The organism is Vibrio sp. B1Z05, from assembly GCF_052955985.1.
Map to the genome: position 1 here is coordinate 2,422,199 of NZ_CP130463.1, position 57,671 is coordinate 2,479,869.

A 57,671-nucleotide genomic window follows, 5' to 3' on the forward strand; every position below is an offset into this window, starting at 1 on the left:
CAAGAATTTTTAATAATCAGTCTAAGTAACAGTAATATAAACAACATTCTTAGTGAAATAGGACTATCTGATTATATTTTTTTTCCAAAGAAACTAAGCTTTTATTACAACTATACAATAAACAATGTATATGCTGGTATATCAGAAACAGATAGTGGAGCAGGAATTATGATAGATCTACAATATTATGATCTATCTTCACTATATGCTAGTAGTCTTAATGAGTTTGAAGAAAACAAACTATTATCTTCACTTAAATATTTATTTAATACTAATGACAAGAAAAACAATGGATATATAGCAACTATTCGAACAAGGCGTTATTTATAATGGTTATTTTGAATTAATCATACAATGCTACCTGATAATAATATGAAGTAAAAAAATGGAGACTGTTCTTAATTCTATATAATTGCCTAAACTAAGCCTTAAAGGCTAAGGATAAGCAGTATAAATAAGAAAGAGCTTAAAACTTTAGCTAAGGAAGCCATTAAAGGAATTAAAATACCTGAAGACTTAACTGAGTTCAGCCAAATGCTGAATGAGGGTGCTCTCAATGCCGACATAGATGAGTATGGCGCAGAGATATCACCTAGCCTCGTATTGCGAGTGACAAATGCGGTGATAAAAGAGATAGTCGAGCGGTAAACTAGGCCACTTGATGCCATTTACCCCATTGTTTATCTCGATGTATTGTGACCAATATCTACCAAGAAAAACGTATTATCAATAAGTAGATCCTCCTCACTAGACATTAACACCGATGGTCAGAAAGAACTCATGGGGATGTGGATAGCAGAAACCGAGACGCTGGGTTATATGAATCCCTAAATTTGAAAAGTACGAATTATCTTTAGTATCGTATTCATTTAACTCTAGCTCACTATTGCAAGGCTAAACACTGTCTTCGAAGGTTTATTTCTTTAAACGTAGGCTGTCTTTATGAACTCTAGTTGGAACGGCATGAGGAAAATTTACCAATGCCGTTTTTCCTTCGTTCTCAAGTATCACTCCAATTCCAAGGTCTTGATGTCCAATATAAAATACTGAATCCCCAACATTGAATTGCAGGTGCTCCTTGTTTACCTGAGTTGTCGGTGTGGGATTAGCTGCTTCATAAGCAACTTTAACTTCATGGGCAACTTTAGCTTCATCAACAATAGATGTCGCTCGCAACTGAATGTATATGCTCTCGCACTTGTCCATATTTCCTTCAGACAAAGCTTTTGCTTTAGTCCATAAGCCTTTTCTGATCTCACCTATCTCAAGTTCATCTGCGACAAGGTCGTATACCCACTCTTCTATAATACGTTTTTTTGAGCTTCTATTTTTAGTAAAAAATCGCATTGCTTTGATGTTCCAATCCCAAGATAACTTATTAATTTATCGATACTACTTACTTAAATCCACTAGCGCCAACACGTCTCTGGACAAAGCTTTGTCAGTTGTATTACTAAATTAGGATATAACGGGTTAGCTGAGATATGAGAAAGTAACGCCGTATTAAGTAGCCAAAAACCAATGCGATACACTTTGCAGAGCGAAATCGGCATGCGTTTTTGGTCTGTCTTAAACACTTTGTTATATTTTATTTCCCGCAACCCTATGATTATAAACCCTATTTTATAAAATGAATATCTACATAGTCAATGACTTCATGCTTTCTATGATTCTGTAACCGCCAATATTGACGTTTCCCATGAGCTTTAAAAACAAATGTGCCTGTACGATAAAGAACTTCACCACCATTAATATGGTGAATTCGCGTGACTAAATCCCCTGTTATTCGTAATTCACGCTGGCTAATCACGACTACATTGCCACTGAACTTCATAAAGTTTAATTCATTATCAACTCGTTCTTCTTGATAGCCTTTTGCTACAATTCCGTCACCTAAACGGCTAAATTCTATTTTCCCACGATTACCCACTCTGGAATTATCTAACCACTGAAGAGTAAAGTCATGAGTGCCAATTATGGCTTTGTTTACAAAGTGTTCTGAGACATTACCAGCTTTCAATGAAAAACTAAGAAGTAATAATACAATTCCCAACCCATTTATGACGTGTTTCAAGTCTGCTTCCTTTTATTTAAGATGACTGATATATGACTAATTTTCGCTAAAATATAACGCCTAAATCAGGTGCGCCGTAGGCTTCACCTGGATTTACTTGTTAAATTTGTACTTGCTGGCAACGTATTTGGTCGAGTTCTCAATATTTGGAAATACAGTTCTTTCATTAATATTCAGTAAATCCAATTCATCTAGAATAGCCGACTTATTTTTTATTGTTATCCGCTCAACTTGAATTTCAGGAGTTCCTTGTCCGTCTAGCACTGCATCAAGACCAAATAGTAAAAATGCTCCGATTATGAAATGATACAAAATAACTCTATACTTGCTCGAAAAATGTTGGGGGCTTGCGTATTTCAGGCAAAGATCATAAACGATGCCACCAAAATTTTTGACTTTTGATTTCCTTTAGCTATTTTGTTGCAGATTTTCGTCTAAAATTTCCCAAAAGGCATTCCTTGTCACAATTCACTTGGGTCGGGTGCAACTTGAACAGTTAGAACAAGTTGCACTAATGCTACTTGTAATTATTCTCAGTTGATATCTCTCAGAAATACAATTTTACCATCACGGAAATCACGCACCTGTTGAGCAAGCCCTTCGATTTCTTCACGCGCTTTAATAAGCTTTATAGCTTTATCATGCTCCATTTTTGGCAAAGCTCTCTGCAGGAACTGTTCAGTAATCAAAACCATCGAAAATAAGTAAGTGAAACGCTCATCAACATTAAACGCCAAATGTCTAAGTGAGTTAGTTTTGTTGTTTTGAATATCAGTGATGTGGCCAGTTAAGAATGCTTGATCTAACATCCCTTGCACGAGTGTATGATTGCCAGTTTCATTTGGATCAGGTAGTAAGCAAAACGAATCATCAAAATAAGCATCCAGCACTAAATCAACCAACTCATGCGCTTTTTTGCCAAACTCAAAAGTTGATACTTTCTCTTTAAATATATTGCTAAAGAAACCCATCTGATTACCCCCTAATCGCACTTATATTCCAGTAAGATAGTTAAATCATTGCCAAGTCCAAACCATCTAACTTGTGGTATTTCGGCTTTATGTGGTGAGTCATTGCGCTAATAGCCGTGTTGTACATATCTCGAGTAAATATTTCAGGTACTCTAGAATTGCTTTAGCGAAATTACCAATCTCAATATGGACGCATTATACTGTATAAGCATCCATTAACCGTGATGAGTATCAATTATGCGTAAGGTTGCTTGGTAAGTTTACGATTTTGTTAATTGGGTAAATGATAATTGTAAAGGCCATCACCATACGCCTTAATATCTACGTTAAGTTCATCCATAAACAATGGAAAGATTTGGAAACTTTGGGGCAATTCTGAGTTCCCCCCCTCCCTCAACCGCTTTTAAAAACTCAAAAACCAAACAAAAGTATCTATCTTAGCTTTCTATCACTTACCTATTAGGCGTGGAGCTTCCATTTTGTTGCTCTTAAATCCATAAAGTAACTTTCCGTTCTACTCACAAAAAAAGCATCCTATTCCCTTCTATCGGAATACAATGTTCGCTATACGTCCGTATTCTGATTGCTTAAAATCACCACGTAGAAGATCAGCGACTGACCATACAAACGAAGCTATTGATGAGTGGTTATTATGAGTTTTACCTTGAGACATACAAAACAGACTCTTTCAGAGAGAAAAATTGCATGAATTATCCAGAAATAAGCACAACTATTCTGTAAACGATATCAAAAAGAGTTGGATAGAGCATCCGTGGGTGGTTCGTCTGCGTGGCACAGGAGGCTTTTGCAGGCTCAAGGGATGCACTAGGCAAACTACCAGAGTTAGCCCCTGTCTATGGGACGTCACAATAAACAAATCACGATGGTATCAGCAAAACCATCGTGATCTATCTTTGATACAGCCTAGAATGGAAGGCGAGGGGTACACAGCGATTGTATTTTGTCTTCTATCTTACATAGCAATTCTGTTTCGGTTGGCTTGTGGTTTGTCATTCTGGCTTGCTCTAGAATAGAAACCATAAACCAAGATAGAGCATAGGGATCAACATGATCACTACGACTCATTACCATATCACTTAAATCTTCATGCATAGCATGAATCCATTCAAGTGATGCGATTTCAAAGTTGGCGTGGTCCATTATATCTAAGCAAGTGCTCGTACAATGGATACTCTCTTTACTAAACTCCATAAGCTTCCCTCTTACCCGTAAGTATCAGGTTTTGATAGTGTTAACCTTATCGAGGACAACACCTTTTACAAAACCTTATCTAGATGTATTATTAAGGCTACAATTTATCTCTCAAAAAACAATAATAACCTCCTATAGATTAAATATAGTAATAGAAAATTGCTTTTGCAAGTTTTTTTGCTCTTCTGTAGATAATAAAGATATAAAGGAAGTAATTTTGCTTAAATGTAACCTATCTAGAATCATGGGTGAGAAGCGATTGAAGATATCTGACGTTGCACGAGACACAGGGATAAACAGAGGTACTATCACCCGCATGTATAACGAAACGGCCACTCGGGTTGACCTTGATGTTATTGAAGCCTTGTGTCGATATTTAGAGATCGGTATATCAGAACTCTACCAACTTCAAGACTAGGGGTAGATCTAATAATTAAAGGGGAAGTAAGAGCAAAGTTCACACATACGATAGGACTGTTCTTGTTGCTCGACTTTCGAATTGATTGTTGCCTATGCGTATGTGTGACTTAATCAAGGCTCATTAGCGATACGTTAAATGAATTCGCGAAAGTGAATGTATTCAACACAAAACATATACACAATGAGAAATAGCCTTAAGGCTATGCACACTTATTCCAGTGCCTCTTCACTGTCGCAATGCCTAAGGCCAGTTCAGCAGCAGTCTTTCCCTGTGATAACCCATTCATTTTGCACTCCTGGACCCGTTTAGTTGTTTCAATAGCTATTGGCCTACCTAACTTCTTGCCTTCAGCTTTAGCTCTGGCTAAGCCTTCCTGAGTTCGCTCACGAATTCGGTTGCGTTCAAATTCAGCAAAAGCAGAAAACATTTGCAGCATGAGCTTACCTTCCGATGAAGATAAATCAGCAACAGGCAGATCAAGACAAACAACTTTAATATAGGAATCGCTTAGCATCTGAATAGTTTGTTGGACATCAATATTGTCACGCCCCAAGCGATCAAGTTTCAGCACGACTAATGTATCCCCTGCTTCTAGCTTGTGATTGAGCAAATTGGAAAACTGTTCTCTATCACAAGCTTTAGTACTACCTGATATAGTCTCAGAGATAATACGCGATGATAAAATATCGTATCCAGCATTCTGGATAGCTAATACTTGGTTTTCTGTTGTTTGCTCAGTAGTAGAAACTCGGCAGTACGCAAATACTCTTCCCATAAATCACCTATTGGTATCAAAAAACTTAGTATCATTATAGTTTAGGTATCATAAATTGCAAATCTAGTTTGTTGATACCAATTATGTTGATTTTTAACTGGTATCATTTAACGTGTGTTTATTGATACCAGACTGCTAATCAACTCTCTGGGTTGTGTCGTAATAAGATTTTGCCGTTTGCGTCATATCATTGATTAAAGTGTTTAGCAGCTCCCCATCTATATGGTAAAAGTAAATTTCTAGTTTAGAACTACCCTTCTTCTTCAGTAAGATATATTTATTATCTTTACGGTATAAGTAAGTTTCTGAGGAGGCGGATTTATACTCAAACATCATCTTGACTATAAACTTTATAGTATTAACATGCTGAGTCTCTAAATTGCAATTTTCTAACTCTTCTAGACCTGCAATTATATTATTATATTTTTTTGAGTTTTTTATTTCTAATTTCTGTAATGCATGAATATGATCCACATCATCATGAGTAAGCATATCAGGAATTATTTTATTAAAAATAACTTCATTTATTTTTGTAAACCTCATTAACTTTGAAATATAGCTAGGATGAACCCCCCAGTCTTTTGCTATTTTCTTTTGTGCTCTCCCACTTTTAACAGAATGCTCAACAAACATTGCTTTCTGATATTCACTCACACCATCTGTTTCTTTCATTAAATGCATCAAGGTAAATGCCTGATAACAGTTGTCACCCGAGTTCAATATCGAAACAATAGTGAACTTATCATCTGATTTGTTAGATTTAAACTTTTGGAAGTCACAGAAAGACGAAACTAATATTATCTTCTTTTTTTCTTCTGAGAAGTAGCCAAAAGCAGGCACTACTTGTTTATTACCTTGGACTTCTTTATTTTCAACAAAACAAGGTCGTAAGGAGGGAGAATATTCTACATATTCATTAAGTTCATCGTAGGTTAATTCTTGCTTACTATATTTAATAGTTTTGCTAGTTGAAATGAATGTTTCTTTAGTCGAAATTAGCTTATCTATGAAGTTATTTTTACTCATATTTCTGTACTCGATTTTCTTTAGAATATCGAATGAGTAAATTCATGTCAACATAGTTGCATATATTTCACACAACATCATAGCACTCAGAATCATGAACTACTAACATACAGTGCAACCAATTTTTCATAAAATGCTTTCTAAAGCAGTCGACTTGCAACGAAAAGCACCTGAATTGCATTCCGTTGCACTTTATATTTAGCGGTAATCAAGCATTTTGTTAGTCAGCACAGCCCGAAATAGAATGCTTCCTTATAGTAAGGTTATAAATTTATAATAGTTATAATAGTTATAATAGTTATAAATACCATGAATTAACCAAGCGATCCAGAATCTTTACAATAAAGAAACAAACCCACTAGCGCTTGCTTACATTTTACTGAGGGGATAAAAATTCCTTTGTCACCTTATACTCCATCACTTTATTCTGGCACTTATGTAACTTTCTACCATTTTCTGTAGTCCAAACATCGTGAGAGTAGATGTAAGGTAAGTTATCGCAACTTAGAAATATGATGGGGTTACCCCCTTAGGTAAGATGTCCATTAAGAGCTTCACTAGCTCTAGTCAGTTGGCCTTAATAAGCATGAATTAGATCACTTTGCTTCTACGTTATTGCATTAAATGGTTGTTTTCTCTTAAACGAGAACTATATTCCAACTGATATATATCAAGGGGGGGGGCAGCGTAAGTATCATTGATACTAAAAAGGTTAAAGGCAGAGTAAATCAGGTAAAGTAATCAAGTATACGGTAGGTTAATGCCCCTAATTTATCCGCTACCTGGGCACCATTTATCTATCATAATAATCGTGCTGATCGTGCAATAAGACCGCTAGGCTAATGATCTCAACCTATATGATTATGTGGTGAAAGCAATTTAGGAACTGGCAAAGCGTTAACCTAATACAGACTCACTTCTGCCTTGGTACTTCAAAAATTTATTATTATGCCCCGTGAGATCATGTCTATAAATCGTACAGTTTAACACAGTACATCTGAAGTCTTTACGCCTCTTCTACCTGATCTCTAGTGAAAATAGATTTACCATAGTATTTGTAAGCGGCTTTCTCCCCCCTTCTAACCTGATAACCTAGTTCCCTCCACTTATCATAGGTATGGCCTTCATTACTGTTCGTATCATTATCGATATATTCTTGGTCAGTCGATGAACTATATCTTTTTTTCGCCCTATAAGCATCAAGCCTTTTCTGTTCTTGATGTCGAAAATCGCCATGTACCATATCTGCGCCACTATTTCCAACCCCAAAAATCTCTTCCCATTCACTTCCCATACATTACCCTTAACTATATTATTAATTGAAAAAATTACTCAAAAGTAGATATTTTATCGTGTTATTATATTGATATTTTTTACCTTCTCCTTTTATTTATTGTTAACCATAGTCAATCTTGATAATAAAGTGTCAATTTTTGTACCCAAGGTGAAACTTAATAATGCAAATAGTAATAAAGCTATAATTGTGTTTATTTCAGATGTATTTGAAGTAAAGTAAAATAAAATAACGAAACTAAGCTCAAATGGCAGTAATGGTCTAAATAAACCTTTACATATACCTATATTGCTTTTACAAAAAGGACATGTAATCGAGGTTTTGTACATTAACTTCAACTTATCTTCTTTGCTAATATCAAGCCTGCACTTAGGGCATTGATATTTTTCTTTAAAATAATCTGTAAACATAATTTGTTCGCTGTTTTTACTTTTATCACCAGATCCATAGCTAACCGCCTTCGAATAAGTATCAAGCCCCACAAATGTTGAGCAAAAAGCAAACTGGCCGACTTTTTCGTCATGTTGATTTGCTCTGTCCTGTGAGTATCACAGACTCTCTCTTGTTCTTGACTCATAGTAATCAATGGCTTTAGCTATTCAGTAACCTTGAACTTGAGAGTACAACTTATCCCCCCCAAAAAAATCGTGTCCGAGCAATAATCCGCAATGAACATGGGGTATACAATAAACTAACAATTATTGTCATAATCTAACATCAAGAACAGCAGATCAAGGACTAACAATTAAAGGGGGGCAGAATTTTGAAGTTATACAGTTCAAAGTAATTAATTGGTCAGCTAATCAAGCTTTAGTGCACACTTTCGCTATTTTTTGTGTTATTGAGAAAGCTGTTTCAAGTACTGCAAACCTTAATCAACAACCACGTTATAATATTCAAAAGCTTGATTCGCTAAATGATGTTGTTTCATCCAGTTCCAAATTTGTTCTATATCATTAACAACGCCGTTATGACCTACTACTTTAAAGTACTAATGAAACCTTTGAACAAAAGTCTGAGCAAAGCTTTTTAGTGTTTGCGTGATCTTAGGGAATAGCTCTCGCTTGGCTTGCGATTTAACATTTACTTACTAATAAATTAAAATATTTACAACAAAAAATTTATGTAATTAAATGAGTTTCGATATTATTTGTATCCTTCTATATTTGATCTTGAAAATACATTCAATGAAGGGGTTTGATTATATTTCGCAAAATAACAATTGAGGCTATGCATGAAGGACTTTCTGACGGAATTTCAATATAACTTTGGAAAAGGTAATGATGATTATATCGATTACCACGATAATGGACAGGTGCACATCCATATAAAAGATAATGAAAAGCAAGTGTTTGATCATTCAGGTTCTTTAATTTATAAAATAGTACCATTTTATAAATATGAAGGTCTCAAGATATATGATAGATATGCATATGAAGTTTACAAATACAATGCATCAGGCGTAATAATTTCTTATCAAGAATTCTCTGGTTTTCTCAGTAAATTAAGTTTAGACATCACTTATAGAGATGACGGCAGTTTAGAAAAAAAGATAATTTACGATGGGCAGTTATACGATAATCAAGATATTTATCGAAAAGAGCGTACAGAGGTTGAATATTATCCAAATGGTAATGTCAAGACTGAGACTCGTTATAGGATATGTGACCCCAATGAAGAAAACTCTTTTGGCATTTATTCAATTAGAAGAATAGAAAGGGATTTTTTTGAAAATGGCTCTATTAATATAATAAGAAAATTTGATAGTAGCGACCGTCTCAGTGAATTTATATTTGATGATTTTTCAAGTCTTCAAGATTTATATGGTTGGGCGTTTGAGTATGATATTGAACTACCTGAAGATGAATCAAAATTAAAAAACATATTGAATCTTGATTTATCTGAAACTAGTGAACTAATTAACTATTTACCAAAATCAATTAGTAAGCTTAAAAACCTTACGCTTTTAGATCTAAGTGGCAATAACTTAACAACGTTACCTAAAACTATTGGTAAGCTAGCCAATCTTGAAACATTGAATATAGGATATAACAATCTTACTCATTTGCCTGAATCAATTGGCAGCTTGGTTAAGCTTAAAGACCTAGATTTAAGTAATAATGAAATCAATCAGTTACCAGAATCCATGAATCAGCTAGTTAAGCTTGAGGCATTAAATATAGGATATAACAATTTTACTCATTTACCTGAATCAATTGGCAGCTTGGTTAAGCTTAAAGACCTAGATTTAAGTAACAATAAAATCAATCAGTTACCAGAATCTATGAATCAGCTAGTTAAGCTTGAGACATTGAATATAGGATATAACAATCTTACTCATTTACCTGAATCAATTGGCAGCTTGGCTAATCTTGAAACATTGGATGTAACAGATAATCAACTTACTCATTTGCCTGAATCAATTAGCATCTTGGCTAATCTTGAAACATTGGATGTAACAGATAATCAACTTACTCATTTGCCCAAAGCCATTGATAAGCTAATTTATCTTGAAACATTATCTGTAAGCGGTAATAATTTTTCTAATTAGGTAAATACTGGATGTAAATTTAATTCGGGTATACTGTAGTGGTTTATTGAAATTAGCCTCCTAATTGGAGGCTTTTTAAGATCTAGGGATAACTTCAGAAATTCTCGCCTTATTTAACAGTTTGTACATTATGTGCATAAGCCAAACATCGCTTTTAAAGATGCTAGATTTACGTGGTGCTCTCGTGAGCATCAATGTGATGGTATGTCAGACTAAAATAGCCAAAACCATCATTAATCAAGGCGGAGACTATTTATTTGCGGTTAAGTACGACTTCTCCTACCCAGAAGAGAGATTAACGGATCTGGATAGGAGAAGTGAAAAAGTCATTAATGATAAAGCCAAATATACAGATTGAAACAAGCAGAGCACTTTAAGCGCCATGTGTCTTGGGTCGAAGCCCAAGATTGCGTATGGTGCTCGAATGATTTAGCTCTAGAGGCATTAGTCTAACTCACAGTCATATGCTCCATAACAATGGTCTGATAACGTTTAGAGAGTCTTGATTCTAGGAGACACGGAATTTGATGTTGCTCGAAAAAAGTCATAATCAGTACAACTGAAAAAATAGTTAACTCTCTTGATCATTGATCCTTAGCTCAGTTCCTTGAATCAAATCAACTGCTCGAAATGCGACCAATCTGTGTAGGTGCCTATAGCTAGATGTTGTATCTAAATATGGGAAAGAATCTCTGATTCGATATTTAGACCATAAAATACTCGACGGTCATGAATGATGTTCAGAGACGTGTCAGCATAAGCATCACTAGTACGTTTATGTCTATTACCTTCTAAACCCAAACAAAGAGTTCCTCTAGTAAGCACTCAATCTAAATTAATCTCATTGTCTTTAAACACAAAAAGCCCCTTACTTTCGTAAGGGGCTTTTTTGAATATGGTACCAGCGGGCGGACTTGAACCGCCACGCCCGAAGGCGGGGGATTTTGAATCCCCTTTGTCTACCAATTCCAACACGCTGGCATTTTTTAAACTATAAAACACTATAAAACTATTTTCAACATAATGTTGGATATAATTTTATAATATTATCAGTGGGTTAGTTACACTTATCCTATACACACCTTGGATTTTGAATCCGTCGTGTATACCAATTTCACCACACCGGCACTGCATACCTTGAAGGTATGTGTCGCATTATACGTAACCGAACCCGTCACGCAAGGATAAAAATAGTAATTATGATTCGTTCGCGTATTTTTTAAACATGAAGTGCACTTTTTTACACTGTACTGCTTTGCACGGAGCGGGCAAATGGCTATTCTGAATTTCAAAATACAATTATTAGAATATCAGGAAAATGAACTCACAAAATACCTTACCTAAAGCGGGTTTGATGCGACGTTTAAGTGCTTGGCTTTATGATGCATTTATCATTATCGCGATTGAAATGATGGCCGCAGGGCTTGTTGTCGCCATCTTTGAAGCTCTAGTGGCGGCGGGTGTGATGGACTATGGTCAATATATTGATGCTAGTGATTACCTCACTCGTCATCCGCTGTGGAGTGTGTTGTTTACCTTGTACTTAGCGACGGTTTGGATTGGATTTTTTGTATTTTTCTGGACAAGAGCTGGGCAGACTATTGGGATGCGAGCTTGGAAACTGCGAGTACAAAATAACGATGGTTCGCTCATCAGTGTCACTCAGGCTTGTATTCGCGTTGCAACTTCGGCGTTTGGTCTAAGTAACCTATCGGTTCCACTGGATAACCAAAAGCGTGGTTTCCATGATGTGTGGGCAAAAACTGAAGTCGTGGTACTGCCAAAAATATAACAACGGCTTAAAGTTACCCTCATTAAAAAAGGAAGGCGCAATGCCTTCCTTTTCTGTTTTAACAACTGTGTTAGCTTACAACTTACGCCGCAACAAGATAATCGCCACTAACATAAAGGCGATACTTGGCGCAATGGCCCCCCACATAGGTGGCACTTGATACACTACGCTCAGCGGGCCAAAAAACTCCGATGAGATATAAAACGTGAAGCCGGCAATGACCCCAGACAGTATCCTTGCCCCCATAGTAACGCTACGCAATGGGCCAAAGACAAATGACAGTGCCAACATCATCATTACAGCGATGGACAATGGCTGAGTGATCTTACGCCAGAAGGCTAAATCATAGCGTGAGGCATCTTGTTCTGAATCTTTCAGATAAGTGACGTAACTGTATAAGCCAGTTAAAGAGAGCTCCTCTGGCTTAACGGTGACTATCTCAAGCCGCTCCGGCACTAAGGTGGTTTGCCAATTTAAACTGGCTTCTTTCTCTTTACTCACCTGAGTTTCGTTGGTGTAAAGCGTGGTGGTCACTTGGTTAAGTTTCCACGTTTTATCGCCAATATAGTTAGCATCTTTGGCAAACATACTTCTGATCAGCTCTTTATTCTGGTCATACTCCCAGATATTAACCGCCTGAAGCTTGCCGTCATTCACTCGGCCAATATAAATAAAGTCATCACCATCTTTTGCCCAAACGCCTGAGCGAGTGGATACCATATGCCCCCCAGAAATAGAGGCGGTACGAAGGTCACGTGCCATTTTTTGCGCTTGTGGTGCACCCCATTCGCCCAATAGCATAACCATCAACATCAATGGTACAGCGGTTTTAAGCACTGACATGCCAATATCAACTTTGGAATAGCCCGCCGCCTGCATAACCGTCAGCTCAGAACTGGTTGCTAATGTACCCAAAGCAATCAATGCTCCTAGTAATGCCGCCATAGGGAAGAACATTTCGATATCACGAGGCACACTCAGCAGAACAAAATACAATGCGTGCAACAGATCATACGTGCCGCGCCCTACTTTTCGTAGCTGCTCAACATATTTGATAATGCCAGATAGGCCAACTAGGGTAACTAAACATATGCTTGAGGTCGCAATGATAGTTCTGCCTATGTATAAATCTAGAATCTTAAACACTTAAGAAGCCCTCTTCTGGCGAATCTTATCTTTCCAACGTCGCACTGGCAGACTGTCTATTGAGTTTAAGACAATGCCGACCACGAGCAAACTGATGTTCATTGGCCACATCCCCACAACATCGGAAATTTTACCCTCTTCTATCGCGGATTTTGCGGCACTGATTGCCATAAAGTATGCCAAATAAAACAAGATAGCAGGTCCCATTTTAGCAAAACGCCCTTGTCTTGGGTTTACCGCAGACAAGGGGATAACCACCAAGGTTAATAATGGAATACAGATAATTAAACTGATGCGCCAATGCAACTCTGCTTTCGCTTTTGGATCTGGGTTATTAAACAGCTGAATGGTTGGAATTGCCTCAAAGTCTCGACCTTTAGGTTTCACTTCTCGCTGACCGATGAGTGCATCATACTCATCAAAATTGGTCTTCATATAATCCAGCTGAGTCGGAATCCCTTCATAGCGGGTACCGTTATACAGAGTTAAAATCTGACGACCATCAGATAACTCTTTTGCTTCTCCAGAATCTGCAAACGCCACACTTGGACGAATTGAACCTTCACCCACAGTTTGCGCGACAAATACATTGGTTAATTTTTTGTCTTTTAAATCGTCAATAAAGACCACCGCACTGCCGTCTGGCGTGCTTTGGAATTGACCTTTTTGCAATAACTCTACGCTAGTCTCTGCGGCCAACTTATCCATTATCTGCGCTTCTTTATCTTGAGACCAAGGCGCAAAGTACAATGAGTTGAATGCAGCAATACCAGAAGTGATAAGTGCAAGGTACAACGCAGCCTGAATCAGAAATTTATTTCCGATCCCAGTTGCATTCATTACTGTAATCTCACTTTCAGCATATAAACGTCCGAAAGTAAGTAAAATACCTATATATAGACTCAGTGGTAGCATCAACAAGCCCATGGCGGGCATGTTTAGACCAACTACAGTCATAATAAGTCTGGCGGGAATGTCGCCATTTGAGGCATCGGCCAACACACTGATAAACCTTTGGCTTAGAAAGATTAAAAACAGTACGAAAAAGATGGCCAGCTGACTCTTGATTGTCTCGCGGATCAAATATCTAACAATAATCACGCTAAAGTCCCTATAAGCTTGGATGCAAAACTTGTATTTTTACAGGAATCGCTATAATTTCTGAATGAACCTTTTATTTTTCAAATTTACTGACTAATCGATAATCAATTAACTTGCTTATACTCATTGAGTAAACATAGCTCTTGACCAAGATTCAACAAGTTAAGCAGGCATTATCTAACATTTATTGTGGTTTGTCTTCACGATGTAGGAGTAGGCATGGAGTTCAGCGTAAAAAGTGGTAGCCCAGAGAAGCAACGCAGTGCTTGTATTGTTGTTGGGGTGTTCGAGCCACGTCGTCTTTCACCAGTTGCAGAGCAACTAGATAAAATCAGTGACGGATACCTAAGCTCCCTACTGCGCAGAGGCGATTTAGAGGGTAAACCAGGGCAGATGTTGTTGTTACATCAAGTACCTGGTGTGCTTTCTGAGCGCGTTTTGCTAGTAGGTTGTGGCAAAGAGCGAGAGCTTGGTGAACGTCAATACAAAGAAATCATCCAAAAGACCATTAGCACGTTAAACGAAACGGGCTCAATGGAAGCGGTCTGTTTCCTAACAGAACTGCATGTAAAAGGTCGCGATACTTATTGGAAAGTGCGTCAAGCTGTAGAAGCAACGAACGACGGTCTGTACACTTTCGACCAATTTAAGAGCAATAAGCCAGAAACACGTCGCCCATTACGCAAATTAGTGTTCAACGTACCAACGCGTCGTGAACTGAACATTGGTGAACAAGCGATCAATCATGGTTTAGCCGTTGCATCAGGTGTTTCAGCGTCAAAAGACCTAGGCAACATGCCACCGAATGTGGCAAATCCAGCATACCTTGCTTCTCAAGCGCGCCGTTTGGCTGATGACTATGAGAAAGTCACCACTAAAATCATCGGTGAGCAAGAGATGGAAAAACTGGGTATGACTTCATACCTTGCTGTAGGCCGTGGTTCACACAACGAATCCATGATGTCTGTGATTGAATATAAAGGCAATCCAGACGCAAGCGCGAAACCTATTGTGCTTGTTGGTAAAGGCTTAACCTTTGATTCAGGCGGTATTTCACTAAAACCAGGCGATGGCATGGATGAAATGAAATACGACATGTGTGGCGCGGCCAGTGTGTTCGGCACTATGAAAGCCTTGGCACAATTGAATCTGCCAATCAATGTGGTGGGTATTCTGGCTGGCTGTGAAAACATGCCAGGCAGCAATGCTTATCGCCCAGGTGACATTCTAACGACGATGTCAGGACAAACAGTAGAAGTATTAAATACCGATGCTGAAGGTCGCCTAGTTTTGTGTGATGCACTGACTTACGTTGAGCGTTTTGAACCAGATTGTGTAGTCGATGTGGCAACGCTAACTGGCGCGTGTGTGATTGCACTTGGTCACCATATTAGTGGCGTTCTATCAAATCACAACCCACTTTCTCATGAGCTAGTAAACGCTTCTGAGCAATCGGGAGATCGCGCTTGGCGTCTACCAATGGCCGATGAGTACCAAGAACAAATCGCCAGCCCATTTGCTGATATGGCGAATATTGGTGGTCGCCCTGCAGGTACTATCACCGCAGGTTGTTTCCTGTCTCGCTTTACCAAAAAGTATAACTGGGCTCACTTAGATATCGCCGGTACAGCATGGAAATCAGGTCAAGCTAAAGGCTCAACAGGCCGCCCTGTTTCACTATTGGTTCAGTTCTTACTAAACCGTAGCGGACAAGAAGCGGTAGAGTCTTAATCGCCTACGGCAATTAACCTAACCTATATTACGCCTCCTTCGGGAGGCGCTTTTATTGAGAAAGAACATGTCTATCGCCACTTTTTATCTCATCGAACCTAACAGCGCTGTAGATTCTAAGCTAGGTTTTCAACAGTACGTTTGCTACCTAATTAGACATTTTACTCGGCAAGGTGCGCGCATTTATCTCAATACCCAAGATAAGCAGCAAGCACAGCAGTGGGATGATGTCTTGTTTCAACTCGATAATGCTGATTTTATCGCACATAATCTTAGTGGCGAAGGGCCAGTTAATGGCACTCAAGTTGAAATAGGAACTGGTACAACTGAACTACATAGAACACGCAATATCGTCATTAATCTAGCGGAAGATGATACAAACTTTGCGGGAATAGTCTCTCAAGTGGTAGACTTCGTCCCTTGTGATGAAAAAGCGAAGCATGTTGCCCGAGAAAGATATAAAATCTATCGTCACGCAGGGTATCAAATGCAAACCGTATCCATCGCTGAACTGAACAAACAGAGCTGAACAAATAACCCAAACTTCATAGCTAAAGCATTTATTAATTTATCGTTAATAAACCCTTAATTTATGCAGTTTGCCATCAACCAATTATCCATGTAAGAGTATTATGGAAAAGACATATAACCCACAATCTATCGAACAAGATCTGTATCAGACTTGGGAAGAAAAAGGCTACTTTAAGCCACACGGTGACACCACGAAAGAATCATATTCCATCATGATCCCGCCGCCGAATGTCACAGGTAGCTTACACATGGGACATGCATTCCAAGATACCATCATGGATACGCTGATCCGTGCTGAACGTATGAAGGGCAAAAACACCCTTTGGCAAGTGGGTACCGACCACGCCGGTATCGCAACCCAAATGGTTGTTGAGCGCAAGATTGCCGCAGAAGAAAACAAAACTAAGCACGATTACGGCCGTGAAGCTTTCATTGATAAAATCTGGGAGTGGAAAGGCGAATCAGGCGGTACTATCACTAAACAGCTTCGTCGTCTTGGCGCATCTGTGGATTGGGATCGTGAGCGCTTTACTATGGATGACGGCCTATCAGCTGCCACTCAAGAAGTGTTTGTACGTTTGTACGAAGAAGACCTTATTTACCGTGGCAAACGCCTAGTAAACTGGGATCCAAAACTGCACACTGCGATTTCTGATCTTGAAGTAGAAAACAAAGATAAAAAAGGCCACATGTGGCACTTCCGCTACCCTCTTGCAGACGGCGTAAAAACCGCTGACGGCAAAGATTACATCGTAGTGGCAACCACTCGTCCAGAAACCATGCTTGGTGATACTGGCGTAGCGGTAAACCCAGAAGATCCTCGTTACAAAGATCTTATCGGTAAAAACATCCTATTGCCTCTAGTTAACCGCTTGATCCCTATCGTAGGTGATGAACACGCGGATATGGAAAAAGGCACAGGTTGTGTGAAAATCACGCCAGCGCATGACTTTAACGATTACGAAGTTGGTAAACGTCATAGCCTACCAATGATCAACATCCTAACCTTCAACGCTGACATTCGTAATGCAGCAGAAGTGTTCACGACTAACGGTGAAGAAAGCGATGTATACGCCACTGACCTACCTGAGAAATATCACGGTATGGAACGCTTTGCGGCGCGTAAAGAAATCGTTGCTGATTTTGATGCGCTAGGTCTGCTTGATGAAATCAAAGATCACGACCTAACCGTACCTTACGGTGACCGTGGCGGCGTAGTAATCGAACCTATGCTGACTGACCAATGGTATGTGCGCACAGCACCTCTAGCAGAGCCTGCTGTAAAAGCGGTTGAAGACGGCGAAATTCAATTTGTACCTAAGCAGTACGAAAACATGTACTTTGCTTGGATGCGCGACGTTCAAGATTGGTGTATCTCTCGTCAACTTTGGTGGGGCCATCGCATCCCAGCATGGTATGACAACGACGGCAAAGTGTATGTTGGCCGCAGTGAAGAAGAAGTACGTGAGAAACATAACCTTGCTCCAGTAGTTGTTCTTAACCAAGACAACGACGTATTGGATACTTGGTTCTCTTCTGCTTTATGGACGTTTGGTACACAAGGCTGGCCAGAAGACACAGAAGCACTGAAAACATTCCACCCATCAGAAGTTCTAGTATCTGGTTTTGATATTATCTTCTTCTGGGTTGCTCGTATGATCATGATGACCATGCACTTCGTGAAAGACGAAGACGGCAAACCACAAGTACCATTTAAAACGGTTTACATGACGGGTCTAATCCGTGATGAAAACGGCGATAAAATGTCTAAGTCGAAAGGTAACGTACTTGATCCTATCGATATGATCGATGGTATTGATCTTGAGTCACTAGTGACTAAACGTACTGGCAACATGATGCAGCCGCAACTGGCGAAGAAAATCGAGAAGAACACTCGTAAAACCTTCGAAGATGGTATCGAACCATACGGTACGGACGCATTGCGCTTTACTCTAGCGGCAATGGCATCGACTGGTCGTGACATCAACTGGGACATGAAACGCCTAGAAGGTTACCGCAACTTCTGTAACAAGCTATGGAACGCCAGCCGTTACGTACTAATGAACACAGAAGATCAAGATTGCGGTTTTGCCGCTGATGCCGAGCTAGAATACTCACTCGCTGACAAATGGATTGAATCTCAGTTTGAATTAGCCGCTAAAGAGTTTAACGCTCACCTAGACATTTACCGTCTAGATATGGCCGCTAATACTCTGTATGAGTTCATCTGGAACCAATTCTGTGACTGGTACTTAGAACTGACTAAACCGGTTCTTTGGAAAGGCAGTGAAGCGCAACAGCGCGCGACTCGTCGCACTCTGATTACAGTATTAGAGAAGACGCTACGTCTTGCTCACCCTGTGCTTCCATACATCACAGAAACCATCTGGCAGAGCGTGAAACCTCTAGTAGAAGGCGTTGATGGCGAAACCATCATGACTCAGCCTCTACCTCAATACGATGCAGCAAACTTTAACCAACAAGCTCTCGATGATATCGAGTGGGTTAAAGTGTTCATCACTAGCATTCGTAACCTACGTGCAGAATATGACATCGCCCCTAGCAAGCCATTAGATGTCATGATCAAATCGGCAGACGATAAAGATGCCGCTCGCCTAGAAGCGAACAAAGCCGTACTAATGTCTCTAGCAAAACTTGAGAACATTACCTTGCTAGAAGACGGCGCTGAGACTCCAGCTTGTGCAACCTCACTTGTTGGCAAGTCTGAGCTAATGATCCCAATGGCAGGTCTGATTGACAAAGACGCTGAGCTAAACCGTTTAGCTGGCGAAATCAAGAAAACTGAAGGCGAGATCAAGCGTATCGAAGGCAAGCTAAACAACCAAGGTTTTGTAGCGAAAGCACCAGAAGCCGTGGTTGCCAAAGAGCGTGAAAAGCTAGATGGCTACAAAGAAACATTAGCTAAACTTGCAGAGCAAAAAGCAACAATTGCCGCTCTATAATTAACAGTAAGTGCTTAGAAGGGTTGACGAAAGTCAGCCCTTTTTTTGTATTTGTTAACCTGATCACACCTTATACCAATCTGGAAAATTAACTGGTCAGGTCAATCCAGTCCCTTGTGCACATTTGAGCGACTCTACTAGTGCTTTTCAGAAACTGATTCCATGCTGAACATACCTTTCCCACTATATCGTTGTAGTCAGTGAAGCTTTGGTTAGAAAGATAATGTTGTCGGAGCCAACTCCAAACTTGTTCTATAGGGTTTAGCTCTGGTGAATAGGGCGGGAGTTTGATAATACTGACATTACTAAATCTCTCTGCAATATCATTGGTGTGCCATCCAGCACCATCCATAATAACCACTGCGTGACGACCTTTCTCGGTTGCTTCAGATATCTGCTTAAGGTGTTCGATCATGATGTCCTTGTTTACCCAAGGAACAACCATGGCTTCTCCAATACCTTTCGAAGGACAGACTGAGCCAAACAAATACGCATACTCAAACTGTTGTTGTTTTACCGCTCTCGGTCTTGAACCACGCTCAGCCCAAAGTCGAGTTGTGCTATTTTGCTGACCAAATCTGGCCTCGTCTTGAAACCATACATCAACGCTTTCAAGGCCTATATGGCCTGGGATCTTGAGGATCGTTTCAATTTTGAATTTTTTTAAAATCGTCTTGGATTTGTTGGGATTGATGAGGATGCTTAGATCGTGACGTTATCCAAGAGAAGCCCATATGGTTGAGCAAATAATAAATGGAATCAGGGTGATAGTGTTTATCAAACTCTTGCACTATATAAGCATGAATATCAGCACCGGTTAACCTTCCTCCAGATGAATCCGCAGCTCGACTCTTAATAAACTGGCTCAACTGTTCACGCTGCTCAACGTTAAGAAATGCAGGGCGACCTGTCCTTGGTTTTTCTTGTAGCCCTTCAAGGCCTTCCTCTAGGAATGTTTGAACCCACTTATTTACACTAGTCCTACTAACTTTAAGGAACTTAGCTATTTGGGTACGAGAATGACCATCCTTAAAATGAGCCAGTGCGAGTAATCGCATTTTCATTTGTATAGATTTTTGTTTGCTAGCAAGCTTTTTAAAATCAATGTCATTTAGGCTGTCCATTGCATCCATTCTATTGTAAAAGTGGCAAGCCTAATTAGATCATATTTTTACTTAGAATGGTATTACAAATGCCAACATAAACCATTGAAAATAAAACAAAAATAAGTAAAGACATCACTCTAGGCACCACTATAGATAATACCTATCAAAGCAATAGTGAAAAAGATATTGACCAAATGAGAATAATTATCAATACTGTTTACATCAAAACAAATTACTTACAACAAACTTTGGTATCGGTCATGAAAAAAACAATGAGCTTTGCAACCCTACACTTCTTTATCGCGTTCAGTGTGGCATACATTATTACAGGTGATGTGATTATCGGTAGCTTGATAGCGATGATTGAACCTAGCGTAAACACTGTGGCATTTTACTTCCACGAAAAAGTATGGCATTCGGTCCCATACCTAAAAGCAAAACAAGCATTTTCTCGCATCAAAACCGCCAGTTTTGCAGTTGTACACTTTAGCGTTGCGTTTACGGTTGTGTACCTAATTTCTGGTGATGCACTTGCCGGTGGTTTGCTAGCACTGATTGAACCATCAATTAATACCTGTGCTTACTACTTCCATGAGCGTGTATGGACAAAGTACTTTGCCAAGCAACCTAGCGCTACTCTAAGCCATGCTTAACTAAATCATGCTTAAGCACTAAATTCAGCCAGACACAAAAAAATAAAGCTCGCAATTGCGAGCTTTATTTTATGAAGCAGTATTCAAACAAAGAACAGGACGATTATTCTTCCTCGTCGTCTTCGTCATCAAACGGCAGAGCATCTTCACCTTCGTAGTAAGTGCCCCAGCCATCGTAAATAATGTCGTATTTTTCAGCAAGATTGATCAACTTTTCAGCCTGCATATCAATCAGCTCAGGATCTAAAGTACAAGTCATAGTTGCATCGCAGCACAACAATTTGTTGCCTTCTTCATCTTCTGACTCTTCAGCCTCTAAAACCTCAAAACCCATTTTGAAAGCTTCCACAACCGCTTTTTCTAAAGTTTCAAAATTCTCAGCAAAAAGGTGATGTTCAATTTCATACAAAGCATCAGGTTCACTACCGTCTTCAAGCAGAGCGGCGATAATGTCACGCGTCTCTTCTTTCTGAAATTCGATAAGTTCTTCGACTGATAGATACTCTTCCACTTGTGACATGGGTGCGCTCCCGAACAGGTAAAAAATAAAGGATTTATATACGGACGAAATATGGCACGGTTCGACGCGAAATACCATATCTAGGCTCAATCTAAAGATAGATTTCTTAAATCAGAGCCTTAGATAAAGCCTGCTACTTGCCCGTTATCCTTATGCTACCTATAAATGGCAAAATAGCCTGCCAATAGATGCATAAGCAATGCCTAAGACGTCATCTCGACAAGACGAAGCCGATTCCCTGCTTGAGCTAATCACCCAAAAATGCGCCATGACAATATTTCAGCTAGGGATAATTGATATATTAAGCAGACATTACCGATAAAACCTCGTGTATCAGTCACCGAATCAAAAGAGACTTAACTCAATAAAAGTGAATTGATATTTGATTTTATAGCATTTCTATGCAATAAAATCAGAATAGAATCAAATGAGAGAATCCTTATGGCTTATAATCTAAGAAATAGAAATTTCCTAAAACTTTTGGACTTTAGTCAAAAGGAAATTCAGTTCTTGCTCGACTTTGCCGCCGAACTAAAAAAAGCAAAGTATGCTGGCACAGAGCAAAAGCGTTTACTGGGAAAAAACATTGCGCTGATCTTTGAAAAATCATCAACAAGAACACGTTGCGCATTTGAAGTGGCGGCTTTTGACCAAGGCGCACAAGTATCATACTTAGGTCCATCAGGCTCTCAGATTGGTAATAAAGAGTCCATGAAAGACACAGCCAGAGTACTCGGACGTATGTACGATGGCATCGAGTATCGCGGCTTTGGTCAGTCGATTGTCGAAGAGCTAGGCGAGCATGCTGGCGTACCAGTTTGGAATGGTCTAACTGATGAATTCCACCCTACTCAAATACTGGCTGACTTTCTGACCATGCAAGAGCATGCGCGAGGCAAGCAACTGCATCAAATCAGCTTTGCCTACCTTGGCGATGCTCGTAACAACATGGGTAACTCTCTGCTGGTTGGCGCCGCTAAAATGGGCATGGATATTCGATTGGTCGCCCCTAAAGCATACTGGCCAGAAGAAGAGTTGGTCGCGCAATGTCAGCAGATTGCACAAGCAACGGGGGCTAGCATCACTCTTACCGAAGATGTTGCGGCTGGTGTTAAAGGTTGTGACTTCTTATACACCGATGTTTGGGTTTCTATGGGAGAGCCAGCAGAAGCATGGGAAGAGCGCATTGCCATCATGAAGCCTTACCAAGTGAACATGGCAACCATCAAAGCCACCGACAATCCACATGTGAAATTCATGCACTGCCTACCGGCTTTTCATGATGACCAAACCACAGTCGGTAAAGAGATTGCCGAAAAATACGGTATGCAAGGTTTAGAAGTGACTGACGAAGTTTTTGAGTCAGACTACTCGATTGTTTTTGATGAAGCAGAAAACCGCATGCACACTATTAAGGCTGTAATGGTCGCAACTTTAGGTCACTAATTCTACTCCTGAGACTTGCGATAACATCAGCAGTGAGTATAATCCCACACGATAAATAGGAGGATTGTATGCTGCACCGTGGCAATCGAAACATGACGACAAAACACAGCCAACGCCGTGTTCAACTCCTATTCATTTAGAATTCTATAGCCTCCCTTTTTTAGGGGGGCTTTTTTGTATGTACGACCAGGGGAAGAAACCATGCAAAACACGCTTTTCAAAAAGCACATCATCTCCATTCCTGAGCTAAACCGTGAAGAGCTTGAACTGATTGTTCAGACGGCAGGAAGATTAAAATCAGACCCTATGCCGACACTGCTACAGAATAAGGTGATTGCGAGTTGCTTTTTTGAGCCATCAACCCGAACACGTCTCTCTTTTGAAACCGCAATTCAACGTATTGGCGGTAGTGTGATTGGTTTTGATAATGCAGGTAATACGTCCCTAGCGAAAAAAGGGGAAACATTGGCTGACTCAGTACAGGTTATCTCAACCTATATTGATGCCTTTGTTATGCGCCACCCACAAGAAGGTGCTGCGCGACTTGCGTCAGAGTTTTCCAATGGTGTGCCAGTGATTAATGCGGGTGACGGTTCAAACCAACACCCAACACAAACCTTGCTTGATCTGTTCTCTATTTACGAAACTCAAGGTCGTTTAGACAACATCAACATCGCATTTGTGGGTGATCTTAAATACGGTCGTACCGTGCACTCACTAACGCAAGCATTGGCTAAATTTAACAATGTGCGCTTCTATTTCATCGCCCCTGAAGCTCTAGCTATGCCAGATTATATCTGCGAAGAGTTAGATGACGCAGGTATCCAATACAGCTTACATACAGATATGGAAAGCGTGATTCCTGAGCTGGATATTTTGTACATGACTCGCGTACAAAAAGAGCGTTTCGATGATTCAGAATATGCACATATTAAATCGGCGTACATCCTAACCGCTTCACTGCTTACCAATGCTCGTGAAAATCTAAAAGTGCTGCACCCATTGCCGCGTGTTGATGAAATCACGGTAGATGTCGATAAAACGCCACATGCCTACTATTTCTCTCAAGCAGAAAATGGCGTCTACGCTCGTGAAGCCTTATTGGCTCTTGTCCTAAACCAAACCCTGTAATAGAGGAGATTTAACCATGACTAAACCCACTCAATTACAAGTTGAAGCGATCAAAGACGGCACTGTAATCGACCATATTCCTGCACACGTTGGCACTAAAGTGTTAAAACTGTTCGCCATGCACAAGTCGAATGAACGTGTCACTATCGGTCTTAACCTGCCTTCATCAGCGTTGGGCGCAAAAGACATTCTAAAAATTGAAAATGTGTTCATTAACGAAGAGCAAGCCAGCAAGTTAGCCCTGTATGCACCTTGCGCGACCGTGAACCGAATTGAAGATTACCGCGTAGTGAAGAAGCTAGAGCTTGAACTACCGAAAGCAGTTAAAGGTGTATTTGCGTGTCCAAACAGCAACTGCATTACTCACGGTGAACCGGTAGAAAGTCACTTTAGTGTCATCGAAAAGAAAGACCGTATTCGCTTAAAATGTAAATACTGTGAAAAAGTGTATTCACGTGAAGTGGTCACTGAGTTATAAATAGACTTTATACAACTAAATTAAGATGGAATTGGAATAACAATGACTAAAGTTCTTCATACTGAAAATGCTCCTGCGGCAATCGGCCCATACGTACAAGGTGTTGATCTAGGCGGCATGGTAATGACTTCTGGACAGATCCCTGTCAACCCAGAAACAGGCGAAGTGCCATCTGACATTGCTGAGCAAGCGAAGCAATCTCTAGCCAACGTAAAAGCGGTTGTAGAATCTTCAGGCTTGAGCGTTACTGATATCGTTAAAATGACGGTATTCGTAAAAGATCTTAACGATTTTGCGACAGTTAACGAAGCGTACGGTAAATTCTTTGATGAGCACAACGTAGCAAACTACCCTGCTCGTTCATGTGTTGAAGTAGCACGTCTTCCAAAAGATGTCGGCATTGAAATCGAAGCTATCGCAGTTCGTAAATAGTCTCTAAGCTAATCGTTTAGAACAAGCTGCTTAAAGAAAAGCTGTTTAAATAAAGAAGGGAGCCAACTAGGCTCCCTTTTGTTATCCATTCTCACCGGTATAAAACAAGGCAAGTTAGTCAGGCAAAAGAATTACTCTTTACCGCCTTTAATCGCTTCAATAATTTCTGTTGTTGAGCAACCATTTTCAAAGTTAAGCACTTCGACTCGGCCACCAGCGGCGATCACTTCTTCTCCACCTGCTATTTCTTCAGGCTTGTAATCACCACCTTTAACCAGCAAATCAGGCAATACTTCAGAGATTAATCTTTGTGGAGTATCTTCCGAGAATGGAACCACCCAATCTACCGCGCCTAAGCCCGCTAAAACCGCCATACGGCGATCCGTTGGGTTAACTGGTCTTGCAGGACCTTTTAAACGTTTAACCGAGTCATCGGTATTTACCGCGACAATTAAACGGTCGCCAAGACCTGCCGCATGGTTAAGGTATGACACATGCCCTGCATGTAAAATATCAAAACAGCCGTTGGTCATCACTACGCGCTCACCTTTCGCTTGTAGCTTTTTCACAGCCGCAATCAGTGCTTGCTCTCCAATCACACCAAAATCAGTGTCTTGTGAACCGTGCATTGCTTCGGCAAGCTCAATGGTCGATAGCGTTGAAGTGCCTAGTTTACCGACAACAACGCCAGCGGCTGCATTGGCAAGAGCACACGCTTCATCTAACGGTTTACCCGCTGCAACGGACGCTGCCAATACCGAAATTACCGTATCACCGGCACCGGTCACGTCATACACTTCTTGCGCTTGAGTTGGCAAATGGAATGGGTCTAATCCACGACGCAGTAGCGTCATGCCATTTTCACTACGTGTGACCAGCAGAGCTTCAAGATCGAACTTTTCAATCAGTTCCAAGCCTTTTTCAGCCAGTTGTTGGTCATCTTTAATCGGACCAACCACACACTCAAACTCAGACATATTTGGCGTTAATAGTGTTGCGCCGCGGTAGCGTTCAAAATCAGCGCCTTTAGGGTCAACAAACACCGGCACACCGGCTTTTCTGGCTTTTTCGATCATGGCTTTAGAGTGCTCTAACGCCCCTTTGGCATAATCAGACAAAATTATGGCTTTGCTGTTTTGCAAAGAGTTATCGAGACGTGAAAGCACTTTTTCAGAATCGATATTCTCAAATTTATCTTCAAAATCTAGACGGATAAGTTGCTGACCTCGGCTCATCACACGTAATTTGGTGATGGTTGGATAGTCAGGCAGAGAAATAAAATCACACTGTACGTTCAATGCACTTAACTTTTCAGTCAGCATACGTGCAGGCTCATCTTCCCCAGTTAAACCGATTAAATGCGAAGCGCCCCCTAGAGCGGCAATATTCATTGCAACGTTGGCTGCGCCCCCTGGACGCTCTTCGTTATTTTCAACCTTAACGACCGGCACTGGTGCTTCAGGGGAGATTCGACCTGTAGGACCGTACCAATAACGGTCTAGCATCACATCACCGACAATAAGGACATCTGCCTCGCTATAATCAGGCAAGATTGGTTTCATAACGACTCCACATAATAATTTTTGCTTTTAATTTTCACTGTCAATTCTAGCATAGCTAAAGATATATCAAAGTAATGCTAAGCGTTTGAGCAATTTAACATTGTTCGTTGCTCACTTGCCCATCTTTCATCCACTCACACCACATCTCACTGACAAATTTACGTTGTTCCATAAACTTATCTTGCGCCACATTCGCGTCTAAATTGAGTAAGTTTCGTCTATGGATTTCATTTCGCATCGTGGTGTACGCCTCGGCTAATGCTTTAGCTTGCTCGGCTGAAAGTAAATCCACTTCCACAAGGCTGTCGAGAATACGGACATTATCAGACCATTTTGTCAGGCTAGTGTATTGATGCGCATAGTTAAGCACCCAATATTGGGTCAAAAACTCAATGTCAGTGATGCCGCCAGGATCTTGCTTGAGCATAAATCGATCTTTCTTTTTACCGCCTAAGTGATCGCGCATTTTCTCACGCATTTTTACCACTTCACTGCACAACGGTTGTGGTTCGCGAGCGAGACACAACACTTTGTTTCTCACCTTGGCAAAAGCATCCACCAGCAGAGCATCTCCGTATATAGGACGAGCACGTACTAGCGCTTGATGCTCCCAAGTCCACGCTTCTGTCAGTTGGTATTCTTCATAAGAATCAATCGGGCTCACCATTAACCCTGAGGCGCCAGAAGGTCTTAGGCGCGTATCAATTTCGTAAAGGATGCCTGATGCGGTGCGAGTAGAGAATAAATGGGTAATTCTCTGCGCCAAACGCAGATAAAACTGTCGGCCATCAATGGATTTCTCACCATCGGTATACGCCGATATAGGACAATCGTGCACAAACACTATGTCTAGATCTGAGTTGTAGCCTAACTCCCAACCACCAACTTTGCCGTAACCCAATACTGCAAAGCCACGACCTTCTCTGCCTTCTAAATGGTTTGGTTCGCCATATTTTGCCGCCATTTGGCGCCATGCTTGGTTGATGACTTGCTCGACAATAGCTTCGGCTAAATAAGTTAAGTGGTCACTTACTTTCATTACAGGCAATACACCTGCAATATCAGCAGCAGCAATACGTAAGATGCAGGTTTGCTTAAACTGACGTAGAGCTTCCATTTGTTGCTCCATATCCTCTTCAGGGATACGAGCCAAATAATCTCGCAATTCAGATTTGTAACTGCTTAGCTCAACCGGTTTATATAACTGCTGTGGATCAAGAAGCTCATCGAGCAAGATAGGATAACGCCCTAATAGCTCTGTGATCATAGGGCTAGCTGTACACAATCTCACCAGTTGCTCTAATGCGGCTGGGTGCTCATCGAGCAATTCGAGATAGGTGGTTCGAGTGACAATTTTCGCCAGTACCGTCAGCACTCGCTCTAAGCCAAACTCACCTTCTGGATGTGATAATACGGTATGCAGTAACTTAGGCATTAAGTGCGTAATTACCTCTCGCCCTCTTGGCCCTAACGTTTTCTTGCCTAGCTCAGACTTAAAGTGACATAAACTGCTAGAAAGTTCAGAAAGCTCTTTCTCTTTTACGTCAACAGACAACTCCTGCAAAATCGTCTGCACTTGCTCTGGCTCTTTGGCCAAACTCCACAATTCCATATAGGCAGCGTCTATGCTTTGACCCTGCTCTTCTTCATCACCAATTAATTCTTCAAAGACATGGTGCACATTCGCCATATGCTGACTTAATTCAGTTTGTAGATCTGAAAACTGATTAAAGCCCATCACCACAGCCAGTTTGTGCTGATTATCCGCATCTTCTGGCAAGGTTTGAGTTTGTTTATCTTCCATTGCTTGCAATAGATTCTCAAGGCGACGTAAGAAACAATAAGCGCTCATCATGCCATCAACATCACTAGGCTCTAATAGCTGTTGCTGTTTGATAGCTTGCAAGGTTTCAAGTAAACCTCGACCACGCAGGCTTGGCTCACGCCCGCCACGAATCAATTGAAAAACTTGTGCGATAAACTCAATCTCACGGATACCGCCAGGGCCTAACTTAATATTATTGGTCAGCCCTCGACGACGCACTTCACTGCGAATCATGGCTTTCATACGGCGCAATGATTGAATGGCACTAAAGTCGATATAACGACGGAACACAAATGGACGCAACATCTGGCGAAGTTCTTGGTATTGAGGGTACATTTCTCGCCCCATCACCCGAGCTTTGACCATCGCATAACGTTCCCAATCACGCCCTTGCTCTTGGTAATAATCTTCCAATGCGGCAAAGCTCATCACCAGTGGGCCACTTTCGCCAAACGGACGTAAACGCATGTCGACTCGATAGCAAAAACCATCTAGCGTATTTTGATCTAATGATTTAATTAAACGCTGACCCAAGCGGGTAAAAAATTGCGCGTTGGCAATCGGACGTCTTGCACCCTCAGTTTCGCCGTTTTCTGGATAGGTAAATATAAGGTCGATATCTGAGGAGAAGTTTAATTCGCCCCCACCCAGTTTACCCATACCAATCACGAGCATGGGCTGATCGGCGCCATCGGAACCTTTCGGTGTGCCCCACAATTTAGTGCAGTCGGCATAATGCCATGCATAGCTTTCAAAGATCATAGCTTCAGCAAGCATAGAAACGTGCGCAAGGCTTTGCTCTACTGACCAACTCGCCACAATGTCTCGCCATGCAATAGTGATGATTTCATGGTTACGAAAGTCTCTTAGTACTTTCATGACCTTATTTTCATCTTGGCAAGTCGCTAATAACGCATGCAAGTCTGTTCGATAGTTGCAGCAACGCTGCTCGCTTTGCAACATATCTGGAAGCTTCAATAACAAGGCTTCATCACAAAGCAGTCGATTAAAAATAAACGAGCTGAAATTGACCACTCGATTTAACTCATCGAGATATTGCTGTGACCATTGCTCTGTAATAAAAGGAAACTTACTAATAAGTTGCTCAGTTCTAACGACTGTGGCTTGTTCTGAATTAAGATGCATAAAAGTCCATTCTTGCGTTCAGGATATGAGGGGCATGTATAGAGCATAAAAAAGCGCTAACCCAAGGGCAAGCGCTCAATCTCTGAAATAAGACGTGCAATGATAGATACTCTATCTATTAGCCTTTCCAATAGGGTCTTGCTTCCATACACATAGCTCTGGTTTGTTCCATGGCATATAAAATAGAAGCTTGCTGGCGCTCTAACCAACGTTGCAGTTGATCTTGCTCTTCTCCTTGCAATTGATCAACCAATTGCGACACAGGATCAAGCATCAGCAGATCGTCGATCCCTTGCGCTAAATCCGCCCACGGCAAACGAAACGCTTGGCGAGACTCTTGATCAAACAACGCAGCAAAACAGATCCCAGAAAATAGACACCGTTTTAGGTGATAATGCTCTTCTACATAGTCTTTCGATGTCAGGGTTTGCTCAATAGGGAATGCACTGACCATTTCCGCCCAAGTGCGATCCAGTTGATCTTGGGCAAACGACACCAAGTTTCCAGACATTTTCTTACGCGCTTTGGCATCTAAGAAAGGCTGCCATCCTTTCGTCAGTACCCAACGACTAAGATCGAGAATAACACCGGTATATCGAGCAGACTCTAGTAGTTGTAACACTTCTTCTTCTGTCGATAATTCAGCACGTACTCTTTTTAGCTGTTTCACTAACGTCTTTTGCGTATCAAGCTTGCGCAGTGCATGCCCTTTATCTTCGGTAAGATCGTCAAGATAGTCGGCGGCTTGCACCCAAATCAGCTCTTGCTCTAGCCATTTTAATTCTTGTCGTAGAATAGCACTGGCGCGGCGCGGGACAATTCCGCCAAATACCGCTAAGGTTTGTCTCACAAAGCTCAACGAATAGCAGATCTCATTTAAGCAGTCCATTGAAGGCGCTTCAACATAGGCTTGCTCATGATAAAGCCAATGAGACAATGCATGCTCCAATGACTTAATAAAGCACTCTTCTACGCTATCTTGCAAAGCAACATCCACCAAACCCAGAGGTTTAGCTTTACTACCGGTAAAGCCTTGCGCAAGTCGGTAGCCTCTAGCAGCTTTACTTAAATTGCCAAGACGCATGCCTCCGTCTTCGCATAATTGCCTTGCTAAGGTAAATAAAGCATCTGTTTGACCAGACTTTAGTTCCAACTCAACTTCGCAAATAGTAGAACGCTTCTCACCAGCAAGCACTTCACCCTGATCAAACGCCACTTCTACTTGGCTACCGTCAGGCATACCCACCAGCCAAAGCTCGCGAGTAAAGTTAGTAGCAAATAAAGGTTGCAGTTGTGATGCTAACTCTTCGACTGTGCGCCCTTCTGGCCAAATGCTCTCAGGGTGCAAGCTAAGGTCAGGATCATTACTGGTATGCTCTGCATTATATTCTGGGCGTTGGTGTAAACCGGCCACAACTCGGCCTGAGGTTTTTACCGTTTGCACATAGACATCATCAAAGCGACGAATGCGCATGCCTATATCGTGCTCTCGTAGCCAGTTGTCTGGGGTATCAAAATAAATGTTTCCCAGCTCACGACTGTTGTGTTGAAGAATTTTGTTGTGTGGGATTTTCTCTTTCAAAACTTCAGAGAATTGTGGTGAAACAAAAAATTTCAGCTCTATTTCAGTTTCCATAAATCACTCATAATCGACCGTCTTTAGCAGATTAAATCGAATTTTGTTTATCAGCAAGTGACATTCAGCTGATCTAAATCACAAAAAAAATGCCTTTTGTGCAATTTTAAATCACATAAACCCTTTTAATACTAAAAAAACCTATTATAGTTACACCCCAGCATGACAATCACATGACAATACAAATATGCCAGTAAATACCATCATTGGTTTATTCGCAAAATCGCCAATAAAACCGTTGCAGCAGCACGGAGCAAAAGTCCAAGAGTGTGCATCACTTTTGCCTGACTTTTTTGCTGCGTCAAATGCTAACAACTGGGAAAAGGCGGCAGAATACCGTCAACAAATTTCTACGCTAGAAAAAGAAGCTGACACTCTCAAACGTCAGATTCGTTTGCATCTACCAACAGGCCTATTTATGGCTTTTGATAGAGGTGATCTGCTGGAATTATTAACTCAACAAGATAAAGTAGCAAATATTGCTAAAGATATCTGTGGCCGTGTTCTAGGCCGAAATCTACTTATACCTGAAGCTTTGCACGAAGACTTCTTAGCATATGTAAAACGTTGCTTAGATGCGGTCGGACAAATGTACCGGGTAATTAATGGGCTAGATGAATTGCTAGAAACGGGCTTCAAAGGACGTGAAGCAGAATTGGTTGAATCTATGATCGATGAACTCGATAGAATAGAAGATGATACTGACCAAATGCAAATTGAATTACGTCGAAGCCTCAGAGAAATTGAAGATCAATATAATCCAATTGATGTGATGTTCTTGTATAAAATCCTCGAGTGGGTTGGAGGCATTGCGGACCAAGCACAGCGCGTTTGTGCTCGTCTAGAGCTGATGATAGCGCGTAGCTAATCACTCTCCACCTCATTTCAACTTATTAATATCAAAGGATATTTAATGGATATTCTAGCTAACTACGGCACTATACTTCTTATCTGTGCGGCCGTATTCGGTTTTATGATGGCTATCGGTATCGGTGCCAACGATGTTGCTAATGCTATGGGTACCTCTGTAGGTTCTAAAGCATTAACCGTAAAACAAGCGATTGTTATCGCGATGATTTTTGAATTTGCAGGGGCTTACCTTGCAGGTGGTGAAGTTACTGACACTATTCGTAAAGGTGTTATTGATACAACTCTATTCGCTAATACACCCGATCTACTGGTATTCGGTATGATGTCAGCCCTACTGGCTGCCGGTACTTGGTTACTGGTTGCCTCTTATATGGGTTGGCCGGTATCGACTACTCACTCAATCATTGGTGCCATCATAGGTTTTGCCACTGTTTCTGTGGGTTCTGATGCTGTGGATTGGACCTCAGTACAAAATATTGTAGGCAGCTGGGTTATTACGCCGTTTATATCGGGGTTATTTGCTTATATTATTTTTGTCAGTGCGCAGAAGTTTATATTTAATACAGATAATCCCTTAGAAAACGCCAAACGTTATGTTCCGGGCTATATGTTCTTAACTACTATTGTGATTTCACTAGTAACGATTAAGAAAGGCCTTAAACACGTGGGTTTATACCTATCCACCACTGAAGCATGGATTTGGTCTATCTTATTGTCACTATTAGTGATGGTAATTGGTTATCTCTATATCCAAAAACGTTTCAAACTTGATAGCAAAAACCACGAGCACAGCTTTACAGGTGTTGAGCAAGTCTTTAGTACGCTAATGGTAATTACCGCATGTGCGATGGCATTTGCTCACGGTTCTAACGATGTTGCAAACGCCATTGGTCCACTATCGGCTATCGTTGCCACTATTAGTAATATGGGTCACATCGCTGAGAAAACTCAAATCGCTTGGTGGATTCTTCCTCTTGGTGGTGTCGGTATCGTGGTTGGTCTAGCGACTATGGGCCACAAAGTTATGTCGACTGTTGGTACTGGCATTACAGAATTAACCCCAAGCCGTGGCTTTGCAGCGCAGCTTGCAACCGCAAGTACCGTTGTTCTGGCTTCTGGTACAGGTTTACCTATTTCAACCACCCAAACACTTGTGGGTGCTGTTTTAGGGGTAGGTTTTGCTCGTGGTATTGCCGCACTAAATCTAGGTGTTGTTCGTAACATTGTTGTCTCTTGGGTGGTGACTCTTCCTGCGGGTGCACTGCTTGCGATTATCTTCTATGAGATCATGTTGGTGATTTTCACCTAAGTAAAATGTCAAATGTCTGTCATATTTTGACAATATGACGTTATAGAGGGGGGCTTTGGCCCCTCTTTTAGTTGCAGGCAACCTATAATCTACTTACTATTTAGGCAATGATGGAATGCGTTCCTCACCTGAATCTGATTTTTTGAAGGACATACAGTGAAAAAACTTTTTTTGATCGCTTTTGCTGCAGTGCTATCTGCACCAGCCGCATGGGCTCAAACGATCTACATCTCCGATAACCTATTTACTTATATGCACTCAGGTCCTAGTGCTCAGTACCGAATTATCGGTAGTGTTGATGCAGGAACAAAGGTCACTTTAGTCCAATCTAACAAAAAGAGTGGCTATACAGAGGTTGTTGACCAACGTGGCCGTAAAGGTTGGGTTGAATCTAAATACGTAACTAAAACTGAAGGTATGGTTACTCGCATGCCTCGCCTTGAAAAAGAACTGGTTCAAGTTAAAGCAAAACTTGCTAGCTTTAACGAGAAAGCCGACAAAGAACAAGAAGGCTTGGTTCGTTCTCTAGAGTCTCGCAATACACAAATTGCTGAAATGGAAGCTAACTATAAGAAAGTCAGTGATCAACTGCTTTCTGCCCAAACTGAAGTGCGTGAGCTAAGAGCTCGCATTGATACGCAAAAAGAAGACCTTCTATTGCGCTACTTCATGTACGGTGGTGGTGTTGCAGGTCTCGGCTTGATCTTTGGTCTACTGCTTCCGCATGTTATTCCTCGTCGTAAGAAGTCTCCAAACGGCTGGGCGTAATACTCGCGAAATAACGAAATCAAAAAAAGCTGCCAATGGCAGCTTTTTTTATGTGCGAATGATTAAGAGCAACCCTAGTACTAACCGTGCCAATCATATAAGGCTGGAATTTGGATTTTCTCTCCGCCAAATTCAACCACAATAAAGCGCGGCGAAATCACAACCAGTTTCGTCTGATCATTAATCATATCGCCCTCTTGTAACTCTTTACCATTGATCTTCACCAAGCGATGCTTTGGGTTACTGGCGTACATGTGGGTTTGTAAATTAAGCGCAGGTAATCGACCTTTATATCGGTCTACATTTTTATCTAGCTCATTAACCTTAATATGGTCCAAGCTATTTCGCTCACCTTGTTCATCTAATGATGATGGTGTATCCAAGGCATGAGTCACTCGCCCTGCCAGTTCAGGAGAGAGTTGAGATAAATCGAGCTTAGAAAGATTCCACTCATCGTCAGTTGCATCCTGACCCGTATTCTTTTGCGCCGTTGGCTGAACCTTCGGCACGGTATTAACCGGTGTTGAGGATGCAGTTTGAGATGCTGTTGTAGAGCTACTCGCTATCCTTGTTGTAGTAACAGCCTGAGTCTCATCAATGACTGGCGGAGGCAAAATCTTTGGCAAAGGCAGTAACGGTTTCGCCGGCGTTGCAGGCAAGTACACAATATCTAAGCTTGGAGCCATAGTTGGCATCTTAGCGATAGGCGCTTCTTCGGCAACCAACACACTATTAAGCGCAGGGCTTAGCATCGCCTCGATACTACGCGTGGTTGCTGAGCCAGCCAGTAAGCTGTGCGCTGCTACACCCACACCTAAACCCACGGCAATCGCGACCATCAGCTTCACTTTGCCATTACCCGCTTGTGGTCTAGAGGATGGGTTAGCCTGTCCACTCGTTGGTATTGACGCCTGTTCAAATTGCTTTTGAGATTGCTCAAGTGCTTTTAATACCTCTGACATTACTGATTCTCCTCGCTATCAGCTTGCACACTTGATGTACTTGGCGCACTTAGCTGTGCTGTCGCACTCAGTAACTTAGGTGCGTTATCACTGGTGAGTCTATCGAGTTGGCGCAATGTTTGGTTTCCAGCAATGCCATCGGCATCTAATCCCTGCCAAGCCTGAAAGGTGGATACTCTCTTCTTCAATTCATCATTAAAAATGGATGTCTCCAAAGGCGTTGCATTCAACGCTTTCGCCAGCAACTTATCCAGTATTTGTACCTGTTGGCCGCTACTATTTGCTTTCACTGTTTCCAGTATCTCGCTATACCAAAGATATCTAAACTGCCCTTTCCAATGTTGGTCTAGCCAAGTCACTGGTAACTGTACTCGCTCGCCTGCCAATAACAGAGTCACTCTATCGTTAGCTACACCTTGCAAAATAGCAAAATAAGGGTGCTGATCATCATACAGCGTAATCACCACAGGGCGATTCGACGCTACAATACTCGACAGCGATGCTTTGCTTTGGAAGCAATGGAAAGGTGGCGTAGTGCCATACTCACAGTCAGAATCCACAATTGAGGCATCAAAGCCCCACAGATGATACAACGCCTGCATAGCGCCCATTGGGGAGCGGCTTTGCTCTATCAATTGCGCAAAATGCTGCTGCTCTTGATTGGCTATGCTCTGCTTTTCCGCCATTTGCTGCTGTAATTGCTGAGTATGAGCTTGTTGCTCATTGAACTGGGTTTGCAGTTGTTGCCACTGATGCCAAGAAGTCAGACCGAGGTAAGTCGCCCCAGCGATAGCCAGTGATAGCAATGCCGGTGATAGCCAATGATGAGAACGGCTTGAGTGAGTACTAACTTGTGCTTTATTTCCTGTCGGGGCTTGATAGGCCAATACATCATGACAGGCTTTTTTAGCTATATTTCGGTCAACGCTGTTTTGCTGACTCAACATGGCGTAATACAAGGCTTTGTCGCAAATAAGGTTGATTAAGCGCGGAATACCTTGTGACTGTGAAGCAATAAATTGCACCGCTCTGTCAGAAAAAATATCTTCACAACCACCCGCTACTCGCAAACGGAATCCAATATAATCGGCGATATCTTTTTCCACTAAGGGCAGTAGATGATAACGACCAGTGATGCGCTGTGCTAATTGGCGCAGTTCGATTGTTTGTAGCTTGTGTTGTAGCTCAGGTTGACCCACCAGCAACACTTTAAGTAACTTGCGACTGTCAGTTTCTAAATTGGTCAGTAGGCGCAACTGCTCTAGCACTTGCGCAGAAAGATGCTGAGCTTCATCAATTAAGAGTAAAGTTTGAATACCTTTTTTATGATTGTCTAAAAGGTAATGATAAATGGCTTGCGAGAGCTGTTTTAAGCTGGAGGGTTGCGTATAGGAAAGTGAAAACTCGTCACAAATCGCTTCCAGTAATTCAACTTCAGAAAAAGTAGGATTCAGTATAAGCCCTGCGACCCAGTTCCCTTCTAAGTTAGCCAACATCGCTTTAGAAACCGTCGTCTTACCTGTGCCAACCTCACCGGTCAGCATGGCAAAACCACCCCCACTATTGAGGCCAATTTGTAAATGTGACAGAGCCTCACGATGGCGCGCACTTAAGAATAAATACTTAGAACTGGGAACAATTGAAAATGGTTCTTCTACAAAACCAAAAAAATCCTTATACATTTAGAACTTCTATACATACTTCTTTTCTCATTTGAGTCAAGCTACCATTGAATGAAAGAAAGTAAAGCAATCCTTTCATCGACTGATCGTAGTGTTAGGTAGTGCAAAGAATAGCGACATATAATTGCCATCACTTTCATCCACAATACAAAAAGGGAGACTTCATTGTGCAAACCTATCTAGTGGGTGGTGCAGTTAGAGATAAACTGCTCAATATAGAAAACTACGACCGAGACTGGGTTGTGGTGGGCGCAACGCCACAAACATTGTTGGATCTTGGCTATCAAGCCGTCGGCAAAGATTTCCCTGTTTTTCTGCATCCTAAAACACATGAAGAATACGCTCTGGCTCGCACCGAACGTAAATCAGGAAGCGGTTACACTGGGTTTGATTGTTACTTTGCGCAAGACGTCACTTTAGAAGAAGATCTAATACGCCGCGATCTCACTATCAATGCCATTGCACAAGATGAATCGGGCACCTTGTATGATCCTTATGGCGGTCAGCAAGATATCCAAAACAAGTGCCTGCGACATGTTTCGCACGCTTTTGTTGAAGACCCTTTGCGTGTATTACGTGTGGCGCGTTTCGCCGCTAAATTGCACCACCTAGGCTTTAGCGTGGCGCAAGAAACCCTCAGCCTAATGCGAGAGATTGTCGATTCAGGTGAGCTACAAACCCTCACAGCAGAGCGTGTTTGGCAAGAGTGGCACAAATCGTTATTAACCCAAGATCCGCAAGTGTTTATCGAAGTGCTACAAGAGTGTGGCGCACTCGCTGTCGTCATGCCTGAAATTAGCCGTTTGTTTGGCGTGCCACAAACTGAAAAATGGCATCCTGAGATAGACACTGGAATCCACACTTTAATGGTCGCCAAGCGTTCTGCGCAGTTAAGCAAAGTGCCCGAAATACGCTTTGCCGCGCAAATGCACGATCTCGGCAAAGGTGTCACCCCACAACCAGAGTGGCCAAGCCATAAAATGCATTGTCATACTGGCCTTAAAATTATCGAAACCCTCAGCAAGCGCCTGCGCGTACCCAACCAATACAAAGAGTTGGCACTGCATGTATGCAAGCAGCACTCCAACATTCATCGAGCGCAAGAGCTAAAAGCCTCGACCGTTTTGCGCGTGCTAGACAGCTTTGATGTATGGCGTAAGCCTAACGTACTAGAGCAAGTATTAATTACCTGCCAAGCCGACACTCAAGGGCGATTAGGGCATGAATCTACCCCCTACCCGCAACGAGATTACTTTGTCGCAACCTATCAAGCGGCATTAGCGGTGAATGTTCAACAAGTGATTAAAGATGGTTTTGCGGGCAAGGATATCAGAGAAGAGCTCAACAAACGCCGCACTGAGGCGATTGAACAAGTAAAACAAAGCTGGCATTGGCTGTAAAAAATCGGCATAAAAAAGGCCTCTAAGATTTACTCTTAGAGGCCTTTCATTTTGTGGTTATCGATTACTGAGTCAGCAAGAAAGCAAACAAGCCTGCACCCAATAGCAAGCGGTAGATGACAAATGGCGTCATTCCCATGCTAGAGATCAGCTTCAAGAAGTAATGGATACAAATATAGGCACTCACAAACGAGACTAAAATCCCCGTAGATAGCAAACCTAGATGCATAGGCTCTGGGCTAAGAGCCAACTTAGTGCCTAAGTAACCACCGGCTAAGGTGATGATTGGGATAGACATTAAAAACGAAAAACGCGCCGCCGCCTCACGAGTAAAGCCGAGATAAAGCGCCGCGGTAATAGTGGCCCCAGAGCGTGATGTGCCCGGAATCATCGCCATTGCTTGAGCAATACCAATAATTAACGTCTTCTTCCAAGTGGCTTGATACTCATCTTTAGTTAACGTTGATGTTTTATCTGCATGCCACAGCAATAAACCAAAAATGATCGTCGTGCAAGCAATCACCCAAGCACTACGTAGATACAGCTCTATCAAATCGTTTAAGAACAGCCCGGCTAAACCGGCTGGAATGGTCGCTAAAATAATCATCCACGCCAGTTTGGACTCTTTGTTGTGTTGCTGTTTAAACACGGAGCCAAAAAATGCACGTAAAAGAGTAACCACTTCATGTCTAAAATAAATCACAACTGCGAGCAAGGTGCCCACGTGTACCGCTACATCAAACGCCAAGCCTTGATCTTCCCAACCTAACACAGCCGAAGGTAAAATCAGGTGAGCAGAACTCGATATAGGTAAAAATTCAGTTAGGCCCTGAATTAAGGCCAATGCAAAAGCTTCTAAATAGCTCATTAATTATCATCACTTAAATGTAAAGAAGTGGCGGTAAGATTCGACATACCACCGATAGACAAAAATTCTTGCTGCCAAATTTGACCAATACAACGGCCGTCCCCGGGAACAATCAGTTCGGGACACAGCTCATACAAAGGTTGCAGCACAAAATTGAACTTAACAATATCCTTTCTTGGTATTTGTGGCGCTTGCGCACTTTGCACATCACCAAACAAAAGAATATCGATATCTAATGTACGATCTTGTTTCTTTTGGGCATTGAGTGGGCGACCATAAGCCAGCTCCAGCGCTCGCAAACGATGACAAAATTCAGGCAAAGCTAAATCCGTATCTAGGCCAACCACAAAATTATAAAACTCAGCGCCATCAAATCCCGTTGCCGGGCAACTGTAAATCGTTGAGACTTGCAGGTTACAGCCTAAACGTTGCAACTCGATGATCGCGGCGCGAGCGTGCTTATCTCGTTCAATGTTGGTCCCAATACCTAAATAGGTTTGGGTCACAACGAGCCTCGTTCAATGACAACGCCAACACTAGCAGCTTGTGGCACAGCGCCAGGCTTACGAAGTTTGATGCGAATCCAAGGAACGTTAAATTTATCCATAATTAGGCTGGCAATTTCTTCTGCTACTCGTTCAACGAGCAAAAATCGCCCACCCTCAATATGCGCAAGAACCGCTTGGCTGACAGAGAAATAATCTAATGCATCTTCAACATTATCACTGTGCCCAGCGGCTTGGTTATCGTGAGCCATTTCTATATCAAGCACTAGTTTTTGCTTGATCTCTTGCTCCCAGTCATACACCCCAATAGTGGTAATTACCTCGAGCTGTTCGATAAAAACTCGGTCTTGATTCATTATTTCGATCCTTTTCTTGCCTCTTTAAGTAGTAAATTCTTGCAAAACAAGTTCAAATACATAGATTGAGGTCGGATAAGCTAAAAGTATAAAAAAACGTAATATACTACATTGATTACCCAACTATAATCCCGATTCAATCGATATTAGCTACAAAGTGTAAAGGATATCTATGACAGCAACGGCTCTACTCATGATCATCTTGGCCTATTTATTAGGCTCAGTGTCGAGTGCCGTTCTCATTTGTCGAGTATTTCGCCTTCCCGATCCTAGAACCACAGGCTCAAAAAACCCTGGTGCCACCAATGTGATGCGCATAGGTGGAAAGCTACCTGCGGTATTAGTTCTGCTTTGCGACATGGCAAAAGGGACCATTCCTGTTTGGTCAGCCTACTACCTCGACCTTGACCCTGTGATGTTAGGTTTGATTGGTATTTCTGCCTGTATTGGCCACATTTATCCTATCTTCTTCCACTTTAAAGGTGGCAAAGGTGTGGCAACAGCGGTGGGTGCGATAGCCCCAATTGGTTTTGATTTAACCGGCTTATTGATGGGAACATGGCTAATTACCGCAGTGGTCTCGCGCTACTCTTCACTGGCGGCTCTAGTGACCGCTTTAGTAGCCCCGTTATACACTTGGATGATCAAACCGCAATACACCTTGCCTGTGGCAATGCTGTGCTGTCTCATTATCTGGCGACATCAAGACAATATTAAGCGTCTGTTTTCTGGAGAAGAGCCGAAGGTGGGCTCTAAAAAGCGGTAATGACACCGATCGCCTTTCTTTCTCCCTCATCAACTGACTCAAGTTCAATGCACAAAAAAGCCGACCTAGTTAGGTCGGCTACATATCAATGTTGTTTAACGATTGTAATCACTAGGCAATCGGCTCTAGTTGATCGATAGGCCAACGAGGCTGAGCTTTAACGCCTAAGCCTGATGTTTCGCCATTTTTTAAACGTTGCATACCCGCATAAGCAATCATAGCGCCGTTATCGGTACAGAACTCGGTTCTTGGGTAGTAGACTTCACCGCCCACCTTCTTCGCCAAGGCTTCAAGTTCAAGGCGCAATTGTTTGTTAGCACTTACGCCACCCGCAATTACAATACGCTTCATGCCCGTTTGTTGCAGCGCACGTTTGCATTTAATCGCTAATGTAGCACACACCGCTTCTTGAAACGCATACGCAATATCAGCGCGGGTTTGCTCATCGTTGTCATTGCCAGAGATAGTATTGGCCGCAAAGGTTTTTAAACCAGAAAAGCTCATATCAAGCCCCGGACGGTCTGTCATAGGACGAGGGAACTTAAAGCGGCCTGGCGTTCCTTTTTCTGCTAGACGAGATAATAGCGGACCACCGGGGTAATCCAGTCCCATCAGTTTAGCCGTTTTATCAAAGGCTTCACCTGCGGCGTCGTCAATTGATTCACCAAGAATTTGATATTCACCAATTGCTTTCACTTCTACGATCATGGTGTGACCGCCTGAAACGAGCAAAGCAATAAAAGGAAACGGTGGCGGGTTATCTTCTAGCATAGGAGCCAGCAAATGCCCTTCCATATGGTGCACTGGTACCGCAGGGACATCCCACGCATACGCAATACTACGGCCAATAGTCGCACCAACTAACAAAGCGCCCACTAGGCCTGGGCCTGCGGTATAAGCGATGCCATCAATATCGGCAGAGGTTAAGTTGGCTTCTTTTAATGCTTCTTTTACCAATGGAATGGTCTTTTTCACGTGATCGCGAGAAGCGAGTTCTGGAACCACGCCACCATAATCAGCATGGAGCTTTACTTGGCTATATAGTTGATGTGAAAGCAAACCTTTCTCATCATCATAAATAGCCACTCCTGTCTCATCACAGGAGGTTTCAATACCTAAAATACGCATACATTTCTCGCGACTTCTTTAATATGTGGCAAGTTTACCTTGTCCTAATTGTTCAAACAAATGATTGATCGTTTTCTCCGCAATAAAGTACTTTACAAACACTATCAGTTCGGATTAAAATTCCGCACCATTTTTGATCAAACTGGTTATTCCCCTTGCAAGTTAACTTGCCCAGAAAGTGGAACCCAGTATTAACGAATAACCCCTGAGGTGAAAGGCATATGCCAGTAGTTAAAGTACGTGAAAACGAACCGTTCGACGTAGCTCTACGTCGCTTTAAGCGCTCTTGCGAAAAAGCAGGTATTCTTTCTGAAGTGCGTCGTCGTGAGCACTATGAGAAACCAACTACAGTTCGTAAACGCGCTAAAGCAGCTGCTCAAAAGCGTCACGCTAAGAAGCTAGCTCGTGAAAACGCACGTCGCGTTCGTCTTTACTAATCCCCGATATTATTAGGAATTAGTAATGGCTCTTATTGATAAACTCAAAGAAGAGCAAAAATCTGCGATGAAAGCCAAGGACAAACCGCGCCTTGGCACTATTCGTTTAGCCCTATCAGCAATTAAGCAACGTGAAGTCGACGAGAGGATTACTCTGACCGACGACGATATCATCGGTGTGCTGACTAAAATGGTTAAACAACGTCGCGATTCTGTCGCTCAATATGAATCTGCCGGTCGTCAAGATCTTGCGGACATTGAGAAAGCTGAAATTACAGTACTTGAGGAATTTATGCCTCAACCGCTGAGCGAAGAAGAAGTGGCTGCATTAGTTGATAGTGCAATTACTGAATCTGGTGCTGCGGGCATGCAAGACATGGGTAAAGTAATGGGCGTTCTCAAACCACAAATTCAAGGGCGCGCAGATATGGGTAAAGTAAGTGGTTTAGTTCGTTCTAAACTGGCTTAAATCCCCAATAAAAATTAAAGCAAGCCGTGCTATTCATTGAATGCACGGCTTGTTTGTATCTCGCACAAACGAACTTTCTTTAGGATCTATGGCTGGACACATACCACGTACCTTCATTGATGACCTACTTGCTCGACTGGATATTGTCGATATCGTTGACGCGCGAGTAAAACTAAAGAAACAAGGCAAGAACTACGGTGCTTGCTGCCCATTCCATAACGAGAAAACCCCCTCTTTCAGTGTTAGCCAAGAAAAGCAGTTTTATCATTGCTTTGGTTGTGGTGTTCACGGGAATGCCATCGATTTTATGATGGAATACGAACGCCTTGAGTTTGTCGAAGCCATTGAAGAGCTTGCCGCTCATCTAGGTTTAGAAGTCCCAAGAGAACAGCGTCAAGGTGGCTTTAGTAGCCAAGGACCAACCGCCAATACTGAACAGAAACGCAGCCTATATGATTTATTGGGCAGCATCGCTAACTTCTATCGTTCGCAATTAAAAACGAGCGCCGGAAAAACCGCGATTGAGTACTTAAAAAACCGAGGGCTCAGCGGAGAAATAGCACAAAAATTCGAGATTGGTTTCGTAGCGGATGAATGGGATTCGGTACGAAAACAATTTGGTCAGCAAAAACAGGCACAAGATGCTTTAGTCAGTGCTGGTATGCTCATTGAAAACGACAAAGGTAATAGATACGACCGCTTCCGTGGTCGAGTCATGTTCCCTATTCGTGACCGTCGTGGTCGAGTGATTGGTTTTGGTGGACGTGTCTTAGGTGACGGTACGCCAAAATATCTCAACTCACCGGAAACGCCCATATTCCATAAAGGCAAAGAGCTTTATGGTTTATATGAAGTGCTACAAACTCATCGCTCGCCAGAACAAATTCTGGTGGTTGAAGGGTATATGGATGTAGTGGCTTTGGCGCAGTTTGGAGTGGACTATGCGGTGGCCTCACTTGGCACCTCCACTACTGGCGATCACCTGCAAATGCTATTTCGTCAAACCAGCAATATCATTTGTTGTTATGACGGGGATAGAGCCGGTCGTGATGCAGCATGGCGAGCAATGGAAAATGCCCTGCCTTATTTAAACGACGGGCGTCAGCTTAAGTTTATGTTTTTGCCTGATGGCGAAGACCCTGATACCTATATCCGTCAACACGGTAAACAGGGGTTTGAAGAGCAAGTTCGCAGTGCGACTACGCTATCAGAATTTATGTTTCAAACCTTAATGCAGCAAGTGGATACCAGCAGTAAAGAAGGCATGGCTAAGTTAAGCACTTTAGCTATCCCTCTGATTAGTAAAGTACCTGGCGGTACACTGCGCATGTATCTGCGTGAATTACTTGGACGAAAATTAGGTTTAGTCGATGAGCGTCAACTGCAACAATTGATCGCCAAAACAGACGAGAAATCTGCACGTCCAGCGCCGCATAAGAAGATAGAAAGAACGCCAATGCGTGTTGTCATAGCCTTATTGCTACAGAACCCGCATTACGTAGAGTTAATACCAAATCTAGATTCAGTTAGTCAAACTAACCTACCTGGACTAAGTTTATTACTCGATGTGGTTGATAAGTGTATAAATCATCCCCATATCACCACTGGCCAGTTATTAGAACACTGGCGAAATCAAAAAGAAGAACGCATATTGTCACTTCTAGCAAGCTGGGATCTCCCAACTTATAAAGAAGAAGACAATCATGACGATATATTTTGTGATTCACTGGATAAAGTAATTTACCAGTGTATTGAACGGCAAATTGAAACCCTACAAGCGAAAGAAAGAAGTGTCGGCTTATCAGTCGAAGAAAAAAGGGAGCTGCTGGCTTTAATGCTAGATTTAAAAGCATGAGACCCTGAACGCTTGTAATGTAAAAAAGTTTGCTATAATTAGCGGTCTGCATTTCGCAAACTAGTTCCTTCACCAGACCAGAATTTGGATACCATCTATGGATCAAAATAGGCAGTCACAGCTTAAAGCGCTTGTTCTTAAAGGCAAAGAGCAAGGCTATCTAACTTATGCCGAAGTTAACGACCATCTACCGCCTGAAATCGTAGATTCAGAACAAGTCGAAGATATCATTCAGATGATCAACGACATGGGTATCAAAGTGGTAGAAAACGCCACTGAGATCGATGATGACACGATCAATGATGAAAGCACAGAAGTTGATGAGGATGCAGCTGAAGCAGCTGTTGCCGCTTTAAGCACCGTTGAAAGTGAAATTGGCCGAACAACAGATCCAGTGCGCATGTACATGCGTGAAATGGGTACTGTTGAGCTTCTAACTCGTGAAGGCGAGATTGATATCGCTAAGCGTATCGAAGATGGCATCAACCAAGTTCAAGCATCAGTTGCAGAATTTCCTGGCACAATACCGTATGTTTTAGAGCAGTTCGATAAAGTACAAGCTGAAGAACTTCGCCTAACAGACATTATTTCAGGTTTTGTTGACCCTGATGATGACGGTACAACAGCGCCAACAGCAACTCACGTTGGTTCAGAGCTGGCTAAGACAGATCTTGAAGCATCAGACGCTGACGATGCTGACGATGACGAAGACGAGGAAGAAGAAGATACAGGTATCGATCCAGAGCTAGCTCTAGAGAAGTTCACTAATCTTCGTAACACATACCAAAACCTACAGCTAGTTTCTAACAGCGAAGGCCGCGACAGCAAAGCCTTTAAAGTAGCAACCGCTAAGGTAAATGATGTATTCCGCGAATTCCGTCTAACGCCAAAACAGTTTGATCACCTTGTGACTCAACTTCGCACCTCAATGGAGCGAGTTCGTACACAAGAGCGTTTAATCATGCGTCAAACCGTAGAATACGGTGGCATGCCTAAGAAAGAATTTGTTAAAACTTTCACTGGCAACGAATCAAGCGATGCTTGGGTAGACAACGTATTGTCTTCAACAGCACCTTATAAAGAGAAGATTCGTCGTAACGAAGAAGACATCCGCCGCTCTATTCAAAAGCTGAAAAGCATTGAACAAGAGACTTCTCTAACGGTTCAGTCTATTAAAGACATCAGCCGTCGTATGTCTATCGGTGAAGCAAAAGCTCGCCGTGCGAAAAAAGAGATGGTAGAAGCAAACTTACGTCTAGTTATCTCTATTGCGAAGAAATACACCAACCGTGGTCTACAGTTCTTGGATCTTATCCAAGAAGGTAACATCGGCCTAATGAAAGCCGTTGATAAATTTGAATACCGTCGTGGTTACAAATTCTCAACTTATGCGACATGGTGGATTCGTCAGGCAATTACACGTTCTATCGCTGACCAGGCGCGTACTATTCGTATCCCTGTGCACATGATTGAAACCATCAACAAATTGAACCGTATCTCTCGTCAGATGCTTCAAGAGATGGGCCGTGAGCCACTGCCAGAAGAATTGGCAGAACGCATGCAAATGCCTGAAGACAAGATTCGTAAAGTACTTAAAATTGCTAAAGAGCCAATCTCAATGGAGACACCAATCGGTGACGACGAAGATTCGCATCTAGGTGATTTCATCGAGGATACGACTCTAGAACTACCTTTAGACTCTGCAACGGCAACTAGCCTTAAGTTTGCAACTAAAGACGTACTAGCAGGCCTAACACCTCGTGAAGCTAAAGTACTGCGTATGCGCTTTGGTATCGACATGAACACTGACCACACTCTAGAAGAAGTGGGCAAACAGTTCGACGTTACTCGTGAACGTATCCGTCAGATCGAAGCAAAAGCACTACGAAAACTACGTCACCCAAGCCGCTCAGAAACACTGCGCAGCTTCCTAGACGAGTAAATAATTAGTCTTTATGTACAAAAGGTGAGCACTAGCTCACCTTTTTTGTATTTATCGGTTTGATAGCACAAAAACTGTACATTATTACTCCCTATTCTAGCGACTTCACCTAGACACTCCCCTGTCCATCTCATATAATCTTCACCCTACAAAGGCCCCTTAGCTCAGTGGTTAGAGCAGTCGACTCATAATCGATTGGTCCGCAGTTCAAGTCTGCGAGGGGCCACCAAATTAAAGAAAGGCGTAGCAGGTTAATACCTACTACGCCTTTTTTGTACCTAAGAAAACCAGCAACAATCGTTGCTGATCTACACACTTTATTCAGCCTGTTTTATTAGCCTTATTTATTAACTAATGCACTCTTACTCAGTACAGTTATCAACAAACGTTACGGTTGCTGGCCAGTCACTGAATATACCAATCGCATTAATATCATTCTTCAGTACGTTGACGACTTCTAGCTCATTGTAGTCGGTATATTGACGCTCAATGGTCCATGTGATGATGTCTAGCCCTGACTCTTTAATCTCGTTCGCATAATCGGTTGCGACGACTTCATCACCCGATTTTGTTACTAGTAGCGGATAAATTGGGGCGATGATATTGATGCCTTTTTCCACGATTTCGGCTGGAGTTGGAACGTTGTTTAGAGAGAAAGTCAGGTATACGCCCTGCTCTCCAAATTCTGGAGTATTCGCTACCCAGTATTCAACATCGTCGATTAAGAATGACTGGGGGTAAACGTCACTGGGTGCAACACCTGCGTCGATATATTCTTGGATCATTTTTTGAGCAAACTCTTCTTGAGTTAACCCTGCAGCAGCTAAGTCTTGTGCGTCTGGCGTTTTTAGCTCTGGAGTCATTTTTACGCCAAGTTCTTTAAACAAAGCAATGCTTTCTTTGTGCGTCATCAGTGTGCCAGTACCAGCATAAAGGTCGGTACGGTAGCTTGGCGTGGCATCCATATATTCAGCAACAGTGGCCGCGTTTGGATTGTATGCGTCCATTTTGCCTTGCAATGACTTAAATTCTGCCAGAGTAAAATCAGAAGTGCGACACTCTGCCTGCGCTTGAACGCCGTTAAGCTCATCGGCTGGAGTGAATGGAATTGAACACTTATCTGCTAGCTCAGTTGCTAATACATTAGTGGTTGTGTGTAGATCTGAGTGGGAATGGCGACACACTAGTTCAGCATCGCTAGTAAAGGCAACGTCACATTCCAGTACGCCAGCACCCATGCGCGCAGCGGCAACGTAGCTCTCTTTAGTATGCTCAGGGAACATTAATGGTGCGCCGCGGTGACCGATAGAAAGCTCACTCTTTTCAAAGTGTGATTGGTTATTTAGACAACTTGTTAAGCTATCCTTTAGCTCTCCCTCTGCCAGTTGGTCAACCAAATAAGCAGGACGAGGGCCAAGTTGAATATTTGCCTCTGTTGGAGCTTCAATATCCAGACTCTCACTATCACAGGCTGCAATTAAAGAAATGGAAAGAAAGACAAACCCAGTTTTAAAACGAATCATAGTAACACTACTCTTATTAGACTTATTTTAGAAAAGAAGGTCACGATTTAATCCTGATAGCGTTTAATTCTCATGACTGATTTATTAATTATTTGAGTAGGGTTTAGTGAATGACAAACACAGGTATCTGAATCTTATTGTCATCGGCGATTAAATAAGAACAAAAAAGGAATTTGAAAGCTAAAACGCCCCTTTACTGTATTAAACAATAAAGAGGCGTTGATATAAAAAGACTACCGCCTTTTATCTAACTAGTCATGAGTAACATCAATCACAGTAAACGTAACAGATGCGTAATCTGGGTATTCTGTACCGGATTTATTCTGGTTATATAGACCTGCTTTGAAGTACATATAATCATCGGCATAGAAGTCAGAGATTGTAATTGCGTCTGTGTCACTTGAGTTGCGGATTGTTTGCTTAGAACGTGTTTTGGTGTAAGCAATTGAATCTGCAGTCGTGTAAGTGTAGCCATCATGCCAAACTGTCACTTTTAGTTGATCGCCAGTTAGGTCAATTTCGTAGCTCCACTCATCACCCAGTGCGATGCCATTTTCAGGTTCAACTGGGTCACCACTTGCGTCCTGATCAATATCGTTTTTATCAGTGAAACCAATAATGTTGATACGATCACCAGGGTTACCACTAGAGTCGTCTACAGTAAAGAATACAGAGCCTTTGTCGTGCTCAGGTAGTTTACGGTAGTAAATCTTAACAGGTTCATGATCCCCACCATGAATCTGACCGACAATGATACGACCAATTTGGTCTTCACTAGTTGCATCTACAGAGACTTGGTTTACCACTAGCGTGGCTTTCATGTTGCCGTTAACGCCACCAGCAGCTGACTGATCAGAAGATGATGCTTCACTTGTCACCCAGTTGTTCTTAGTGATGCCTTTAACATTAGCGTCGCCGCCGTCTGTGTATCTTGCCATTAGCTCACGTAACTCAGAACGAGGGTATGTAGAACCGCCAGAGCTTGCTGCGTCATTTTTCACTGAGAAAGTCACACAGCCATCGTTGAAGACAATTTCTTCAGCACCGTTAGAGCCCAGAGTTTTGTTATCAACAAGGTCTTGAATATCTTCAACATCGTTCATTGATACACCATCACCTGTGGTGTAACCCCAGATAGACATATCAATATTACAACTACCGACAATCTCACCGCCAGAACCAGAATCACCAGAACCTGAATCACCTGAGCCAGAACCTGCATCTGAGTCACCAGAGCCAGAGTCGCCAGAACCATTGTCAGGATCTGAGGTGTCGCCGTCACAGCCATAAACTTGCGTTTCAATGATACTGTTCCACTCAGAACCTGCAGAGTTACCAGAGCCGATAATACGAACATAACGAGCTTCGGTGTCTGCTACATCAATATCTTCAAAACCAGAATCTGCACCTGATGAAATGCCACCAGAAAGTACGGTTGTCCAGTTGCTGTTATCTGTTGATGTTTCTACATCAAAATAAGAGCTACGTGCGTTACCTTTGTACCATTGAATCGCTAAATCAGTGACTGAAGCTTGAGAGCCTAAGTCAAATGTAATGGCTTTTCCGATACCGTTAGAAGACCAACGAGACTCATCTGTTGTATTATTATCGTACGTGTTTTCAGGTCCGTGACCATCATTCGTGCCATCATCATAAGCACTAACAATGCTTAATTGACCACTATTATCTACGCTACAAGTACCGCCTACGCTACCAGAGTCGCCATCGCCAGAGTCACTGTCAGAGCCATCACCATTGTCCGGATCTGGGTCTGGCGTTGTACCTGAGTCACCACCATCTTCAGTACTTTCTAGGGTAAAGTCATCTAGGCGACCTTCATCCCCACCGTAGCCACCAAAGATAGTTACTGACGTTGCAGAGCCCGAATTGAACGAAAGGCTAACCTGCTGGAAGTCATCCCCACCCCCAGTATTGCTGTAAGTTTGACCATCAACAACAGCGCCAATCTCACCCAAACCTTTAACATAAGCACTTAATAAATAAGTAGTATTTGGTTCAACCGTTAACACTTGCTCAACTTTACCTGCTGAGCCAGTAATTTTCGCTGAACGCGAACCTGTGCGAGCATCCCCTGAAATTGCTGAAGGGTCGGTATCAGACCAACCGTCAAAACTGCTTTCAAAACTGGCATTTTCAATGGAGACTGTTGCCGCATGTACAGCCGGCAAAACCCCGACCGACAAGGCTGCAGCGACAACTGCTGTAATATATTTCTGTTTTGTCTTAAGCATCATAATTAATGATATCCCTAAAGATTATTAGCTAATGAAGACCCCTGATAATTCATCTTCAATCCCTATATAACAGATATATGATTTTTATATTCTTATAATACAAATCATTTCTGTTGAAACTAAAAGTAACGTAAATTTACTTTTTAGCAACATTGAAAATTACAGAACAATTCAAAGTAGGATACGCATCACAGTTAATATGAAATTTAGGGTTATTAATTTGAGCTAGCTCGCTCACACTTTGTAGGGGTAATTAGGGGGTCAGGTCTTGAATTTTGCATTAATAATATTTAGTTAAATCAAAAGGTTTAGTCATAATATGCACTAAACCTTACATGAGGATTTTCTTATATATTGGAGATCATAACTTAATTTTAAAAAGCTAAAACTTAGTTTAAATTTGCTGTCCAAGTTTCAGTAACGCCGCAATATTTCGCGAGGAGCGAATAAGGTTTTCATCGGCTTTTTCTAACACTTGAGAAAGTGTTTGTGGTGATGGGGTTGTGCCAAAAATACAGTTAAAACTGTTATAAAGTTCATTGATTTCATTACCGAGCGAACCTGCTATTCCAATAACAGGAATACCTTTATTTCTGGCTCTAGTTGCAATGCCAAAAGGGGCTTTTCCACTAAGGGTTTGATTATCCATTTTCCCTTCGCCGGTTATTACTAGATCGGCGTTTTCAAGTATTTTATCGGCATCTAATAAATCTAAAACAACCTCTATTCCTTGTTTAAGGGTCAACATAAGAAATAGCAATGAAAGCCCCATAGGAACGCCTCCTGCTGCGCCAAAACCTGGAGAATTAAAGTGCTTAATCCCCGTTAAATTAAAACTCTTGGTCGCAAAATGAAATATGGCCTCATCGAGAGATTTCACTAATAACGAATCAGCTCCTTTCTGTGGAGCAAATACATAACTTGCCCCTTTATCCCCCACCAAAGGGTTACTCACATCACAAGCTAGAATAACCGGCACTTGCTTACAACGTGCATGCACGCTTGATAAATCAATCGTGTGTACCTTTGATAAGGCCAAGCCACCAGCAGGTAGCAACTGACCTTCGGCGTCCAATAATTTACCGCCTAACGCGTGAATAATTCCAGCGCCAGCGTCGTTGGTCGCACTGCCACCTAACCCTAGTAAGATTTTAGATACGCCCAGATCCAAAGCTTCTTTTATGATCTCACCCGTACCATAAGTACTTGTCACTGCGGGGTTTCTTTCTTCAGGCGCAATAAGATCTAGCCCAGATGCGGAAGCCACTTCAATCAATGCGGTTTTGCCTTGCTCCAACAGTGCCCATTTAGCACGCACTTGTCGGCCAAGAGGATCACTTACCCAAGAGTGCCTAATCTCTCCTTGTAGCGCATCGATTAACACCTCAACCGTCCCCTCTCCACCATCGGCAAGAGGAAGGTGGTAATATTGCGCTGTCGGAAAGACTTCCTTAAAACCAAACTCAATACACTGACACACCTCTTTAGCCGATAACGACTCTTTAAATGAATCAGGGGCAATAACAATTTTCATTGGGTGAACCATATTCAATTCGTATGAGCTTAATTAAACACCATCCAAAGCTGCGTTACCGCTAATTTATCTCAGAGTTGAGAGATTTTAGCGATAAGCCGTCACCTCAATAAGCAAACAATATCGGGTTTTCTACTTCACCCACCCCTTCGATAGAAACAGAAACAACATCCTTATTGTTTAATGCTTTGGTTCTGCCTGGTGTGCCCATAAAAATAAGGTCTCCCGGTTTTAAAGTGAAATATTGACTTAAATAACTCACCACCTTCTCTGGGCTATGAATCATATTTTTGGTGCTCTCTTGTTGCACTACCTTCCCATTTAAACGAGTAGTTAGCAGTACATCGTTAAAATTGACACCTCGAGTCATAGTTGCAGCTATTGGACCAAACCCATCACTCGCTTTCGCCCGCATCCATTGTAGGTCTTGACCTTGCCAACTACGCTCAGTTAAATCGTTTCCTACTGTCACGCCCCAGATATAATTTTTAGCTTCATCTATCGAAACATTTTTCGCTGTTTTTCCAATAATAAGCACCAACTCCCCTTCAAAATGCAGATTTGTCGCCCCTTTAGGAACGAGTACCGGATCGCCAGAAAGAATCAAAGAAGAAGGTAATTTTAAGAATAATGGCGGAGGTGCAGAGGATGGAGAGCTAAGATGACTGGCAAAATTCATCCCTACCGCAAAGACTTTCTCTGGGGTAGTTGGTAATTTCATCTTGATTTCGGCTATCGGTAGAGCGTTTTCTGAGGTTTTATATCGAGTAAAAATATCACCCACAATAGGATAAACCTTATCATTCTCTAGCTTTCCATACTGAGTAATACCTTGATACTCAAAACGTATAAAATTCTCAGTATTCGCAAAGGAAGTTGTTGAAAATATAATTAAAAAAAGTACGCCTATCCATTTCATCTTTATCACTCCTTCTAAATATTTAAGCATAGGAGATGTTTGATAAAGTGCAGTTACTTCTTAAGGGCTCATTTAGGGGGTCAGGTCTTGAGTTTTGCAATAATATGATGATTACTATCCATATTGATTTACTCCTTTATCAGACAATAAAAAACCCAGCATTTCTGCCGGGTTTTCTGTATTCAAAGCTCTAGTTTTGTATATAAAGCCTAATCTCTGGTAACCGCTAGAACGGAATGTCGTCGTCAAAATCCATTGGTGGCTCATTATACTGCTGAGGAGCCTGTTGTGGCTTCTGCTGTTGCGGTTGTTGCTGTGCAGGTTGGTGAACTTGAGGTTGTTGAGGCTGACCCCATCCACCTTGTTGTTGACCTTGTTGCTGACCGCCATATTGGCCGCCTTGGTTTTGGCTTTGACCACCACCTTGACGAGAACCTAGCAGTTGCATCTGACCTGTTGGCCACTGCACTACTACTTCTGTTGTGTAGCGATCTTGACCAGATTGGTCCTGCCACTTACGTGTTTGCAATTGGCCTTCGATATAAACTTGTGAACCTTTTTTCAAGTACTCACCAGCAATCTCAGCGGTTTTACCAAACAAAACAACACGATGCCATTCTGTTTTTTCACGTTGTTCGCCACTGGCTTTATCACGCCAAGTTTCTGAAGTCGCAATTGTAATATTTGCAATTGCATTGCCATTTGCGGCGAAACGAACCTCAGGATCCTGCCCCAAGTTACCCATAATAATTACTTTGTTGACGCCACGGCTAGCCATGTATCACTCCATTTACTTTTTATTTGCGCTAATACGCCAAGCATAGCACGCCTAACGGACTACTTAAATCACTAGAAAGTGTAATAGAGAGACTGCCCTATAGATAACATCCATACAAAAGCAGAAATACTTATTTGCATTTTTTTCGACTTATCACGCAATTTTATGCAATAAAACACATGAAACAGGACTTTTTATTGAATATAATCGCAAAAAGTTAGTGTCGAGCTTCTCAAATTGGAAAGATATAAAAGAAACTGACCGTAGTTAACAGGGAGGAAAAGTATGTATTTTGATGGAATAAATTCTCAGCTTTTTTTGCATGAGAGCGGCGGGTTTAGTGGCGAGGTAATTCAACAATTACAAGAGAAATCAAAGCTAACCCTGTACCCTCTAGAAGAATGGCACATGAGCTACAAGCCTAGCTTAACACCGATTATTTTTGCGGATTACAACGACCCAACATTTGACCCTGCAGACTTCGAGAACCCAAGTACACCAGGGAAACATATCAATATGGTCATTACTCAAGCACCGTTGCAACTAAAAACAGCCGACTTACTTAAATATGGACGTTTGCGCGGGGTTTTCTATAAACAACAATCCTTTGATGACATTGTGCAAGGTTTGCAAGCGTTAAGCCAAGGACGCTCATGGCTAAGTAAAGCGGTCAACGAGCAGTTAATTTCTTATTATCAATCCGTGCTGGTTCGCTATGCGCCACCACATACCATTGACTTAACGCGACGAGAAATGGAAGTTCTAGAAGCATTAAGAATAGGTAAATCCAACTTTGGCTTAGCTGAACAATTATTCATTAGTGAACACACTATAAAGTCTCATTTATATAAGATTTTCCGCAAAATTAAGGTAAAAAACCGAGAAGAAGCAGTACTGTGGGCACATCATTTTCTGCCATAGAGCAATAAAATTGCAGATTTAACCTAAGTGTATTTTATATCGCCTAATTCTAATGATAGAGTTAGGCAAAACTATTTAATTATAATGACTCAGTTAGGTTACCCCTCATGATTAAAAAATGCCTTTTTCCTGCAGCAGGTTACGGGACTCGCTTCCTACCCGCGACCAAATCAATGCCAAAAGAAATGATGCCTGTCGTTAATAAACCTCTTATTGAATACGGTGTTGAAGAAGCTATTCAAGCAGGTATGGATGCAATGTGTATTGTGACAGGCCGTGGCAAACACTCAATCATGGATCACTTTGATAAGAACTATGAACTTGAGCATCAAATTCAAGGCACCAATAAAGAAGAATTACTCGTAGACATTCGCAATGTCATTGAGTCAGCCAACTTTACCTACATTCGCCAACGCGAAATGAAAGGCTTAGGTCATGCAATTCTAACCGGGCGTGAACTAGTCGGTGATGAACCTTTTGCAGTCGTTCTTGCTGATGACCTATGTGTCAATGAAGAACAAGGCGTTCTAGCGCAAATGGCAGCGCTTTATAAGCAGTTCCGTTGCTCTATTGTGGCTGTGCAAGAAGTGCCAGAAGATGAAACACACAAGTATGGTGTGATCAAAGGTGAAATGATCAAAGACGACATCATTCGCGTTGATGATATGGTAGAAAAACCAGAAGCTGGGACAGCACCGAGCAACCTAGCCATTATTGGTCGTTATATTCTAACTCCAGATATCTTTGATCTTATTGAAGAGACAGAACCAGGCAAAGGCGGTGAAATTCAAATCACTGATGCCCTGCTTAAACAAGCTAAAGCTGGTTGTGTGCTTGCCTACAAATTTAAAGGCACTCGTTTTGATTGCGGTAGCGTAGAAGGCTATATCGAAGCCACTAACTACTGCTTTGAAAACATCTATCTAAAAGATAAAAAAGCCACTGAACTTGGCAAAAAATCGACATTAAAAGAACCTATCAAGTAAAACGATAGCCACTCTAAATCTTAAAAACAGTGACCCAGTGTCACTGTTTTTTTATCCAGTATTTATTTGCAGTCGTTTAAAGCTATGTAATACTTGGCAGATGATTATGTAATTGAGCAGGATTAGATGGATACTATCGACGTTCGTGGTGCTAGAACTCACAACCTTAAAAACATCAACCTCACTATTCCAAGAGATAAACTGACGGTTATTACTGGCCTATCCGGTTCTGGTAAGTCGTCGTTGGCTTTTGATACTTTATATGCCGAGGGTCAGCGTCGCTATGTTGAGTCTCTATCAGCCTATGCCCGCCAATTTTTATCTTTGATGGAAAAGCCAGATGTTGACCATATTGAAGGTCTGTCACCTGCTATTTCAATAGAACAAAAATCAACCTCTCATAACCCCCGTTCAACAGTGGGTACAATTACCGAAGTGTATGATTACCTTCGTTTATTGTATGCCCGTGTTGGCGAACCTCGTTGTCCTGAGCATAAAGAGCCTCTATCCGCGCAAACCATTACTCAAATGGTCGACAAAGTGCTTGAGTTGCCAGAAGGCTCAAAAATGATGTTGCTGGCTCCGATAGTTAAAGAGCGCAAAGGGGAACACGTTAAAACCTTCCAGAATCTCGCTTCACAAGGCTTTATTCGTGCGCGTATTGATGGTGATATTTGCGATCTTTCCGATCCACCGACGTTAGAATTACATAAAAAACACACCATTGAAGTTGTCGTCGATCGCTTCAAGGTGCGTAGCGATCTCCAGCAGCGCCTTGCTGAATCCTTTGAGACCACTTTAGAGCTCTCTGGCGGGATCGCCGTCGTCGCCTCGATGGATAAAGGCGACCAAGAAGAGATCATCTTCTCTGCCAACTTTGCTTGTCCACGCTGTGGTTATAGCATGCAGGAATTAGAACCAAGACTGTTCTCTTTCAACAACCCTGCAGGGGCTTGTCATACTTGTGACGGGCTTGGGGTGCAGCAATATTTTGATGAAAGCCGAGTGGTTTTAGATGGCAATCTAAGCATTGCCGAGGGAGCAATCAAAGGCTGGGATCAAAAGAACTATTATTATTTCCAAATGCTAGGCGCACTGGCTGAGCACTATGATTTTGACTTGTATGCACCTTTTAAATCTCTGCCGAAGAAGATCAGAGAGATCATATTAAAAGGCTCGGGGCGTACCGAGATCGAATTTAAATACATCAATGATCGTGGTGATATTCGAGTTAAGACGCATCCATTTGAAGGTATTCTTAATACACTAGAACGTCGCTATCACGATACTGAATCCAATTCTGTGCGTGAAGATCTCGCCAAATATATCTCGACTCGTTCTTGCACCAGTTGTGATGGCACTCGATTACGACAAGAGGCGCGTAACGTATTTGTAGACGATACGCCATTGCCTAGCATTGTTGAGATGAGCATTAGCGAAGCATTAGACTTCTTTAAAAACATGAATCTCGAAGGGCAAAAAGCGCAAATAGCCGATAAGATCATGAAAGAGATCAACGATCGCTTAAGCTTTCTGGTTAATGTTGGCCTTAACTATCTCAACCTTTCTCGCAGTGCTGAAACCCTATCTGGTGGTGAAGCGCAGCGTATCCGTTTGGCCAGCCAAATTGGCGCAGGTTTAGTCGGTGTAATGTATGTATTGGATGAACCTTCCATTGGCCTGCACCAAAGAGACAATGAGCGCTTACTTGGCACCCTTACCCATTTGCGAGATCTTGGAAATACCGTTCTTGTGGTAGAACATGACGAAGATGCCATTCGAACTGCCGACCATATTATTGATATAGGCCCCGGTGCCGGCGTACATGGCGGACATGTCGTTGCAGAAGGGACTTATGACGATATCATCAACAACCCTGATTCACTGACCGGACAATACCTAAACGGCACCAAA

The 57,671-nt window shown here is 41.9% G+C and carries 49 protein-coding genes, 2 tRNA genes and 2 pseudogenes (2 of these 53 running past the window's edge); 26 read left to right on the forward strand and 27 right to left on the reverse strand.

What is annotated here, in order from left to right; translation table 11 throughout:
- Positions 1 to 330: the 3' end of a hypothetical protein gene (locus tag QV280_RS11035; RefSeq protein WP_021712365.1), read on the forward strand. It extends 345 nt beyond the left edge of the window; the window shows 330 of its 675 coding nt (coding positions 346-675); its start codon lies beyond the left edge, outside the window; the stop codon is at positions 328 to 330.
- A 585-nt stretch (positions 331 to 915) separates the two neighbouring features.
- On the opposite strand, the gene QV280_RS11040 is transcribed toward QV280_RS11035, so the two are convergent.
- The 4 genes from QV280_RS11040 to QV280_RS11055 all read right to left on the reverse strand — a co-directional run bounded on the left by QV280_RS11040 (position 916) and on the right by QV280_RS11055 (position 4,257).
- The gene (locus tag QV280_RS11040; RefSeq protein ID WP_021712366.1) at positions 916 to 1,347 is read right to left on the reverse strand and encodes a hypothetical protein; all 432 of its coding nucleotides are present in this window, start codon (positions 1,345 to 1,347) and stop codon (positions 916 to 918) included.
- Between the two features lie 271 nt (positions 1,348 to 1,618).
- Positions 1,619 to 2,074: a hypothetical protein gene (locus QV280_RS11045; RefSeq protein ID WP_021712367.1), complete on the reverse strand. Its 456-nt coding sequence runs from the start codon at positions 2,072 to 2,074 to the stop codon at positions 1,619 to 1,621.
- 533 nt (positions 2,075 to 2,607) lie between these two features.
- Positions 2,608 to 3,045 carry a hypothetical protein gene (locus QV280_RS11050; protein ID WP_021712369.1) on the reverse strand — a complete coding sequence of 146 codons (438 nt, stop codon included), beginning with the start codon at positions 3,043 to 3,045 and terminating at the stop codon, positions 2,608 to 2,610.
- 924 nt (positions 3,046 to 3,969) lie between these two features.
- Entirely contained in the window at positions 3,970 to 4,257 is a 288-nt protein-coding gene (locus QV280_RS11055; protein WP_021712370.1) for a hypothetical protein, read from the reverse strand.
- Positions 4,258 to 4,474: 217 nt separating this feature from the next.
- Here QV280_RS11055 and QV280_RS11060 point away from each other — a divergent pair, with 217 nt between their 5' ends.
- Complete coding sequence (locus tag QV280_RS11060; protein ID WP_021712371.1) at positions 4,475 to 4,675, forward strand: helix-turn-helix domain-containing protein; 201 nt, start codon at positions 4,475 to 4,477, stop codon at positions 4,673 to 4,675.
- Positions 4,676 to 4,877: 202 nt separating this feature from the next.
- Here QV280_RS11060 and QV280_RS11065 read toward each other — a convergent pair whose 3' ends face one another.
- From QV280_RS11065 to QV280_RS11075, 3 genes are all read right to left on the reverse strand, one after another.
- Positions 4,878 to 5,453, reverse strand: a complete 576-nt coding sequence (locus QV280_RS11065; RefSeq protein ID WP_021712372.1) for a recombinase family protein — start codon at positions 5,451 to 5,453, stop codon at positions 4,878 to 4,880.
- 135 nt (positions 5,454 to 5,588) lie between these two features.
- Positions 5,589 to 6,479 carry a hypothetical protein gene (locus QV280_RS11070; RefSeq protein WP_021712373.1) on the reverse strand — a complete coding sequence of 297 codons (891 nt, stop codon included), beginning with the start codon at positions 6,477 to 6,479 and terminating at the stop codon, positions 5,589 to 5,591.
- A gap of 1,006 nt (positions 6,480 to 7,485) precedes the next feature.
- A complete protein-coding gene (locus QV280_RS11075) occupies positions 7,486 to 7,773 on the reverse strand; it encodes a hypothetical protein (RefSeq protein WP_021712374.1) in 288 nt (95 codons plus the stop codon).
- A gap of 1,234 nt (positions 7,774 to 9,007) precedes the next feature.
- Between QV280_RS11075 and QV280_RS11080 the strand changes: the two genes are divergently transcribed.
- Positions 9,008 to 10,324 (forward strand): leucine-rich repeat domain-containing protein, encoded by a 1,317-nt coding sequence (locus QV280_RS11080; protein ID WP_021712376.1) that lies wholly within the window; start codon positions 9,008 to 9,010, stop codon positions 10,322 to 10,324.
- A gap of 151 nt (positions 10,325 to 10,475) precedes the next feature.
- Positions 10,476 to 10,592: pseudogene (locus QV280_RS11085) on the forward strand (ISAs1 family transposase); the annotation flags it as partial.
- A 109-nt stretch (positions 10,593 to 10,701) separates the two neighbouring features.
- Here the strand turns inward: QV280_RS11085 and QV280_RS11090 are convergent.
- Together QV280_RS11090 and QV280_RS11095 are read right to left on the reverse strand one after the other, a co-directional pair.
- Positions 10,702 to 10,878, reverse strand: a pseudogene (locus QV280_RS11090) (IS4-like element ISPpr4 family transposase); the annotation flags it as partial.
- A 342-nt stretch (positions 10,879 to 11,220) separates the two neighbouring features.
- Positions 11,221 to 11,305, reverse strand: a tRNA-Leu gene (locus tag QV280_RS11095).
- A gap of 337 nt (positions 11,306 to 11,642) precedes the next feature.
- Between QV280_RS11095 and QV280_RS11100 the strand changes: the two genes are divergently transcribed.
- Complete coding sequence (locus QV280_RS11100) at positions 11,643 to 12,116, forward strand: RDD family protein (protein WP_152819406.1); 474 nt, start codon at positions 11,643 to 11,645, stop codon at positions 12,114 to 12,116.
- A 75-nt stretch (positions 12,117 to 12,191) separates the two neighbouring features.
- Here QV280_RS11100 and lptG read toward each other — a convergent pair whose 3' ends face one another.
- A complete protein-coding gene (gene lptG / locus QV280_RS11105) occupies positions 12,192 to 13,262 on the reverse strand; it encodes an LPS export ABC transporter permease LptG (RefSeq protein WP_367869508.1) in 1,071 nt (356 codons plus the stop codon).
- Complete coding sequence (gene lptF, locus QV280_RS11110; RefSeq protein ID WP_261823095.1) at positions 13,263 to 14,363, reverse strand: LPS export ABC transporter permease LptF; 1,101 nt, start codon at positions 14,361 to 14,363, stop codon at positions 13,263 to 13,265. It lies immediately after the preceding gene.
- Between the two features lie 219 nt (positions 14,364 to 14,582).
- Between lptF and pepA the strand changes: the two genes are divergently transcribed.
- The 3 genes from pepA (at position 14,583) to QV280_RS11125 (ending at position 19,588) form a co-directional block, all read left to right on the forward strand.
- On the forward strand, positions 14,583 to 16,094 hold the full coding sequence (gene pepA / locus QV280_RS11115; protein WP_152819405.1) for a leucyl aminopeptidase: 1,512 nt from the start codon (positions 14,583 to 14,585) through the stop codon (positions 16,092 to 16,094).
- A 67-nt stretch (positions 16,095 to 16,161) separates the two neighbouring features.
- A complete protein-coding gene (locus QV280_RS11120; RefSeq protein WP_152819404.1) occupies positions 16,162 to 16,623 on the forward strand; it encodes a DNA polymerase III subunit chi in 462 nt (153 codons plus the stop codon).
- A 103-nt stretch (positions 16,624 to 16,726) separates the two neighbouring features.
- Positions 16,727 to 19,588 carry a valine--tRNA ligase gene (locus tag QV280_RS11125; RefSeq protein WP_152819403.1) on the forward strand — a complete coding sequence of 954 codons (2,862 nt, stop codon included), beginning with the start codon at positions 16,727 to 16,729 and terminating at the stop codon, positions 19,586 to 19,588.
- An 88-nt stretch (positions 19,589 to 19,676) separates the two neighbouring features.
- Here QV280_RS11125 and QV280_RS11130 read toward each other — a convergent pair.
- Positions 19,677 to 20,712 (reverse strand): IS630 family transposase gene (locus QV280_RS11130; protein WP_447026252.1). Its coding sequence is split into 2 segments (ribosomal slippage): positions 19,677 to 20,252 and positions 20,254 to 20,712, totalling 1,035 coding nucleotides; the frame shifts between segments, so codons are not numbered across the junction.
- A gap of 242 nt (positions 20,713 to 20,954) precedes the next feature.
- Between QV280_RS11130 and QV280_RS11135 the strand changes: the two genes are divergently transcribed.
- Positions 20,955 to 21,347 (forward strand): DUF2061 domain-containing protein, encoded by a 393-nt coding sequence (locus QV280_RS11135; protein WP_152822870.1) that lies wholly within the window; start codon positions 20,955 to 20,957, stop codon positions 21,345 to 21,347.
- Between the two features lie 103 nt (positions 21,348 to 21,450).
- Here QV280_RS11135 and rraB read toward each other — a convergent pair whose 3' ends face one another.
- Positions 21,451 to 21,867 (reverse strand): ribonuclease E inhibitor RraB, encoded by a 417-nt coding sequence (gene rraB, locus QV280_RS11140; RefSeq protein ID WP_021712385.1) that lies wholly within the window; start codon positions 21,865 to 21,867, stop codon positions 21,451 to 21,453.
- A 441-nt stretch (positions 21,868 to 22,308) separates the two neighbouring features.
- Here rraB and argF point away from each other — a divergent pair, with 441 nt between their 5' ends.
- The 4 genes from argF (at position 22,309) to QV280_RS11160 (ending at position 25,354) form a co-directional block, all read left to right on the forward strand.
- Complete coding sequence (gene argF, locus QV280_RS11145; RefSeq protein ID WP_152822868.1) at positions 22,309 to 23,313, forward strand: ornithine carbamoyltransferase; 1,005 nt, start codon at positions 22,309 to 22,311, stop codon at positions 23,311 to 23,313.
- Between the two features lie 201 nt (positions 23,314 to 23,514).
- Positions 23,515 to 24,444, forward strand: a complete 930-nt coding sequence (gene pyrB / locus QV280_RS11150; protein WP_039970573.1) for an aspartate carbamoyltransferase — start codon at positions 23,515 to 23,517, stop codon at positions 24,442 to 24,444.
- A 16-nt stretch (positions 24,445 to 24,460) separates the two neighbouring features.
- Positions 24,461 to 24,922 carry an aspartate carbamoyltransferase regulatory subunit gene (pyrI, locus tag QV280_RS11155; RefSeq protein WP_023404130.1) on the forward strand — a complete coding sequence of 154 codons (462 nt, stop codon included), beginning with the start codon at positions 24,461 to 24,463 and terminating at the stop codon, positions 24,920 to 24,922.
- A gap of 42 nt (positions 24,923 to 24,964) precedes the next feature.
- The gene (locus QV280_RS11160) at positions 24,965 to 25,354 is read left to right on the forward strand and encodes a RidA family protein (RefSeq protein WP_023404129.1); all 390 of its coding nucleotides are present in this window, start codon (positions 24,965 to 24,967) and stop codon (positions 25,352 to 25,354) included.
- A 131-nt stretch (positions 25,355 to 25,485) separates the two neighbouring features.
- On the opposite strand, the gene hldE is transcribed toward QV280_RS11160, so the two are convergent.
- From hldE to QV280_RS11175, 3 genes are all read right to left on the reverse strand, one after another.
- Positions 25,486 to 26,916, reverse strand: coding sequence for a bifunctional D-glycero-beta-D-manno-heptose-7-phosphate kinase/D-glycero-beta-D-manno-heptose 1-phosphate adenylyltransferase HldE (hldE, locus tag QV280_RS11165; RefSeq protein WP_152822866.1), 1,431 nt, complete (start codon positions 26,914 to 26,916; stop codon positions 25,486 to 25,488).
- A 94-nt stretch (positions 26,917 to 27,010) separates the two neighbouring features.
- Entirely contained in the window at positions 27,011 to 29,887 is a 2,877-nt protein-coding gene (gene glnE, locus QV280_RS11170; RefSeq protein WP_152822864.1) for a bifunctional [glutamate--ammonia ligase]-adenylyl-L-tyrosine phosphorylase/[glutamate--ammonia-ligase] adenylyltransferase, read from the reverse strand.
- A gap of 118 nt (positions 29,888 to 30,005) precedes the next feature.
- Positions 30,006 to 31,523 carry a CYTH and CHAD domain-containing protein gene (locus QV280_RS11175; protein WP_152822862.1) on the reverse strand — a complete coding sequence of 506 codons (1,518 nt, stop codon included), beginning with the start codon at positions 31,521 to 31,523 and terminating at the stop codon, positions 30,006 to 30,008.
- Positions 31,524 to 31,710: 187 nt separating this feature from the next.
- Between QV280_RS11175 and QV280_RS11180 the strand changes: the two genes are divergently transcribed.
- The 3 genes from QV280_RS11180 to QV280_RS11190 all read left to right on the forward strand — a co-directional run bounded on the left by QV280_RS11180 (position 31,711) and on the right by QV280_RS11190 (position 34,470).
- Positions 31,711 to 32,391 carry a TIGR00153 family protein gene (locus tag QV280_RS11180; RefSeq protein ID WP_023404125.1) on the forward strand — a complete coding sequence of 227 codons (681 nt, stop codon included), beginning with the start codon at positions 31,711 to 31,713 and terminating at the stop codon, positions 32,389 to 32,391.
- Between the two features lie 45 nt (positions 32,392 to 32,436).
- Entirely contained in the window at positions 32,437 to 33,702 is a 1,266-nt protein-coding gene (locus QV280_RS11185; RefSeq protein ID WP_152822859.1) for an inorganic phosphate transporter, read from the forward strand.
- 156 nt (positions 33,703 to 33,858) lie between these two features.
- The gene (locus QV280_RS11190; RefSeq protein ID WP_023404123.1) at positions 33,859 to 34,470 is read left to right on the forward strand and encodes a TIGR04211 family SH3 domain-containing protein; all 612 of its coding nucleotides are present in this window, start codon (positions 33,859 to 33,861) and stop codon (positions 34,468 to 34,470) included.
- 80 nt (positions 34,471 to 34,550) lie between these two features.
- Here QV280_RS11190 and QV280_RS11195 read toward each other — a convergent pair whose 3' ends face one another.
- Both QV280_RS11195 and QV280_RS11200 read right to left on the reverse strand, forming a co-directional pair.
- Entirely contained in the window at positions 34,551 to 35,432 is an 882-nt protein-coding gene (locus QV280_RS11195) for a general secretion pathway protein GspB (protein WP_152822857.1), read from the reverse strand.
- Positions 35,432 to 37,114 carry an ExeA family protein gene (locus tag QV280_RS11200; protein WP_152822855.1) on the reverse strand — a complete coding sequence of 561 codons (1,683 nt, stop codon included), beginning with the start codon at positions 37,112 to 37,114 and terminating at the stop codon, positions 35,432 to 35,434. The genes QV280_RS11195 and QV280_RS11200 overlap by 1 nt, the downstream gene beginning before the upstream one ends.
- 167 nt (positions 37,115 to 37,281) lie before the next feature.
- On the opposite strand from QV280_RS11200, the gene QV280_RS11205 reads away from it, so the two are divergent.
- On the forward strand, positions 37,282 to 38,514 hold the full coding sequence (locus tag QV280_RS11205; protein WP_447026253.1) for a multifunctional CCA addition/repair protein: 1,233 nt from the start codon (positions 37,282 to 37,284) through the stop codon (positions 38,512 to 38,514).
- A gap of 64 nt (positions 38,515 to 38,578) precedes the next feature.
- Here the strand turns inward: QV280_RS11205 and QV280_RS11210 are convergent, their stop codons facing one another.
- The 3 genes from QV280_RS11210 to folB are packed head-to-tail and all read right to left on the reverse strand — an operon-like array spanning position 38,579 to position 40,244.
- Entirely contained in the window at positions 38,579 to 39,382 is an 804-nt protein-coding gene (locus QV280_RS11210) for an undecaprenyl-diphosphate phosphatase (protein WP_023404119.1), read from the reverse strand.
- A complete protein-coding gene (gene folK, locus QV280_RS11215; protein WP_367869628.1) occupies positions 39,382 to 39,888 on the reverse strand; it encodes a 2-amino-4-hydroxy-6-hydroxymethyldihydropteridine diphosphokinase in 507 nt (168 codons plus the stop codon). Before folK ends, QV280_RS11210 begins: the two co-directional genes overlap by 1 nt.
- Entirely contained in the window at positions 39,885 to 40,244 is a 360-nt protein-coding gene (folB, locus tag QV280_RS11220) for a dihydroneopterin aldolase (RefSeq protein WP_023404117.1), read from the reverse strand. Before folB ends, folK begins: the two co-directional genes overlap by 4 nt.
- Positions 40,245 to 40,416: 172 nt before the next feature.
- On the opposite strand from folB, the gene plsY reads away from it, so the two are divergent.
- Positions 40,417 to 41,010, forward strand: a complete 594-nt coding sequence (gene plsY, locus QV280_RS11225) for a glycerol-3-phosphate 1-O-acyltransferase PlsY (protein WP_023404116.1) — start codon at positions 40,417 to 40,419, stop codon at positions 41,008 to 41,010.
- Positions 41,011 to 41,121: 111 nt separating this feature from the next.
- Here the strand turns inward: plsY and tsaD are convergent, their stop codons facing one another.
- A complete protein-coding gene (gene tsaD / locus QV280_RS11230) occupies positions 41,122 to 42,138 on the reverse strand; it encodes a tRNA (adenosine(37)-N6)-threonylcarbamoyltransferase complex transferase subunit TsaD (protein ID WP_023404115.1) in 1,017 nt (338 codons plus the stop codon).
- 221 nt (positions 42,139 to 42,359) lie between these two features.
- Here tsaD and rpsU point away from each other — a divergent pair, with 221 nt between their 5' ends.
- The 5 genes from rpsU to QV280_RS11255 all read left to right on the forward strand — a co-directional run bounded on the left by rpsU (position 42,360) and on the right by QV280_RS11255 (position 47,070).
- Positions 42,360 to 42,575, forward strand: coding sequence for a 30S ribosomal protein S21 (rpsU, locus tag QV280_RS11235; protein ID WP_001145625.1), 216 nt, complete (start codon positions 42,360 to 42,362; stop codon positions 42,573 to 42,575).
- Positions 42,576 to 42,600: 25 nt separating this feature from the next.
- Positions 42,601 to 43,044, forward strand: a complete 444-nt coding sequence (locus QV280_RS11240) for a GatB/YqeY domain-containing protein (protein WP_023404114.1) — start codon at positions 42,601 to 42,603, stop codon at positions 43,042 to 43,044.
- A gap of 88 nt (positions 43,045 to 43,132) precedes the next feature.
- On the forward strand, positions 43,133 to 44,899 hold the full coding sequence (dnaG, locus tag QV280_RS11245; RefSeq protein ID WP_023404113.1) for a DNA primase: 1,767 nt from the start codon (positions 43,133 to 43,135) through the stop codon (positions 44,897 to 44,899).
- A 97-nt stretch (positions 44,900 to 44,996) separates the two neighbouring features.
- Entirely contained in the window at positions 44,997 to 46,841 is a 1,845-nt protein-coding gene (gene rpoD, locus QV280_RS11250) for an RNA polymerase sigma factor RpoD (protein ID WP_023404112.1), read from the forward strand.
- A gap of 153 nt (positions 46,842 to 46,994) precedes the next feature.
- Positions 46,995 to 47,070, forward strand: a tRNA-Ile gene (locus tag QV280_RS11255).
- Between the two features lie 133 nt (positions 47,071 to 47,203).
- On the opposite strand, the gene QV280_RS11260 is transcribed toward QV280_RS11255, so the two are convergent.
- From QV280_RS11260 to QV280_RS11280, 5 genes are all read right to left on the reverse strand, one after another.
- A complete protein-coding gene (locus QV280_RS11260; RefSeq protein ID WP_152822853.1) occupies positions 47,204 to 48,364 on the reverse strand; it encodes a glycerophosphodiester phosphodiesterase family protein in 1,161 nt (386 codons plus the stop codon).
- Between the two features lie 251 nt (positions 48,365 to 48,615).
- Positions 48,616 to 50,619 (reverse strand): polysaccharide lyase family 7 protein, encoded by a 2,004-nt coding sequence (locus QV280_RS11265; RefSeq protein ID WP_152822850.1) that lies wholly within the window; start codon positions 50,617 to 50,619, stop codon positions 48,616 to 48,618.
- 394 nt (positions 50,620 to 51,013) lie between these two features.
- The gene (locus tag QV280_RS11270; RefSeq protein WP_152822849.1) at positions 51,014 to 52,153 is read right to left on the reverse strand and encodes a glycerate kinase; all 1,140 of its coding nucleotides are present in this window, start codon (positions 52,151 to 52,153) and stop codon (positions 51,014 to 51,016) included.
- 106 nt (positions 52,154 to 52,259) lie between these two features.
- On the reverse strand, positions 52,260 to 53,072 hold the full coding sequence (locus QV280_RS11275; RefSeq protein ID WP_152822847.1) for a fumarylacetoacetate hydrolase family protein: 813 nt from the start codon (positions 53,070 to 53,072) through the stop codon (positions 52,260 to 52,262).
- Positions 53,073 to 53,298: 226 nt separating this feature from the next.
- Positions 53,299 to 53,850 carry a single-stranded DNA-binding protein gene (locus QV280_RS11280; protein ID WP_023405578.1) on the reverse strand — a complete coding sequence of 184 codons (552 nt, stop codon included), beginning with the start codon at positions 53,848 to 53,850 and terminating at the stop codon, positions 53,299 to 53,301.
- Positions 53,851 to 54,135: 285 nt separating this feature from the next.
- On the opposite strand from QV280_RS11280, the gene QV280_RS11285 reads away from it, so the two are divergent.
- From QV280_RS11285 to uvrA, 3 genes are all read left to right on the forward strand, one after another.
- Positions 54,136 to 54,771, forward strand: a complete 636-nt coding sequence (locus tag QV280_RS11285) for a LuxR C-terminal-related transcriptional regulator (RefSeq protein ID WP_152822845.1) — start codon at positions 54,136 to 54,138, stop codon at positions 54,769 to 54,771.
- Positions 54,772 to 54,878: 107 nt separating this feature from the next.
- Entirely contained in the window at positions 54,879 to 55,757 is an 879-nt protein-coding gene (gene galU / locus QV280_RS11290; protein ID WP_021714323.1) for a UTP--glucose-1-phosphate uridylyltransferase GalU, read from the forward strand.
- A 126-nt stretch (positions 55,758 to 55,883) separates the two neighbouring features.
- Positions 55,884 to 57,671 carry the 5' portion of an excinuclease ABC subunit UvrA gene (gene uvrA, locus QV280_RS11295; protein ID WP_152822843.1) on the forward strand. 1,038 nt of this gene lie beyond the right edge of the window, so 1,788 of the gene's 2,826 nt are visible here — the first part of the coding sequence; the start codon lies at positions 55,884 to 55,886; its stop codon lies beyond the right edge, outside the window.

Coding starts and splice junctions, on each gene's coding strand:
- QV280_RS11040 (WP_021712366.1), bottom strand. CDS start 1,347: ATGCGATTTTTTACTAAAAATAGAAGCTCAAAAAAACGTATTATAGAA.
- QV280_RS11050 (WP_021712369.1), bottom strand. CDS start 3,045: ATGGGTTTCTTTAGCAATATATTTAAAGAGAAAGTATCAACTTTTGAG.
- QV280_RS11055 (WP_021712370.1), bottom strand. CDS start 4,257: ATGGAGTTTAGTAAAGAGAGTATCCATTGTACGAGCACTTGCTTAGAT.
- QV280_RS11065 (WP_021712372.1), bottom strand. CDS start 5,453: ATGGGAAGAGTATTTGCGTACTGCCGAGTTTCTACTACTGAGCAAACA.
- QV280_RS11070 (WP_021712373.1), bottom strand. CDS start 6,479: ATGAGTAAAAATAACTTCATAGATAAGCTAATTTCGACTAAAGAAACA.
- QV280_RS11075 (WP_021712374.1), bottom strand. CDS start 7,773: ATGGGAAGTGAATGGGAAGAGATTTTTGGGGTTGGAAATAGTGGCGCA.
- QV280_RS11080 (WP_021712376.1), top strand. CDS start 9,008: ATGAAGGACTTTCTGACGGAATTTCAATATAACTTTGGAAAAGGTAAT.
- QV280_RS11100 (WP_152819406.1), top strand. CDS start 11,643: ATGAACTCACAAAATACCTTACCTAAAGCGGGTTTGATGCGACGTTTA.
- pepA (WP_152819405.1), top strand. CDS start 14,583: ATGGAGTTCAGCGTAAAAAGTGGTAGCCCAGAGAAGCAACGCAGTGCT.
- QV280_RS11120 (WP_152819404.1), top strand. CDS start 16,162: ATGTCTATCGCCACTTTTTATCTCATCGAACCTAACAGCGCTGTAGAT.
- QV280_RS11125 (WP_152819403.1), top strand. CDS start 16,727: ATGGAAAAGACATATAACCCACAATCTATCGAACAAGATCTGTATCAG.
- QV280_RS11135 (WP_152822870.1), top strand. CDS start 20,955: ATGAAAAAAACAATGAGCTTTGCAACCCTACACTTCTTTATCGCGTTC.
- rraB (WP_021712385.1), bottom strand. CDS start 21,867: ATGTCACAAGTGGAAGAGTATCTATCAGTCGAAGAACTTATCGAATTT.
- argF (WP_152822868.1), top strand. CDS start 22,309: ATGGCTTATAATCTAAGAAATAGAAATTTCCTAAAACTTTTGGACTTT.
- pyrB (WP_039970573.1), top strand. CDS start 23,515: ATGCAAAACACGCTTTTCAAAAAGCACATCATCTCCATTCCTGAGCTA.
- pyrI (WP_023404130.1), top strand. CDS start 24,461: ATGACTAAACCCACTCAATTACAAGTTGAAGCGATCAAAGACGGCACT.
- QV280_RS11160 (WP_023404129.1), top strand. CDS start 24,965: ATGACTAAAGTTCTTCATACTGAAAATGCTCCTGCGGCAATCGGCCCA.
- hldE (WP_152822866.1), bottom strand. CDS start 26,916: ATGAAACCAATCTTGCCTGATTATAGCGAGGCAGATGTCCTTATTGTC.
- glnE (WP_152822864.1), bottom strand. CDS start 29,887: ATGCATCTTAATTCAGAACAAGCCACAGTCGTTAGAACTGAGCAACTT.
- QV280_RS11175 (WP_152822862.1), bottom strand. CDS start 31,523: ATGGAAACTGAAATAGAGCTGAAATTTTTTGTTTCACCACAATTCTCT.
- QV280_RS11180 (WP_023404125.1), top strand. CDS start 31,711: ATGCCAGTAAATACCATCATTGGTTTATTCGCAAAATCGCCAATAAAA.
- QV280_RS11185 (WP_152822859.1), top strand. CDS start 32,437: ATGGATATTCTAGCTAACTACGGCACTATACTTCTTATCTGTGCGGCC.
- QV280_RS11195 (WP_152822857.1), bottom strand. CDS start 35,432: ATGTCAGAGGTATTAAAAGCACTTGAGCAATCTCAAAAGCAATTTGAA.
- QV280_RS11200 (WP_152822855.1), bottom strand. CDS start 37,114: ATGTATAAGGATTTTTTTGGTTTTGTAGAAGAACCATTTTCAATTGTT.
- QV280_RS11210 (WP_023404119.1), bottom strand. CDS start 39,382: ATGAGCTATTTAGAAGCTTTTGCATTGGCCTTAATTCAGGGCCTAACT.
- folB (WP_023404117.1), bottom strand. CDS start 40,244: ATGAATCAAGACCGAGTTTTTATCGAACAGCTCGAGGTAATTACCACT.
- plsY (WP_023404116.1), top strand. CDS start 40,417: ATGACAGCAACGGCTCTACTCATGATCATCTTGGCCTATTTATTAGGC.
- tsaD (WP_023404115.1), bottom strand. CDS start 42,138: ATGCGTATTTTAGGTATTGAAACCTCCTGTGATGAGACAGGAGTGGCT.
- rpsU (WP_001145625.1), top strand. CDS start 42,360: ATGCCAGTAGTTAAAGTACGTGAAAACGAACCGTTCGACGTAGCTCTA.
- QV280_RS11240 (WP_023404114.1), top strand. CDS start 42,601: ATGGCTCTTATTGATAAACTCAAAGAAGAGCAAAAATCTGCGATGAAA.
- dnaG (WP_023404113.1), top strand. CDS start 43,133: ATGGCTGGACACATACCACGTACCTTCATTGATGACCTACTTGCTCGA.
- rpoD (WP_023404112.1), top strand. CDS start 44,997: ATGGATCAAAATAGGCAGTCACAGCTTAAAGCGCTTGTTCTTAAAGGC.
- QV280_RS11260 (WP_152822853.1), bottom strand. CDS start 48,364: ATGATTCGTTTTAAAACTGGGTTTGTCTTTCTTTCCATTTCTTTAATT.
- QV280_RS11265 (WP_152822850.1), bottom strand. CDS start 50,619: ATGATGCTTAAGACAAAACAGAAATATATTACAGCAGTTGTCGCTGCA.
- QV280_RS11270 (WP_152822849.1), bottom strand. CDS start 52,153: ATGAAAATTGTTATTGCCCCTGATTCATTTAAAGAGTCGTTATCGGCT.
- QV280_RS11275 (WP_152822847.1), bottom strand. CDS start 53,072: ATGAAATGGATAGGCGTACTTTTTTTAATTATATTTTCAACAACTTCC.
- QV280_RS11280 (WP_023405578.1), bottom strand. CDS start 53,850: ATGGCTAGCCGTGGCGTCAACAAAGTAATTATTATGGGTAACTTGGGG.
- QV280_RS11285 (WP_152822845.1), top strand. CDS start 54,136: ATGTATTTTGATGGAATAAATTCTCAGCTTTTTTTGCATGAGAGCGGC.
- galU (WP_021714323.1), top strand. CDS start 54,879: ATGATTAAAAAATGCCTTTTTCCTGCAGCAGGTTACGGGACTCGCTTC.